The organism is Pigmentiphaga sp. CHJ604, from assembly GCF_036972535.1.
Lineage (GTDB): Bacteria > Pseudomonadota > Gammaproteobacteria > Burkholderiales > Burkholderiaceae_B > Pigmentiphaga > Pigmentiphaga daeguensis.
The window spans coordinates 444,308-499,542 of record NZ_CP136998.1; the positions used below are offsets into that span (position 1 = coordinate 444,308).

A 55,235-nucleotide genomic window follows, 5' to 3' on the forward strand; every position below is an offset into this window, starting at 1 on the left:
GTCGGGCCGCCGCGTCATTCGAGCACCACCACGCGGCGATAGCGTTCCACGCGTTCGCCGGTCCGGCGTTCGGCCGACAGCTCCAGGCCGGTGAACGGGGTGCCGGTGGCGGGAAAGGGGGTATTGATCCAGCCCTGGCCGGGTACCCAGGCGCGTATGACGAAACGCGTCACGCCGCCCAGGATCGCCGCGCCGCCGCCCGCCGCGGGCAGGGGATAGAGGCGGGCCGAGGCGCCGGCCGCGCGGCGCAGCACCGTGCCGTCCAGGAACCAGACGACGCGCTGCCAGCCGGCCGGATCGGCGGCGTCGGCGCGGATGATCTCCAGCGTGGCCGAGGCGTCGGGCGTTTCCTTGATCGTGATGCGCAGGCTTTGCGGCAGACGCGCGCCGGTGGCCGTGGCGGTGCCGGTGTCCAGCAGCGCGTCCGGCGCGCGCATCGCCAGGTCGCGCTCCATCTGGCCCAGCATGCGCGTGACGCTCTCGACCTCGTCGGCATCTCCCGCCAGCCGTCGCTGCAGGGCGCTGACGTTCTCCAGCCCGCGCCACGAGATGATGGCCACCACCGCCATCAGGGAAATGGCGACGAGGACCTCGATCAGCGTGAAGCCGGCCTGCGCGCGTCGGGTCATGGCAGCGCGCTCAGGAAGCCGTTGACCTGCGCCAGCACGCGGTCGGGATCGCCTTCGGGATGGACGCGGATCATCACCTGGCGGATGTTGGTGTTGTCCGAATTGGTGAATACCTGTTCGCACTGCATGGCCTGACCGCCCTGCGGGCAGTTGACCAGCTGGCGTCCGGGGCTGGGCATGAGGCGGGCCAGGCGCAGCTCGGCCAACTGGTTCTCGGCCTCGACCAGCGCCAGCGACTTGGCGCGCAGCGCGGCATTGTTCTGCGCGATCAGGCCGACCGCCCGTACCGACGCGGCCAGCGCCACGCCCACGATGGCCAGGGCGACCAGCACTTCGACCAGGGTGAAGCCGGCTTCACTGGACCGCATAGCGTCCCGCCTCGTCGCGCAGGATGGTCACGATCGCGTCGGCGTTGCGCAGCCTGACGATGAGCGGACCCGGAATCCACTCCGACGTGAATACGGGCGGGCCGGGCGGCTCGACCTGCACGGTGACCGGACCGTCGGCCCAGCGTCGTGGCCGCAGCAGTTCGTCGCGGCCGAAGGTGTCCAGCGTGGTGGAGGAGGTGCCCGCGGCCGTGACCGCGCCCGGCGTCAGCGCGCGGGCGCGGCGGACGAAGCGGTAGCCTTGCTCGTCCGCCTGCCAGGTGATGCGGCGACCGTCGGCGCGGACCTCGCCCTGGGCCACCGAGAACAGCTGGGCCAGCCGTTCGGCGTCGTCCCGGAGCAGCTTGCGGCGGTCGGGAAAGGCCCGGATGGTCACGGCCGCAGCGGCGATGCCGACGATCACGACCACGACCATCAATTCGATCAGCGTGAACCCCCGGGCGCGCCGGGGGCCTGCGCCGACGCCGCGGGCAGCGGGGCGGCGCCGGGGATCAGAGGTCCCAGGAACCGACGTCGGCATTGGCGTTTTCGCCGCCGGGCTGGCCGTCGGCGCCCAGCGAAAACACGTCGACGTCGGCGCCGTGTACGCCCGGGTTCAGGTATTGGTACGGATTGCCCCAGGGATCGGCGGGCAGGCGGTCGAGGTACTGCTTCCAGTTCGGAGGCACCTGTCCGGTCGCGGGCCGTTCGACCAGGGCACGCAGGCCTTGTTCGGTCGTGGGGTAGCGGCCGTTGTCCAGGCGGTACAGCTTCAGCGCCTGCATGATGCCGGAAATGTCCTGCCGGGCGGCAACCGCCCGGGCCTGGTCGGGCCGATCGAGCACCCGCGGCACGACCAGCGCCGCCAGGATGCCCAGAATGACCACGACGACCATGATCTCGATCAGGGTAAAGCCGGCCTGGCGCCGGGCGCGGATAGAGCGTGACCGTGTCACAGCGTAAACTCCGTGTCGTAATTTTTGCGGCACCTATTATCGCTGCTTTAGATGACAATTCATGATGCGGGTATCCCTGTCACATTCCCCCCGCAAAATGGACCGTTTTGACCGGCCGCGCCAAGGCGGCCCCTGCCGGAGTCAGTGATGCGGGTAATCCCCAGTCTCCCCCGATCGAGCACCTTCGTCGCGCTGCTGGCGCTCGCGGCGGGCATAGGCGTGTGGGGAGCCATCCTGCTGGCGCCCTCCCCCCCGCCCGCCCCGCCCACCGCGGTAAGCGACGGCGCCCTGCAGGCCGACACCGATCCGGTGGCCGGCTGGTTCGGCACCGGGGCCGGGGCGAAGATCCAGGTGGTGGTGGCGGGCCTCATCGCCGCCGGCCCCCGCGGCTCCGCGGTCCTGGCCATAGACGGCCGTCCCGCCCGCGCCTATGCCGTGGGCACCCAACTGGCCGAAGGCGTCACGCTGGCCGAGGTCCTGGGCGGCGGCGTGGTGCTGGACCAGGGTGGCCAGCGTGTCGAAGTCCAGGCCACCAAGCTCCCCCCGGTGGACGGCATCCGGACGGTAGGCTCCGCCCGGCAGTGAGACGGCCGGACGGCAAAACGCAAGTTTCCGCCCCGCCTCTCGGCATGCCGCACAGTTGGCAGTCAGCGATGGCAACGATGCTACGCCCCAAGACAGCGGCACTAGACCCAGGATGCGGTGGATCCGGCTCCGCCGGTCCACCCGCATCGCCCCCTGGGGGGCGCCCGTAAGGGCGTAGGGGGGGGCTTCTACCGCTATAACACCCCGCGCCGCATCTGATCCAGCTCGATCGATTCGAACAAGGCCTTGAAGTTGCCTTCGCCGAAGCCTTCGTCGCCCTTGCGCTGGATGATCTCGAAGAAGATCGGGCCGATCACGGTCTGCGTGAAGATCTGCAGCAGCAGGCCGCCGCCGGGCGCGCCGTCCAGCAGGATGCGGTTCTTCGCCAGCCGCGCGACGTCTTCGCCGTGGCCCGGCAGGCGCTTGTCCAGCAGTTCATAGTACGTGTCCGGCGTGTCCAGGAAGACCACGCCCGAGGCCCGCAGCGCCTCGACGGTGGCGTAGATGTCGTCCGTGCCCAGCGCGATATGCTGGATGCCCTCGCCGTGGTAGAGGTCCAGGTATTCCTGGATCTGGCCCTTCTCGTCGTTGCCTTCCTCGTTGATGGGAATGCGGATGCGTCCGCAGGGCGAGGTCATGGCCTTGGACTTGACGCCCGTGACCTTGCCCTCGATGTCGAAGTAGCGGATCTCGCGGAAATTGAACAGCCGTTCGTAGAAATCCGCCCACTCGCTCATGCGGCCCCGGTGCACGTTGTGCGTCAGGTGGTCGATCAGGGTCAGGCCGGCGCCGCGGTGGCCCGCGTCCTCGCTGGCTCGCGCCGGCTCCAGCGGCTCGAAGTCCACGTCGTAGATGTCGATGTCGCCGATCCCGCCGTTGCGGCCGTTCTTGCCGCGCCACCGGTCAACGAAATAGATCAGCGAGTCGCCGATGCCCTTGATGGCCGGGATGTTCAGCTCCATGGGGCCGCTGTGCCCGTCGAAGCCCCAGGCGCCCAGCTCCAGCGCGCGCTTGTAGGCCGCCGCCGCGTCGTTCACCCGGAAGGCGATCGCGCAGATCGAAGGGCCGTGCAGGCGAGCGAAGCGCTGCGCGAACGAGTCGGGTTCGGCGTTGACGATGAAATTGATGCCGCCCTGGCGGTAAAGCAGCACGTTCTTGTGGCGGTGGCGAGCGATCGCCTTGAAGCCCAGGCCTTCGAACACCTTGCCCAGGGCGGCGGGATCCGGAGCGGCGTATTCGACGAATTCGAATCCGGCGGTACCCATGGGGTTGTCCCAGGGCTGGAAGGGGGTGGTCATGGCTGTCTCCGCTGTGGCGCCGCGCGCCTCTGATCGAAAGGAATCCCAGACGGCATTGTAGGAATGATCGCGAGGCGAATGATTCCAAAGATTGCTCGAATAAAGGTGTTCTGAGCAATAAAATAAAAGAAATATAGGGAATCGGGGCGGAAGATGGCGGAAATTGAATTGGATCGGACGGACCGGCGGATCCTGGTGGAATTGCAGCGCGATGGACGCCTGACGAACCAGGAACTGGCCGAACGCGTGGCCTTGTCGCCCAGCCCTTGCCTGCGGCGGGTCCGGCGCCTGGAAGAGCGGGGGGTGATCCGCCAGTACATGGCGGTGGTAGATCCGGAAAAGGTAGGGCTGGGTCTCCTGGCCTACGTCAGCGTGCGCCTGCAGAAGCACGTCAACGGCGGCCACGCGCCCATCGAGCAGTTCGCCCGCGACGTGCAGGCCTGGCCCGAGGTCGTGGCCTGCTACGCGATGACGGGCGACATGGATTATCTGGTGCGCGTCCAGGTGCGGGACCTGGCGCATTTTTCGAAATTCGCGATGGATACGCTGATGAAGCATCCGTCCGTCGTGGACATCCGCTCCAGTTTCGCGTTGTCCACCATCAAGGAAGCGGTCGCCCTGGACCTGTAGGGCGGCGCGAGGGCAGCCGCGCCCGCATCAGGCCCGCACTTCCAGCAGCAGCTTGCCGATGTGGTCGCCCGTTTCCATGTCGCGATGGGCCTGGGCGGCCTGCGACAGCGGGTAGGTGCGCTGGATCACGGGCCGGATCTCCTTGCCCAGCAGCGGCCAGACCCGGGTGCGCAGGGCCTCGGCCACCCGCATCTTCCGGTCCAGCGGCAGCGGGCGCATCATCGAGCCGGTGATGCGTGCCTCTTTCTGCATGATGGCGCGCAGGGAGGCCTGGAGCGGCGCGCCCGAGCCGCCCGATAGGTGCACGATGCGGCCGCCGTAGGCCAGCGCGGCCAGGTTCTGTTCGGTGTGCCGCCCGCCCGACATGTCCAGCACCACGTCCGCGGCCAGGCCCTCGCGGGCCATGATCTCGGCGAAGGCTTCGGTACGGTAGTTGAACACCCGGCTGGCGCCCAGGGACTGCGCGAAAGCCGATTTCTCGTCGCTGCCGCTGGTGGCGTAGACCGGGTGGCCCAGCGCGCGCAGCAACTGGATGGTGAATACGCCGATGCCGCTGGTCCCGCCGTGGATGAGCGCCGTTTCGCCGGGTTGCATGGCGGCCACTGAAAAGAAGTTGTACCAGACGGTGAAGGCCGCCTCGGGCAGGCAGGCGGCCTGCTCGAGCGTGAGCGAGTCCGGCACGGGCAGCACCAGGGCGCGGTGGGCCAAGGCGTATTGCGCGTAGCCGCCGCCGTCCACCAGGGCGCAGACCGGGGTGCCTGGAGCGAGGTCGCGGACGTTGGCGCCCACGGCATGCACCCGGCCGGCCACCTCCAAGCCGGGAACGTCCGACTCATGGTCGTTGGGGCCGCGGGAGCGCTGGCCGCAATCGTGCCGGTTGACGCCGGCCCAGCTTACCTGGATGAGCACGTCGTCCGGGCCGGGGGCGGGAACGGGGCGATTCTCGGAAACGAGGACTTCGGGGCCGCCGGCGCGGCTGATGACGATGGCTTCCTGGTGCATGGGAGTATCTCGAAGGGGTGGGCGCGTCGGGCGCGGTGGCGTTTTCGTCTATATTAGCGAACTGCCCTGGGGACGGATACGGATAGGCCGGGAGCGTGAATTGACATTCGATTCAGACTCCTTCATAATCTTTCGTTCCCCGGCGGAGGGGTGCCCGAGTGGTTAAAGGGGGCAGACTGTAAATCTGTTGGCCTTGCGCCTACATTGGTTCGAATCCAATCCCCTCCACCAACGGCTTTGCTTTTCGGTGAAATTCGTGGCCAGTGGCTTGAAGCGTGCTGTAACTCAAGCGGCTGGTCAAAATTTTGGCCGGAAGGTTTGGCGGCGGTGGGGTCCGCGGCAGTAGCAGTACCAGGTAGGCGGGTGTAGCTCAATGGTAGAGCAGAAGCCTTCCAAGCTTACGACGAGGGTTCGATTCCCTTCACCCGCTCCAACGAGGTCGTCGCAGGCGCCCGGGTTTCCGGTGAGTTGCCGGACGGTCCGGTGATTGCAGTACAGAATTCGCCCATGTGGCTCAGTGGTAGAGCACTCCCTTGGTAAGGGAGAGGTCACGCGTTCGATCCGCGTCATGGGCACCAGTTTTTTTCGGTTCCATCCGTTATAGCAGGCATCCAGAGGCGGGAGTCAGCCATGGCAAAAGGCAAGTTTGAGCGTACCAAGCCGCACGTGAACGTGGGCACGATCGGTCACGTTGACCACGGCAAGACGACGCTGACGGCGGCGATCACGACGGTGCTGTCGAAGCAGTTCGGCGGCGAGGCCAAGGCGTACGACCAGATCGACGCGGCGCCGGAAGAGAAGGCGCGTGGGATCACGATCAACACGGCGCACGTGGAATACGAGACGGAGACCCGTCACTACGCGCACGTTGACTGCCCGGGTCACGCGGACTACGTGAAGAACATGATCACGGGCGCGGCGCAGATGGACGGCGCGATCCTGGTGGTGTCGGCCGCTGACGGCCCGATGCCGCAGACGCGCGAGCACATCCTGCTGTCGCGGCAGGTTGGCGTGCCGTACATCATCGTGTTCCTGAACAAGGCGGACCTGGTTGACGACGCCGAGCTGCTGGAGCTGGTGGAAATGGAAGTCCGGGAACTGCTGTCGAAGTACGACTTCCCGGGCGACGATACGCCGATCGTGAAGGGCTCGGCCCGCATGGCGCTGGAAGGCGACAAAGGCGAGCTGGGCGAGCAGGCGATCCTGCAACTGGCGGCGGCGCTGGACTCGTACATCCCGACGCCCGAGCGTGCGGTCGACGGAGCGTTCCTGATGCCGGTGGAAGACGTGTTCTCGATCTCGGGTCGTGGCACGGTGGTGACGGGGCGTATCGAGCGTGGCGTGATCAAGGTCGGCGAGGAAATCGAGATCGTCGGTATCAAGGACACGGTCAAGACGACGTGCACGGGCGTGGAAATGTTCCGCAAGCTGCTGGACCAGGGCCAGGCCGGTGACAACGTGGGTATTCTGCTGCGCGGCACCAAGCGTGAAGACGTCGAGCGTGGCCAGGTTCTGGCCAAGCCGGGTTCGATCACGCCGCACACGGAGTTCTCGGCCGAGGTGTACGTGCTGTCGAAGGAAGAGGGCGGCCGTCATACGCCGTTCTTCAACGGCTATCGTCCCCAGTTCTACTTCCGTACGACGGACGTGACGGGCACGATCGAGCTGCCCAAGGACAAGGAGATGGTGCTGCCGGGCGACAACGTGTCGATCACGGTCAAGCTGCTGGCGCCGATCGCCATGGAAGAAGGCCTGCGCTTCGCCATCCGTGAAGGCGGTCGTACCGTCGGCGCCGGCGTCGTCGCCAAGATCATTGCTTAAGACCCTTGTCCCGCGCCTGGCGCGGGACAAGACGTAGTGCGAAAGTACAGTAGTTGGCGGTAAAAGTTTGAAAGCCCTCCCTAAAGAATTCGGGGGGGCTTCATCCATAGGGGAATAGCTCAATTGGCAGAGCGTCGGTCTCCAAAACCGAAGGTTGTGGGTTCGATTCCCTCTTCCCCTGCCACTTCTCCCGGAGCCTGCGGGGTCTAGCCGCGGCTTCCGACAGAAAGCCCGGCGCGGCTTCTGCCCCGGGTGTTTTGCAAGCACCGTCACCGCCAGCAGGTCTGGCGCTGCCCGGACGAAAAGATGTCGAATCCAAACGTAGAAACCGTAACTAGCACTGCCGACCGCATCAAGCTGGGCCTGGCCATCGCGGCGTTCGTCGCTGGGCTGGTGGGGTTCTACGCCTTGGCAGGCAGCCCCACGATCGCCCGGGTGGGCGCCATCGTCGCCGGCGTGGTCGTTGCCCTCGTGATCGGCTGGTTCAGCGAGCCCGGGCGGCGCCTGGTCGCTTTCGGCCAGGATTCGGTCCAGGAAACGCGCAAGGTCGTATGGCCGTCCCGCAAGGAAACCATCCAGACCACCGTTGCGGTGTTCGCGTTCGTGGTGGTCATGGCGTTGTTCCTGTGGGTCACAGACAAGACCATCGAATGGGTGCTGTACGACCTCATTCTTGGTTGGAAATAACACGGCGGAAACGAGACGATGAGCAAACGTTGGTACGTTGTCCATGTCTATTCCGGCATGGAAAAAAGCGTCCAGAAGGCGCTGACGGAACGCATCGAGCGGGCCGCGCTGCAGACCTCCTTCGGTCGCATCCTGGTGCCCACGGAAGAGGTCATCGAGGTCAAGGGTGGCCAGAAGTCCATTACCGAGCGGCGTTTCTTCCCCGGCTACGTGCTGGTCGAGATGGATCTGACCGACGAGACCTGGCACCTGGTGAAGAACACCAACAAGGTGACCGGTTTCGTGGGTGGGTCGGGCAACCGTCCCACGCCCATCCCCCAGCGCGAGGTCGACGAGATCCTGTCGCAGATGGAAGAGGGTGTGGAGAAGCCGCGTCCCAAGATCCTCTTCGAGGTGGGCGAAATGGTCCGCATCAAGGAAGGTCCGTTCACCGACTTCAACGGCAACGTGGAAGACGTGAACTACGAAAAGAGCAAGCTGCGCGTGTCGGTCACGATCTTCGGCCGATCGACCCCGGTGGAGCTCGATTTCAGCCAGGTCGAGAAGTCCTGACCAGATATATGGCCGGATGGGGCGCTACGGTCAGCGCCATCCGGCTCGCGGCGTTCGCGCCGCGGACAACCCCGACCGTCAACCCCGGGGAGCAGGCCTGAACGGCCTGCGCAAGTACCCGCAAGGAGTCAAGCATGGCGAAGAAAATCGTCGGCTTCATCAAGCTGCAAGTGCCAGCTGGTAAAGCCAATCCGTCCCCCCCGATCGGTCCGGCGCTGGGTCAGCGCGGCCTGAACATCATGGAATTCTGCAAGGCGTTCAACGCCAAGACCCAGGGCATGGAGCCCGGTCTGCCGATTCCCGTGGTGATCACCGCCTTTGCCGACAAGAGCTTCACCTTCGTGATGAAGTCGCCCCCGGCGACCATCCTCATCAAGAAGGCTGCCGGCATCCAGAAGGGTTCGCCCAAGCCCCATACCGACAAGGTCGGCACGCTGACGCGCGCCCAGGTCGAGGAAATCGTCAAGACCAAGCAAGCCGATCTGACGGCTGCCGACATGGACGCCGCGGTTCGCACGATCGCTGGCAGCGCCCGTAGCATGGGCATCACGGTGGAGGGTCTGTAATCATGGCACGCTTGTCCAAACGTGTAGCCGCGCTGCGCGCCAAGATCGATCGCAGCAAGCTGTATCCCGTCGCCGAAGCGCTGGCGCTGGTGAAGGAAACCGCGACCGCCAAGTTCGATGAGTCCATCGACCTGGCCGTGCAACTGGGCATCGACGCCAAGAAGTCCGACCAGCTGGTTCGTGGCTCGGTGGTCCTGCCCGCCGGTACCGGCAAGTCGGTGCGCGTGGCCGTGTTCGCCCAGGGCGACAAGGCCGAGGCCGCCAAGGCCGCTGGCGCCGACATCGTCGGCATGGAAGACCTGGCCGAGCGCATCAAGGGCGGCCAGATCGACTTCGACGTGGTCATCGCCTCGCCCGACACGATGCGTGTCGTCGGCGCGCTGGGCCAGATCCTGGGTCCGCGCGGCCTGATGCCGAACCCCAAGGTCGGCACCGTGACGCCCGACGTCGCCACCGCCGTCAAGAACGCCAAGGCCGGTCAGGTCCAGTACCGTACCGACAAGGCCGGGATCATTCACGCCACCATCGGCCGTGCCTCGTTCAACGTCGAACAGCTGCAGAGCAACCTGCTGGCGCTGGTCGATGCACTGAACAAGGCCCGTCCGACGACGGCCAAGGGTATTTACCTGCGCAAGCTGGCGGTGTCGTCCACCATGGGTGGCGGTGTCCGCGTGGACCAGGCCTCTCTGACGGCCAGCCAGCAGTAATCGCAGGGCAACAGACTTTGGGCTGCATCGTGCGCGAGGCGCAAGCCGGACGCGCGGTGCTGCTGTCAAAGACCGCTGGAGTGAAACCGGAATCCCTGGCTTGCCAGGTACCCGGGGGATCTTAAAACCGCGACTCGCGGGCAGGCATGGAATGCTGTCCGCCCAAGCACGGATCCAGCGCAGACGGCGCTCCCAGGAAGAATTCTTTATCCAAAGAAGTCGACCAGGTTCGCCGCATTCGGTTGACGCAAGGGGTGGTATCCCGAGCGTCTTATGATGGAGTGTTCAAACCGTGAGTCTCAATCGTCAAGAGAAAACGGTGGTCGTCGAAGAGATCTCGGCCCAAGTCGCCAAGGCTCAATCGATCGTTATCGCCGAGTATCGTGGTCTGGACGTCGCTTCCGTCACCGTACTGCGCAAGCAAGCACGTGAATCGGGCGTTTACCTGCGTGTTCTGAAGAACACGCTGGCTCGCCGCGCTGTGACCGGCACCCCCTTCGAGGGACTGTCGTCGCAGTTGACCGGTCCGCTGATGTACGCCATCAGCGCCGATCCGGTCGCGGCCGCCAAGGTCCTGTCCGACTTTGCCAAAACCAACGACAAGCTCGTTCTGAAGGGCGGTGCCCTGCCGAACGGCGTCATGTCCGTCGAAGGCGTCAAGGCTCTGGCCTCGCTGCCCTCGCGCGAAGAGTTGCTGGCGAAGCTGCTGGGCACCATCCAGGCGCCCGTTGCACAGTTTGTGCGTACGCTCAACGAAGTTCCGACCAAGTTCGTGCGTGGCCTCGCGGCCGTGCGCGACAAGCAAGCGGCGTAGCCGCTTGCTTGCGGTGAAGGCTAACTTGACGCGCAGCGGCAAGTTAAGGCCCGAAGGGCCGGCCGGAACCACAACGGGATGTATGGCTTGAGATAGCTCTGGTCAACGTCCCCCGGAATCTCGTGACACGAAGCGACACCCAATACCTGGTATCAAATTCATTGGAGTTTTAAACAAAATGGCACTTAGCAAAGCTGAAATCATCGACGCCATCGCCGGCCTGACCGTCCTGGAACTGTCGGAACTGATCAAGGACCTGGAAGAGAAGTTCGGCGTGTCGGCTGCTGCCGCCGCTGTGGCTGTCGCCGCTCCCGCCGCTGCCGGTGGCGCTGCCGCCGCTGCTGAAGAGCAGACCGAGTTCAACGTGATCCTGGCCGAAGTCGGCGCCAACAAGGTCAACGTCATCAAGGCCGTGCGCGAGCTGACCGGCCTGGGCCTGAAGGAAGCCAAGGACCTGGTCGACGGCGCTCCGAAGCCCGTCAAGGAAGGCGTTGCCAAGGCCGATGCCGAAGCCGCCAAGAAGAAGCTCGAAGAAGCCGGTGCCAAGGTCGAAGTCAAGTAATTCGATCCTTGCCGGTACCCGGTGGCCGCTGAAAAACGGCCTCCGGGTTTTTGCGTTTTTGGAAATGGGCTTTTAAAGCCTGTTTTCCGTGGCAGTAACGCCGGTTCGCGTGGCTTTGCGCGCACGGATCGTCGAACGGATTTCCGGTGCGTGGGTGGGGATGATGCCGCCCGCGGACCCGAAACCCGTACCGGGGGAGCCCGGAAGAGGGGTACCGGCCCAGCCGGCGGGTAGCCCCGTTGAGATTTCGAAGTCGTATTTTAGGACCATTACCCGTGGTTCGTGCAACCTGAGTCGGAGTGCTCATGCCCTACTCGTTCACCGAAAAGAAGCGCATCCGCAAGAGCTTCGCCAAGCGCGAGGACGTGCAAACCGTTCCTTTCCTGCTGGCAACTCAGCTCGAGTCCTATCGTACCTTCCTGCAGTCGGATACCGCACCTCTGCAGCGCAAGGAAGAAGGCCTGCAAGCCGCATTCTCCTCGATCTTCCCCATCGTCAGCCATAACCAGATGGCCAGGCTGGAATTCGTCAGCTACGTGCTGGGCGAACCCGCCTTCGACGTGCGCGAATGCCAGCAGCGTGGGCTGACTTTCGCATCGCCCCTGCGCGCCAAGGTGCGCCTGGTCCTGCTCGATCGCGAGGCCAGCAAACCCACCGTCAAGGAAGTGAAGGAACAGGAAGTCTACATGGGCGAGATCCCGCTCATGACTTCCACCGGATCGTTCGTCATCAACGGTACCGAGCGGGTCATCGTCTCGCAGCTGCACCGTTCGCCCGGCGTGTTCTTCGAGCACGACCGCGGCAAGACCCACAGTTCCGGCAAGCTGTTGTTCTCGGCCCGCGTGATTCCCTACCGTGGCTCGTGGCTGGACTTCGAGTTCGACCCCAAGGACATCCTGTTCTTCCGCGTCGACCGCCGCCGCAAGATGCCCGTGACCATCCTGCTCAAGGCCATCGGCATGACACCCGAGAGCATCCTGGCGCACTTCTTCTCGTTCGACAGCTTCGAGCTGGCGAGCGAGGGCGGGCTGATGGAGTTCGTGCCCGAGCGCTGGAAGGGCGAGGTCGCGCGCTTCGACATCAATGACAAGTCCGGCAACGTCATCGTCGCCAAGGACAAGCGCATCAACGCCAAGCACATCCGCGACCTGGTGGCCGCGGACACGAAGCGCATCTCGGTGCCGGAAGACTTCCTGCTGGGCCGCGCGCTGGCCCGCAACGTCGTCGATCCGGAAACCGGCGAGATCGTGGCGCACGCCAACGAAGAGCTGACCGAGTCGCTGCTGAACAAGCTGCGCGAGAACAACGTGCGCGAGATCCAGACGCTCTACACGAACGACCTGGACCAGGGCCCGTACATCTCGCAGACGCTGCGCGTGGACGAGACCACCGACCAGACCGCCGCGCGCGTGGCGATCTATCGCATGATGCGCCCCGGCGAGCCTCCCACCGAGGAAGCCGTCGAAGCCCTGTTCCAGCGCCTGTTCTTCAGCGAGGAAACCTACGATCTGTCGCGCGTGGGCCGCATGAAGGTCAACAGCCGCCTGGGGCGCGGCAACGACATCACGGGCGCGATGACGCTCAGCAACGAGGACATCCTCGACACCATCAAGGTGCTGGTCGAGCTGCGCAACGGCCGCGGCGAGATCGACGACATCGATCACCTGGGCAACCGCCGCGTGCGCTGCGTGGGCGAACTGGCCGAGAACCAGTTCCGCGCCGGCCTGGTGCGCGTCGAGCGCGCCGTCAAGGAGCGCCTGGGCCAGGCCGAGGCCGAGAACCTGATGCCGCACGACCTGATCAACTCCAAGCCGATCTCGGCCGCCATCAAGGAGTTCTTCGGTTCGAGCCAGCTGTCGCAGTTCATGGACCAGACCAACCCGCTGTCCGAGATCACGCACAAGCGCCGCGTCTCGGCCCTGGGCCCCGGCGGCCTGACGCGCGAGCGCGCCGGCTTCGAGGTGCGCGACGTGCACCCGACCCACTACGGCCGCGTCTGCCCGATCGAGACGCCCGAAGGTCCGAACATCGGCCTGATCAACTCGATGGCCCTGTATGCCCGCCTGAACGAGTACGGCTTCCTGGAGACGCCGTACCGCAAGGTCGTGGACGGCAAGGTCAGCGACCAGATCGAGTACCTGTCGGCCATCGAGGAAAGCCGCTACGTGATCGCCCAGGCGAACGCCACGCTGGACGACGAAGGCCACTTCGTGGACGATCTGGTGGCCTGCCGCCAAGCCGGCGAAACGATGCTGACCGCCGCCGAGAACGTCCACTACATGGACGTGGCGCCGTCGCAGATCGTGTCCGTGGCCGCCTCGCTGATCCCGTTCCTCGAGCATGACGACGCGAACCGCGCGCTGATGGGCTCGAACATGCAGCGCCAGGCCGTGCCCTGCCTGCGTCCCGAGAAGCCCGTGGTGGGCACCGGCATCGAGCGCACCGTGGCGGTCGACTCCGGCACCACCGTGCAGGCGCTGCGCGGCGGCCTGGTCGACTACGTCGACGCCGAGCGCATCGTGATCCGCGTCAACGACGAGGAAAACGTCGCCGGCGAAGTGGGCGTCGACATCTACAACCTGATCAAGTACACCCGTTCCAACCAGAACACCAACATCAACCAGCGCCCCATCGTGCGCCGTGGCGACATCATCGCCAAGGGCGACGTGCTGGCCGACGGCGCTTCCAGCGACCTGGGCGAGCTGGCCCTGGGCCAGAACATGCTGGTCGCGTTCATGCCCTGGAACGGCTACAACTTCGAGGACTCGATCCTGATGTCGGAGCGCGTGGTGGCCAACGACCGCTACACCTCCATCCACATCGAGGAACTGACGGTCGTCGCCCGCGACACCAAGCTGGGTTCGGAAGAAATCACGCGCGACATCAGCAACCTCTCGGAAGGCCAGCTGAACCGCCTGGACGAATCGGGCATCGTCTACATCGGCGCCGAGGTCGAGGCGGGCGACGTGCTGGTCGGCAAGGTCACGCCCAAGGGCGAAACCCAGCTGACCCCGGAAGAGAAGCTGCTGCGCGCGATCTTCGGCGAGAAGGCCTCGGACGTGAAGGACACCTCGCTGCGCGTGCCCTCGGGCATGGTCGGCACCGTCATCGACGTGCAGGTGTTCACGCGCGAAGGCATCGTGCGCGACAAGCGTGCCCAGTCCATCATCGACGATGAGCTCAAGCGCTATCGCCAGGACCTGAACGACCAGCTGCGTATCGTGGAAAACGATACCTTCGACCGTATCGAGAAGTCGCTGGTCGGCAAGGTCGTCAACGGCGGCCCGCGCAAGCTGGCCAAGGGCGCGGCCATCGCCAAGTCCTACCTGGCCGAGCTGGACCGCTGGCAGTGGTTCGACATCCGCCTGGCCGACGAAGCCGCGGCCACCGCGCTCGAGCAGGCCAAGGAGTCGATCGAACAGAAACGCCACCAGTTCGATCTCGCCTTCGAAGAGAAGCGCAAGAAGCTGACCCAGGGCGACGAGCTGCCCCCGGGCGTGCTCAAGATGGTCAAGGTGTACCTGGCCGTCAAGCGCCGCCTGCAGCCCGGCGACAAGATGGCCGGCCGCCACGGCAACAAGGGCGTGGTCTCGAAGATCACTCCGGTGGAAGACATGCCGCACATGGCCGACGGCACCCCCGTCGACATCGTGCTGAACCCGCTGGGCGTGCCTTCGCGGATGAACGTGGGCCAGGTTCTGGAAGTGCACCTGGGCTGGGCCGCCAAGGGCCTGGGCCAGCGCTTCAACGAGATGCTGTCCGAAGCGCGCAAGGTCGAAGTGGCCAAGGTGCGCGAGTTTATCGGCAAGGTCTACAACACCACCGGCACGGCCGCCCGCCTGGAAGAGCTGGATGACGACGCGGTGATCGAGCTGGCGCAGAACCTGCGTAACGGCGTGCCGTTCGCCACGCCGGTGTTCGACGGCGCCTCGGAAAGCGACATCCGCGCGATGCTCGACCTGGCCTATCCGGACGAGCTGGCCGAGAGCCTCAAGCTGACCAACTCCAAGACCCAGGCCTACCTGTACGACGGCCGCACCGGCGAGATGTTCGAGCGTCCGGTCACGGTCGGCTACATGCACATGCTGAAGCTGCACCACCTGGTCGACGACAAGATGCACGCCCGTTCGACCGGCCCGTACTCGCTGGTGACCCAGCAGCCGCTGGGCGGCAAGGCCCAGTTCGGCGGCCAGCGTTTCGGGGAAATGGAAGTGTGGGCGCTGGAAGCCTACGGCGCCTCGTATGTGCTGCAAGAAATGCTGACCGTGAAGTCCGACGACGTGAACGGCCGTACCAAGGTGTACGAGAACATCGTCAAGGGCGACCACGTGATCGACGCCGGCATGCCCGAGTCGTTCAACGTGCTGGTCAAGGAAATCCGGTCGCTCGGGATCGACATGGATCTCGAGCGTAACTGATAGGAGTCGCCATGAAAGCGCTATTGGATCTGTTCAAGCAGGTTACGCAGGAAGAACAGTTCGACGCCATTCGCATTGGCATCGCGTCGCCGGAGAAGATCCGGTCGTGGTCGTTCGGCGAAGTCAAGAAGCCGGAGACGATCAACTATCGCACGTTCAAGCCCGAACGCGACGGGCTGTTCTGCGCCAAGATCTTCGGGCCGATCAAGGACTACGAGTGCCTGTGCGGCAAGTACAAGCGCCTCAAGCACCGTGGCGTGATCTGCGAGAAGTGCGGCGTGGAAGTCACGCTGGCCAAGGTTCGCCGCGAGCGCATGGGCCATATCGAGCTGGCCAGCCCGGTCGCTCACATCTGGTTCCTGAAGTCGCTGCCGTCGCGCCTGGGCATGGTGCTGGACATGACGCTGCGCGACATCGAGCGCGTCCTGTACTTCGAAGCCTACTGCGTCATCGATCCGGGCATGACGCCGCTCAAGCGCGCCCAGATCATGTCGGAAGACGACTTCCTGGCCAAGACCGAAGAGTACGGTGACGATTTCCGTGCGGTGATGGGTGCCGAGGCCGTGCGCGAACTGCTGCGCACGATCGACATCAACCGTGAGATCGAGACGCTGCGCGCCGACCTCCAGGCCACCAGCTCGGATGCCAAGATCAAGAAGATCTCCAAGCGCCTGAAGGTGCTGGAAGGCTTCCAGAAGTCCGGCATCAAGCCCGACTGGATGATCCTGGAAGTGCTGCCCGTGCTGCCGCCCGAGCTGCGCCCGCTGGTGCCGCTGGACGGCGGCCGCTTCGCCACGTCCGACCTGAACGACCTGTACCGCCGGGTCATCAACCGCAACAACCGCCTGAAGCGCCTGCTCGAGCTGAAGGCCCCCGAAATCATCGTGCGCAACGAAAAGCGCATGCTGCAGGAAGCCGTCGACTCGCTGCTGGACAACGGCCGCCGCGGCAAGGCCATGACTGGCGCCAACAAGCGTCCGCTCAAGTCGCTGGCCGACATGATCAAGGGCAAGAGCGGCCGCTTCCGCCAGAACCTGCTGGGCAAGCGCGTCGACTACTCGGGCCGTTCGGTGATCGTGGTGGGTCCGCAGCTCAAGCTGCACCAGTGCGGCCTGCCCAAGCTGATGGCGCTGGAGCTGTTCAAGCCCTTCATCTTCAACCGCCTGGAAATGATGGGCCTGGCCACGACCATCAAGGCGGCCAAGAAGCTGGTGGAAACGCAGGAACCGGTGGTGTGGGACATCCTCGAAGAGGTGATCCGCGAGCACCCGGTCATGCTGAACCGCGCCCCGACGCTGCACCGCCTGGGCATCCAGGCGTTCGAGCCGGTGCTGATCGAAGGCAAGGCCATCCAGCTGCACCCGCTGGTCTGCGCGGCGTTCAACGCCGACTTCGACGGCGACCAGATGGCCGTCCACGTTCCGCTGTCGCTGGAAGCCCAGCTGGAAGCCCGCACGCTGATGCTGGCCTCCAACAACGTGCTGTTCCCGGCCAACGGCGAGCCCTCGATCGTTCCTTCGCAGGACATCGTGCTGGGCCTGTACTACGCCACCCGCGAGCGCGTGAACGGCGCCGGCGAAGGCCTGCATTTCATGGACGTGTCCGAAGTGATGCGCGCCTACGAAAACAAGGTGGTCGAGCTCCAGTCGCGCATCACCGTGCGCCTGAACGAGTACGAGCGTGACGAGAACGGCGAATTCCAGCCCGTGCTGCGCCGTTTCGAGACGACCGTCGGCCGCGCCATCCTGTCGGAAATCCTGCCCAAGGGCCTGCCCTTCTCGGTGCTGAACAAGCCCCTGAAGAAGAAGGAGATCTCGCGCCTGATCAACCAGTCGTTCCGCCGCTGCGGCCTGCGCGACACGGTGATCTTCGCCGACCAGCTGATGCAGTCGGGCTTCCGCCTGGCCACCCGCGGCGGCATCTCGATCTGCATGGACGACATGCTGATCCCGTCCGCCAAGGAAGGCATCCTTGCCGAGGCCAGCAAGGAGGTCAAGGAAATCGACAAGCAGTACTCGTCGGGTCTGGTGACCTCCCAGGAACGCTACAACAACGTGGTGGACATCTGGGGCAAGGCCGGCGACCGCGTGGGCAAGGCGATGATGGAACAGCTCTCGACCGAGCCCGTCGTCGACCGCCACGGCAACGCCACCCGCCAGGAGTCGTTCAACTCGATCTACATGATGGCCGACTCCGGCGCCCGCGGTTCCGCGGCCCAGATCCGCCAGCTGGCCGGCATGCGGGGCCTGATGGCCAAGCCCGACGGCTCCATCATCGAGACGCCCATTACCGCGAACTTCCGCGAAGGCCTGAACGTTCTGCAGTACTTCATCTCGACCCACGGCGCGCGTAAAGGCCTGGCCGACACGGCGCTGAAGACGGCGAACTCGGGTTACCTGACCCGCCGCCTGGTGGACGTGACGCAGGACCTGGTCATCACCGAGGACGATTGCGGCACGACCTTCGGCTTCGCCATGAAGGCGCTGGTCGAGGGCGGTGAAGTGATCGAGCCGCTGCGCGACCGTATCCTCGGCCGTACCGCGGCCGCCGACGTGGTCGATCCCGACACGCAGGAAACCGTGTTCGAGGCCGGCACGCTGCTGGACGAAGACGCGGTGGACGCGATCGAGCGCCTGGGCATCGACGAAGTGAAGGTCCGCTCGGCCCTGACCTGCGAAACCCGTCACGGCCTGTGCGCCGCGTGCTACGGCCGCGACCTGGGCCGCGGTTCGCTGGTCAACGTCGGCGAGGCGGTCGGCGTGATCGCCGCCCAGTCCATCGGCGAACCCGGTACGCAGCTGACGATGCGTACGTTCCACATCGGTGGCGCGGCCTCGCGCGCGGCGCTGGCCTCCGGCGTGGAAACCAAGTCCAACGGCACGGTGCGCTTCACCAGCGCCATGCGCTATGTGACCAACGGCAAGGGCGAGCAGGTCGCCATCTCGCGTTCGGGCGAAATCCTGATCGTCGACGACAACGGCCGCGAGCGCGAGCGCCACAAGGTGCCGTACGGCGCCATCCTGCTGCACGGCGACGGCGTGACGGTCAAGGCCGGCGCGCAGCTGGCCACGTGGGATCCGCTGACTCGTCCGATCATCACCGAGTACGGTGGCACGATCAAGTTCGAGAACGTGGAAGAAGGCGTCACGGTGGCCCGTCAGCTCGACGAAGTCACCGGCCTGTCGACCCTGGTCGCGATCACGCCCAAGACGCGGGGCAGCGCCAAGCAGACCGTTCGTCCGCAGGTCAAGCTGCTCGATGCCTCCAACGAGGAAGTCAAGATTGCCGGTACCGACCACTCGGTCAGCATCTCCTTCCCGGTGGGCGCGCTGATCACCGTGCGCGACGGCCAGCAGGTCGGCGTGGGCGAAGTGCTGGCGCGTATTCCGCAGGAATCGCAGAAGACCCGCGACATTACCGGGGGTCTGCCGCGCGTGGCCGAGCTGTTCGAAGCCCGTTCGCCCAAGGACGCCGGCATGCTCGCCGACGTCACCGGCACGGTTTCGTTCGGCAAGGACACCAAGGGCAAGCAGCGCCTGGTCATCACCGACCTGGACGGCGTCAGCCACGAGTTCCTGATTCCGAAGGAAAAGCAGGTGCTGGTGCACGACGGCCAGGTGGTGAACAAGGGCGAAATGATCGTGGACGGCCCGGCCGATCCCCACGACATCCTGCGCCTGCAAGGCATCGAGAAGCTGGCGATCTACATCGTCGACGAAGTGCAGGACGTCTACCGCCTGCAAGGCGTGAAGATCAACGACAAGCACATCGAAGTGATCGTGCGCCAGATGCTGCGCCGCGTGAACATCGTCGATCCGGGCGATACCTCGTTCATCCCGGGCGAGCAGGTCGAGCGCGCCGAGATGCTGAACGAGAACGATCGCGTCAACGCCGACAACCAGCGTCCGGCCACGTACGAGAACGTGCTGCTGGGTATCACGAAGGCCTCGCTGTCGACCGACTCGTTCATCTCGGCCGCTTCGTTCCAGGAAACCACGCGTGTCCTGACCGAAGCCGCCATCATGGGCAAGCGCGACGACCTGCGCGGCTTGAAGGAAAACGTCATCGTGGGTCGCCTGATCCCCGCGGGTACCGGCATGGCCTACCATGCCGCCCGCAAGGAGAAGGAAGCCCAGGAGGCCGCCGAGCGCGAAGTGGTATTCGCCGACGTGGGCAACACCTTCGACGAGAGCGAGATCTTCAATACGCCGGCCGAAAGCGTGACGACCTCGGAGCCTTCGGGCGACGAGCCGCAGTCGGGCGACGACCAGCAAGTGTGACGTAGCAGGTCACGACAAGAGGCCCCTTCGGGGGCCTCTTTTTTTTGGGGCTCCGCATCCTGTTGCTGACCTCTCGATGACGTTCGTGCGCGGCGGAAGCCGTGGGGGCCCTGCCTAACAGACCGTATTGGCGAAGGGCTGGTGCGCGGACTTTACCGTAGGGAATAGCTGGTTTTCCTCCGCCTGCCTTTCCGGGCCGTGGTGCCCTACCTAGAATGACGCCCGTACTGCGCGATGCATCAGGCATCGGCAGATCGACCATGACCAGTACGAGGCGAAAGACACCGCATGACGCAGATCTCCGGAAATCAGCCGGCTGGCGCTAGGCCGTCCATCCGTTCCCATCGTCGCATCGTGACGGGGCACGATGCGCAAGGCCGATCGATTTTCCTTTGCGACGGCTTGGCTCCCAATGTCAAGCAACCGGATGCGGTGCCCAATCTGGCGATGATCGATCTTTGGGAAACCAGCTGTACCCCTGCATCGAACGCGGGAGCCGCCGATGCGGCGGATCGGCCGACCCCGTTGTCGCCACCGCCTGGAGGCAGCATCTTTCGGATATTGGTGTTGCCACCCGAAAGCGAGCGAGACTTTTCGAAGGTTGCCGATCAGTTCGCGCACTGGGGCGAAGGTCACGTCCTGACGGGAAAAAACCGTCATCCGGCTTTCCACAAGACCAACACCATCGACTATGCGATCGTGCTCGAGGGAGAAGTGTGGGCGTTGATGGACATCGGCGAAACACTTATGAAGGCCGGCGATGTTCTGATTCAGCGCGGAACCAATCATGCCTGGTCCAACCGGTCGGACTCTCCCGTGCGTATTGCGTTTGTCCTCATCGACGCGCAGCCGCTGTAGGCCGTAGCCATGAACGCACAGACGAGGCCCCTGCATACGGGCAAGCACAGTTGGGTCGTCGAAGCGAACTATCTTGATTGCGACTTTCCGCTGGATAACCTGCCCTTTGGCCTGTTTCGGGACGAAGATGGCGCTGGCTGCGCTATTGGCGTGGCCATTGGCAACCAGGTGCTGGACCTGGTGCAAGCCAGCCAGCAGGGCTTGATCGTCGATCATGGGGCGTTGCAGCAATGCGTCGCGGAAAAATCGTTGAACGCTTTGTTCGCGCAGGGAAACGAAGTGGCCGCGCACTTGCGCGCGCAAGCCATCGGCCTGCTGGAAGAGGGCGCGGCACAGCGTCGCGCGGTCGAGCCTTGTCTGCGGTCCCTCACCAGAATCAGTTTGCGCGTGCCCTTTGCCGTGGGCGACTACACCGATTTTCTGGCTTCGTATCATCACGCCTTTAATGTCGGCAGCCTGTACCGGCCGGATAATCCGGTATTGCCCAATTTCACCTCCATGCCTATTGCCTACCATGGGCGGGCATCGACGGTGGTAGCGAGCGGGGAGCCGGTTTTTCGGCCTGAGGGTTTGTTCAAAGCCTCGTACGGTGATGTGCTGCCGATATTCGGCCATACCAGAAAGCTGGACTACGAGATGGAGTTCGGCGTGTTCATCGGCAAAGGCAATGCGCGTGGCACCGCCATCGGCGTGGACGAGGCCCAGACGCATATCGCCGGGGTCTGCCTGCTGAATGACTGGTCCGCACGTGACATCCAGGCTTGGGAAACCCAGCCGCTAGGGCCGTTCCTGGGGAAGAATTTCTGCACGACGATTTCGCCGTGGGTAGTCACGATGGAAGCGCTGGCGCCTTATCGAGTAGCGTTGGGTAGGGACTCCGCCGCTCCGCCCGCCTTCGACTACTTGTCTTCCCCTGCCGATGCAGCCAACGGCGCTTTCGAAATCCACGCGCAGGTCCGGCTGCTTACCGCCGCCATGGCGCGGGAAGGCCTGCCGTCCGTCGTCATTTCGCAGTCGCTGCTGAACCGGGACAGCTATTGGACGTTTGCGCAGATGATTGCGCATCACACCGTGAACGGCTGCAATCTGCGCACGGGCGATCTGTTGGGAACCGGGACCTTGTCCGGCCCGACTCCGGGAACCGAGGGCAGCCTGCTGGAGTTGACGCGCGGCGGCAAACAGCCGTTGGTGCTTCCCAATGGCGAGCAGCGGGTCTTTCTGGAGGATGGCGACGAACTCCGGCTAGGCGCTTACTGCCAGCGCGAACAGGGCCCCAGAATAGGTTTCGGAGAGTGTGCGGGCAGGATAGTGCGGGCAATGTAGGGCCTGCGCATGGGCGAACGAGATGGTCGTATCCATGCACTGTTTTGAGAACGAATGGAGACTACCGTGATGAATTGCGGAAAGCGGTGCGTCGCAATGGGCATGATCGTTGGTTGCCTGCAGGCATACGCGGCGGCGCCGGATGCCGGGTGGCCGATGCGGCCGGTGCGGGTGCTCGTGGGATATCCGGCGGGTGGACCGACGGACTCGGTTGCCCGCGTGCTCGCCGAGGCCTTGGGCAAGGAAGCCGGCCAGCAGTTCGTGGTGGAGAATCGAGCCGGCGCCGACGGGGCGATCGCGGTGAACGCGGGCGTGAGGGCCGACGCCGACGGATACACATTGATCGTTTCGCTCAAGGGTGCGATGGCCGTGGCGCCATTCGTATCCCGGCTGCCTTACGAGCCCTTGTCGGATCTGACTCCTCTGGCCACGTTGGGACAGTCCCCCTTGCTGTTCGCCACGCGGCCTGATTCGGGCTTGCGGCGGCTGGGCGACCTGCGGGAAGTGTACAAGAAGCGTGGCGGCAAGCTGAGCATAGGCTACGTGGGCGCGTTCAATCAAATGATGGCGGTCCAGCTTACCCAGGAAGCCGGCGTGGACCTGCTGCTCGTTCCCTACAAGGGAGGTCCCGCGGCTGTGAACGATCTGATCGGCGGACGTATCGACATGATGGTGGGCGATGCGGCGGGACCGGCGGTCGAACAGATCAAGGCAGGCAATGCGGTCGGGTTGGCGGTCACGTCCAGCCACCGCGCGGCAGAGCTCCCGGGCGTGCCTACGGTGGCCGAGTCCGGTTTCCCGGCTCTTCAGGGGGTGCAGTGGTACGGGTTGTGGGGGCCCGCCAGGATGCCGGCCGCACTGGTGGAGAAGATTCATCGCCTGGCGGCGAAGGCCATGGGGACACCGCTCTCGCTGGAAAGATTGGGCAATGTCCATATCGAGCCATTTGCCCAGTCACTCGAACAGATGCGCGCGTTGATGGTGAGTGAGAGCACCCATTGGCGCATGGTTGCCGAGAAGGCCGGCATCAAACCGCAATAACGGATGATCCGCCTGCAAGCTCATTTCTTCGCGATGCCGCAGCCCATGCTTTTCGATTCTCACGCCCATCTGATTTCGCCCGATGTCCAGCGCTACCCGAGGGAGGCTATGGGAGGCGCCAAACCCCAGGAGGCGCAGCCGGATGTGGATACCAGTACCGAAGCCCTCATCGCGCTCATGGATGCCCACGAGGTCGGGCAGGTCTGCGCGGTTCAGCGCGCCTTCATTTACGGGTACGACAATAGCTATATCCTGGATGCCGCGCGGGCCTACCCCGACAGGATCACGCCGGTCCTGGTGGTGGACGCCACCGATGCTTCGACCCCTTCCTTGCTGCGGCGTCTGGCCGATGGCCAGCGGTTGGGGGGCATACGATTATCGGCCCCCCGCGCCGATCCGTTCAGCCTGGATTGGCTCGAGTCTCCGGCCGCGATGGAAACCTGGCGGGCTGCCGAGGAACTGGAGTTGCCGGTTGCGGTGATTTTCTTCCGAACCCATCGCGGACGGGCGATTCCCGCGCTGGCGCGGATTGCGCGTCGTTTCCCTGGCGTGCCTGTCGTCATCGATCACGTAGGCGTGCCGCACGGCACTATCTACGATGGCAAGTACGCCGGGGTTCCGGAGTCGGATTATCCTCCAGGAGGGGCGCCGGGCTTCGACCTGGACGAGCTGGTAAGGGGATTGGCGGAGCTTCGAAACACGTTCTTCAAGGTGACCTCGATCAACTTTCGCCGGTTGATCGGCGCGGGCATCCCGACGGCCTCGTTCGTGCGGCACCTGGCAGATGTCTTCGGCGCGGATCGCCTGATGTGGGGGTCTGACGTCGGGCAGACGCGCGGTCTTTACGGGCCCAAGGTCGACGCGGCGCGGATGGCTGCGAGCGAATTGTCGCCGGCCGAGCGCGCGGCGTTCCTGCACGATACCGGGGCGCGGCTATATATGAACGCCTGAAGCGAGAGTGCTACTCTACCTCGGAGCAGGTAGAGGAGAGCTCGTTGAGAACACCTCAGATCGACCCGCAAAAGCTGAGGCTCGTGGTCGCGATCGGAAGGCAGGGCAGCCTTTCGCGCGTCGCGAACGAAGAGGGACTGTCGCAGTCCGCCGTCAGTAAGGCCTTGGCTCAATGCGAAGCGGAGTGGGGAGGCAAACTGTTCCTCAGGACCGGACGGGGCATGGTTCTCACCGATTTCGGCCGCAGCGTATTGCCCCGCATCCAGGCATGGCTCGACGCGTCGCAGGCCATGGTGGACGAATTCAAGGAACTGGCGAACACGACGGCGGGAAATGTCCGCCTGGCGACCTTGCCCTCGCTGAGTTCTCCGATCATGGGTATGCTATTTTCCGCTGTCCATTCCTGGTTTCCGCGTATCAAGATCGGGATCGTCGAGGGCTACGCGGAGCAGATCGAGGGCTGGCTTGAAAGCGGCCATGTCGACCTGGGCGTCTCGTTGCGATACGACGGGCTGCAGAAGGGCGTGGGCATTCCACTTGTGGACTTCGATGTCTACCTGTGCAGCGCGGCCGGCGCCTCGCTGACAAGTGAGCCGACCGTTCCCTTTCCTCGTCTGGATGGCGTGCCCCTGGTCATCCATAATTTTGGAGGCGTGCTGCATCGCTACCTCGAGCCTCTTTTTCGGGATCGAGGCATGTCGCTGAACGTCGCGCTCGAAGCGAATTCCCTGAGCATACAGCGGGACGTCGTCGCCAATAGCGGGGTATATGCACTGCTCAGCTACAACGCGGTAGCCCAGGATGTTCGAAGCGGCCGTATCCAGGCCAGCAGGCTCATCGAGCCCGCCATCGTTCAACACCTGGATCTCGCCTATGCCAGGCATGGGCCGATCAGCAGCGCTGCACGGGAAGTCGGTAGGCAATTGCAGGCGGTCGTCCGTGCGGGCGTGGACCAAGGTTTGCTGCGCCGATAGACGCAGCCTGGATGAGTATCCAGGCTTTCTATCATGGGCAAACGCCCGTGCGGCTCAGGTTTTCCAGCCTCCTTCGTGCGAGGCGGCCGCCTCGTCCAGCAGCGCCGGGCCGATGCACGCGATCGGCACCGGCGAGGCGTCGAACACGTCGCGGCAGGACAGCTCCGCGTCCCGCTGGTCCAGGCGCGCGCCCCGGAACGCGCGCAGACGCACGGCGTCGATGCCGAAGACCACCCGGCGAATGTTGGACCAGTAGATCGCTCCGGCGCACATCACGCAGGGTTCGCCCGAGGCATACAGGGTGGCGCCCGCCAGTTCCTCGCGCGTGTGGCGGGGGCTGGCGAGGCGGATGGCCTCGGTTTCCGCATGGGCGGTGCAGTCGCCCGTCTCGCCGTTGCGGTTCCAGGCCTCGGCCAGCACGGTGCCGTCCGCGCCGACGATGACCGACCCGAAGGGGCGGTTGCCGCGCGAGCGGGCCAGGTTGGCGAGCTCGATGGCCCGGCGCAGGTATCGTCCGTCGCCTTCGTCCACGGGCTGCTCGCCGGGAAGGGGCTGCGCCGTCATGCGGGCACCTTGCGCTGGGCGGCGGGAGGCAGGAGGCTGTCGTCGAAGATCTGGCCGATGGGGGGCCGGGCGGGCAGATCGAAAACGGCGGCGACTTCGTCGATCTGGCGCTGCAGGATGTCGGCCCGGACGCTGCCCAGGCCGTCGGCGCGGGTGTCGTCGGTGGCGAGATAGCGGCGAGTGATGTGCCAGCGTGCGCGTTCGACCTTCAGGTCGATGATAGCCTCGCGCGCCTTGATCGCGGCCAGCGCGGGTTCCGGATCGGCCAGGGTCTCGACCAGGGCCCGGTTGGTGGCCGCCAGGAAGGCCTTGACCGCCGCCGGTTTCTCGGCGATGAGCCGGCGGCTGGCCAGTACCGCGTTGCCGTACAGGGCAAGGCCGGTGCGCGCATACTCGAGCACCGCGAGTTCCTGGGGCGGCATGCGGGCGAACAGCGAGACCGCCGAATCGTGGAAGTAGGTGGCCGCGTCGACATCGCCGCGGACCATGACATTGTCGCGGGTACTGAAGTCGGTCGTGATCCACTGGAACAGATCCGGGGAGACGCCGAGCTGACGCGCCGCCATCGGCCAGCAGCGGCGCGTCGCCTCCACGGCCGCGGCCGCGACGCGCTTGCCGCGCAGGCTGGCGAAATCGGTCGTGATGCCGCGGTCCTTGCGGCCGATGATGACGAAGGGCGCCCGGTTGTAATACTGGTACACCGCCTGGACGGGCGCGCCGACGCTTTGCGCGTGAAACTCGACCAGCGAGCTGATGTCCCCCAGGCCGAGGTCGTAGGCCCCGCTGGCGACGCGCGTGATCGAGGCGACCGAGCCGGACCCGACGTCGATGCTCACGTCCAGCCCGGCCTCCTTGTAATAGCCCTTGGCCAGCGCCAGGAAGAAGGGCGAGGTCTGGCTGGTGACGCGGAAGTCGAGGGTGAACTTGATCGGAGTGAGGGCGCGCGGCTGGGCGAGAACCGGGCGGACATGTGCTCCGGCGAGGGCGGAAGCGGACAGCGTGGCGAGGAACTGGCGGCGGTTCATCTGATGGAGGTCCCGTGTCGTGGAATGGAGAATTCCCGGACATGCCTGCGGCAAGCCTGTCCGGCGCGACTCGAGCAATTTCCGGGCGCCGGCGCATGGCCGACGCTGAACGCTTCTACTCTGCGATCGACCAAGCAAGGGGTGTGCCATCGGAGTTTGCCGGCGTTTCGGGCTCCGGAACACCCGTGCGCCTTTCCCCGGGGAAGGCCGGCAAGCGACAATGCTTCCGGCGCGCGGCGCTTCGCCGCGCCGTCCCCGTGCCGGTGTCTTCGATTGGTGCAAAAGGCCCGCCGGTGCGGCGCCTGCTGCACAAAGTTGGTGAACGCGGCGGCGGAGCGGCACGGCACGCCAGGAGGGCACGAGCCGATGCGCCTGGAGCGGTTCTTGCATGACTGCGGGCCGAAAGAGTAGAAGCGTTCAGCGCAATCGCCCGGCGCCGTCCGGCCCGATTGGCGGGTCATTGCTCTTGAAGAGGCCGCGCCGCGGGGTACGCTCCCGCGGGGCGGCCATGTCAACCTTCAAGCGCGACACGACCGCCCCGCTCGATGCCCGGTAGTGGTCGATGTCCCTTGTTCTTCGACGAGGATGTCATCATGAAAACCACGAGTGCCACGCCGTCCCTCCAGGTTCCCTCCGGCTATGGGCTGGGAGAGCTCGAAAAGGAATCCCGCATGGGGGGCATGGGGCAGGAAACCCAGCGCGAGATCCGCATCATCGACGTGGCCGATTTCGATCGCCGGCACGCCGAGATCGCCGACGAGATCTGGCGCGCCGCGACCGAGATCGGTTTCTTCCAGGTCAAGAACCATGGCATCCCGCTGTCCGATATCGAGGCCGCGTTCGTGCGCGCCGAGCGCTTCTTCGCCCTGCCGCGCGAGACCAAGGCGCAATGGCCGCTGACCCGCAACGCCGGCTGGGAGCACAAGGCCCAGATCCGGCCGTCCACCCGTACGCCGGACCAGAAGGAGTCCTACCAGGTGACGCGTCCGCGCATGGACGGATTGTGGCCGACCGAGGACGAGCTGCCCGGCTTCAAGGAGGCCACCTTGCGGTTCGAGCGCCAGTGCTGGGAGGTCGGGATGCGGCTGCTGTCCTGCTTTGCGCTGAAGCTGGGCTTTGCGCCCGACTTCTTCACCCGCGCCCACGATCCGGCTCCCGCAACCTACCAGAGCACCTTGCGCATGCTGCACTACTTCGCCATCGACCCCGCGCTCAAGGACGAGCTGGGCCTGTGGCGCGCCGGCGCCCACACCGACTACGACTGCCTGACGCTGTTGTTCCAGCGCGCGGGCCAGGCGGGCTTGCAAGTGCTGCCGGGCAAGGACGCCGAGAGCCGCGCCTGGACACCGGTCGAGGCGGTCGAGGGGGTCATCACCTGCAATATCGGCGACATGCTGATGCGCTGGAGCGACGATGCGCTGCCGTCGAACTTCCACCGCGTGCGCAATCCGCAGCCGCACGAGTACCAGGGGGCCCGCTACAGCCTCGCGTTCTTCTGCCAGGCCAACGAGGACGTGGTGATCGAGGGGCCCGGGCGCAAGTATCCGGCGATCACCGCGGCGGAATACCTGAAGCAGCGGATATCGGCGAATTTCTCGAACCGGTACTGATGGACGCGGCGGTCAGGCCGCGGCGAGCGTGGGCGCCAGGGTACCCGCCGCGGCCTTCTCGATGTATTGCATCAGTTTCTCGCACAGCAGCGAGGGCTGGGCGTCGCGCCGCAGGAGGAACCCGATGTCCCGGCCGGTGGGGGGCAGTTCTACCTCCAGGACCTTGACGGCGCCCGAGGCGATCTCGTAGGAGAGGTACTCGGGCGACACCACCGAGACCATGTCGCTGTGCTGGAGCAGGCCGCGCAGCAAGCCCAGGTCGCCCGCCTGCACGGCGACGTGCGGAGGCGCGATGCCCAGGTCGCGAAACAGGTCGTTCAGGAGTTCGCGCGTGGGTGCTCCCCGGTCGCGCAGTATCCACGGATGGCGGACGAGATCGGTGATCTCGACCCGCTTCCTGGCGCACAGGGGATGTCCGGCCCTGACCACGGCGACCAGGCGGTCGCTGCCGATCACCCGGATGAGGAAGTCCCGATGCGAGTAGTTGGCATTGAGACCGGTCAGGATGAAATCGATCTCGCCCGAGTGCACGCCGGCGAAGAGGATCTCGAACGGACCGTCCACCATGGAGATCTGCACGTTGGGATGCCGCCCCACCAGCGCCGCGATGGCCTGGGGCAGCACACGCGTGCGCAGCGAGGGGAGGGCGGCGAACATGACGCGGCCGCTGATCTCGCCTCGCTGCTGCGCGATGTCTGCTTCGAGGTGGCGCAGCTCCGCCAGCACCCGCCGCACGCGAAACAGCAGCAGCTCGCCGGCCTCGGTCACGGCCATGCCCTTGGCCGTGCGGCGGAACAGGGGCAGGTCCAGCGACGCCTCCGCCTGCCTGAGCAGGGCGCTGACCGCGGGCTGGGTCAAGCCCATGACCGCCGCGACGCTGGGCATGTGCCCCATTTCGCGCAGGCGGACCAGCGCCGTCAACTGACGCTCACCCACCAGCATGGCAAACAGCGGCGCGCCAGCGGAGACGCCGTAGGGAGAAAGTTCGGCGCAGGCCTGGCGCAGTTCGGCGTCGATGCGCAGGGCGCGGCGGTAGGCGGCGTCGCCGAACGGCGTGGGCGCCATGCCCGAGGCCTGGCGTTCGAACAGCGTGGCCTCGAAGCTCGTTTCGAGCTGGCGGATGGAGCTCGCCACCGCCGAGGGCGTGCGCAGCAATCGCTGGGCGGCATGCGCGATGCTGCCCGCCTCGACCACGGCGATGAGCGCCCGAAGGTGCCGCATGCGGTTCCGTTCCAGCATCGCCTAAAAACCCATCCGATAAGAAAAATTGCTGGCTGAGCAAGAATAACTCGATCGTTTCGCCCGAGGCAAGAACCTACAATCCGGCATGACGAAGCCGTGACCATCCTAGGGAGGACCGCATCATGAATTCCATGGTGAAGACGCTCTGCTGTGCCGCTTTATCCTTGTTTTTTCTGGCTTCTCCAGCCAGCCAGGCGGAGGTCGTCCCCATCCGCGTGGGCCATGGCTCATCCGCCGAGGAACCGCTGTGGACGATGAAGGCATCGCCCGCCGTCACTCCCGGACAGAACCGCGACTACAAGCTCGAGTACACCTTGTTCCGGGGCACCGATAAACGTTTTCAAGCATTCGAAGCCGGCGAGCTGGACGTCGCCACCGGATCGGCTCACAGCGTCATGATGGCCGCGGCCCAGGGCATCAAGTTCAAGATCGTCGCGTCGCTGTCCCGCGAGGGCGGCGCGCAAGGCTTCGCCACCCAGTACATGGTGCTCGACAGCTCGCCCATCAAGACCATCGCCGATCTCAAGGGCAAGACCGTGGGCATCAACGGCGCGCGCTCGTCGGCGGAGATCTGGGCCCGGCTGGCGCTCAAGAAGCACGGACTGAACCCGCAGCGGGACGTCAAGTGGGTGGCCATGCCGTTTCCCAGCCAAGGGGAGGCCGTACGGGCCGGCAAGCTGGACATCGGCGCCTTCCCGCAGCCTTTCGCTGCCTTCGAGGAAAAGCGAGGCGGACTGCGCACCGTCTTCACCTCCACTGACGGCATCGGGCAGCAGGAAGACCTGATGCTGCTCCTGGTCAAGGAGGAATTCGCCGCCAAGCATCCCGCTGCCCTGCGCGCCTTCCTGGCCGACCTGGTCAAGGCCGCCGACTTCTACGTGAATCGCCCGCGCGAAAGCCACCAGCAATTGATCGACGCGAAGTTCGTCAACATTCCGCTGGACGTGTCGCTGGGCATGCGCAAGTACCTGCATCCGCTCGACGGCAAGGTCGACATGGACTCCATGCGCAGGATGGTGGCCGAACTGAAGACCTTCGGTTATCTGGACAATCTGGACCCCGCCAAGGTCGTGGACATGAGCTACCTGCCGAAATGAACGCCAGCGCCAGCACTACCGCCTACCTGCAGGCCAGGGGCGTCGGCAAGCGCTTCCTGCGCAACGGCCAGGCCGTGACCGCGCTGGAGGATTTCGACCTGTCCATCGCCGAGGGCGAATTCGTCAGCATCGTCGGGCCCTCGGGCTGCGGCAAGAGCACCTTCCTGCACATGGTGGGCGGGTTCGAGCCGCGCACCAGCGGCACGATCAGCCTGGCCGGGCGCCCGGTCTCGGAGCCGGGGCCCGACCGGGGCATGCTGTTCCAGGACTATGCGCTCTTTCCCTGGCGCACCGTGCTGGGCAACGTGGCCTGGTCGCTGGAAGTGCAGGGCCTGCCCAAGGCGCGGCGCCTGGAGATCGCGCGCAAGTACATCGCCATGGTCGGGCTCGCCAGGTTCGAGAATGCCTATCCGGGCGAGCTGTCCGGCGGCATGCGGCAGCGCGTGGCGCTGGCGCGCACGCTGGCCTACGAACCCAAGATGCTGCTGATGGACGAGCCGTTCGGCGCCCTGGACGCGCAGACGCGCGAACTCATGCAGGAAGAGCTGACCGACATCTGGCAGCAGGACCGCCGCACCGTGCTGTTCGTCACGCACGACATCGAAGAGGCCATCTACCTGAGCGACCGGATCATCGTCTTCACGGCGCGCCCGGGACGCATCAAGGCCGACCTGCGCGTGGACCTGCCTCGTCCGCGCGGCGCGGCCATCCGCAAGTCGCCCGAGTTCATGGACTACCACGCCAGGATCTGGGACATGCTGCGCGATGAGGTCCTGCGCGCCCGGGAAGGCTCATGAGCGCGATACGCCCCGCCGCGGCGGGCGGTTCGAACCGCGCGCTGCGCTGGCTCGCGGGCTGGACCCTGCCGGTGGCGCTGCTGGTAGCCATGCAACTGGCGGCCGGCCAGCCGGGAGCGCCCCGCTACGTCGTGGCGCCGACCGACATTGCCGCCACGACCTGGGAATTGCTGGCAAGCGGCGAGCTCATCCGCGACGCGATGGCGTCCGGCGTGCGCTCCTACAGCGGCTTTTTCATGGGGGCCGCGCTGGGGGTTGCGATCGGACTCCTGAGCGCGGTGTGGCGGCAGGCGCGCGCCTTCTTCGATCCGCTCGTCTCCACGCTGTATCCGGTGCCCAAGGTGGCGCTGCTGCCGGTCATCATCACCTGGCTGGGCTTCGGCGATGTCTCGAAAATCGCCCTCATCACGCTGGCGGTCTTCTTTCCGACTTTCATCAACACCTTGTACGGCGCGCGCGCCACCCCCGTATCCCTGATCTGGGCGGCGCGCAACATGGGGGCGGGACCTGCCTACATCTTCAGGCGCGTCATCTTCCCGGCCGCGCTGCCGCAGATCTTCACCGGCCTGCGCTCCGGGCTCGCGCTTTCGTTCATCGTGCTGTTCGCCGCCGAGATGGTGGGGTCGCACGACGGCCTGGGCGACATGGTCGTGCGCGCCGAGGAAGCCATGCGCTATGACTGGATGTACACGGCCATCCTGGCCATCGGCCTGATGGGCTTCGCCAGCGACCGCATCCTGCTGGCCATCCGCCGCCGCCTGCTGGCGGACAAGTATCCCGGGGAGGCCCGCGATGGTTGAGCGTCTGCGCGCTTTCGCCCGGCAAGCCATGGCGCCGCTGTATCCGCTGGCGGTCCTGGCCGCGGCCTGGGAGCTGTTGTCCCGTTCGGGATGGGTGTCGCCGCGGCTGATGCCTTCCATCGTGAAGGTGGGCCGGGCCTTCGTGGAAGGGCTGGCCAACGGCGACCTGGTCTATCACGCCTCCATCTCGTTCTCGCGCGCCCTGAGCGGCTTCGGCCTGGCCATCGTCATCGGCGTGCTGCTGGGGGTGCTCATGGCCCGCAGCCGCTGGTTCGAATGGATGGTGGAACCCATCTTCTCGTTCGGCTACCCGGTTCCCAAGATCGCGTTGTACCCGGTCTTCATCCTGCTGCTGGGCTTCGGCTCGCCGTCGAAGATCGCGCTGATCGCCTTGGAGTGCACCTTCCCCATCGCGGTCAACACCTATTTCGGCATCCGCGCCGTGGCGCCGCGCCTGGTCTGGAGCGCCCGCAACATGGGGGCCGGGTCCGTGCGCATCTTCCTGCGCGTGCTGCTGCCGGCGGCGCTGCCCGCCATCATGTCGGGCATACGGGTCGCGCTGCCCCTGTCCATGGTGGTCGTGATCATCACCGAAATGATCGGCGACAGCACCGGGCTGGGCTACTACATCGCCTACGCGTCGGCTTCCTTCATGTATGCCGAGTCCTACGCCGGCGTGATCGCCGTGGCGCTGATCGGCTTCACCCTCGACCGCCTGCTCGTCGCCGTGCGCGGCAGGATCATCTTCTGGGAGCCCGACGGCGCGGCCCGGAGTTCCCGTCCTTCCCATTGAGGCTCCCACGATGTCTATCGACGAACAACTGGAACAACTGGCGACGGCCTGCCGCGTCCTGGAAATGGAAGGCCATGGCGACATGACCCTGGGCCACCTGTCGCTGCGCGATCCGCAAGGGCGCGGCTTCTGGCTCAAGCGCAACGCGCGCGGCCTGGGCGAGATCCTGTCCGCCGCCGACTTCGTGCTGGTCGGCCACGATGGCGCCAAGCTGGAAGGGGAAGGGGGGCGCCATTCTGAGTGGCCCATCCATTCCGAGATCCTGAAGGCGCGGCCCGACGTCAACGTCGTCGCCCATACCCATCCCTTCCACGCCAGCATCCTGTCGTCGTTCGGCACCGCGCTGGCGCCGTTCACGCTGGATGCCGACTACTTCGACGAACTGCCCTGCCACCGGGACGAGGCCGCGCTGCTCAAGACCGAGGAAGAGGGCGCCGCGCTGGCCCGCACCCTGGGACCGCATTTCGCCGTGCTGATGGCCAATCACGGCGTCACCTTTTGCGGCACGTCCATCGCCCATGCCGTCTGCGTGGGGGTCTTCCTGGAGCGCGCCGCGCGCATCCACGTGCTGGGTTCGCAGATGCGCGCCGAAGCGACCTTCCCCATGCCGCCCGTGCGGCGGCGCCGGCGCGAACAGATCATGACGCCCGTCCACGTCGAGCATTCCTGGAACTACTTCGTCCGCAAGCTCGCGTGGCAGGAAAAGGCCCGCGGCGATGCCGCGCTGTTCGCCTGAGGAGGCCCTGGACATGGCCACGCTCGAATCGCTGTATTCGTACCTGACGCCGCGCGACCGTGAGATCATCGAGCTGTCCGGCTACGGCGCCCGCATGGGATTCGGCGCGTGCCCGGCCCTGGTGATCGTCGACGCCACCTATGGTTTTTGCGGCGACCGGCGCGAGCCCATCACTGACTCCGTTCGCCGCTGGCCCAACTCTTGCGGCGAGGCAAGCTGGGACGCCATCGACCGCATCCGCGAACTGCTGGCCGCCTTTCGCGCGCAGCAGCGGCCCGTCATCTACACGCGGGGCGCGTACCGGGACGACAAATGGGACATGGGTTCGTGGCTGTGGAAGCATGCACGATCGCGGCCGCAAGAGGCTCCGTTGTCCCAATCCGATCGGCATCATGACGAGATCGTCGAGGAAATCGCTCCGCAGCCCAGCGACCTCGTCATCGGCAAGCAGAAGCCATCGGCGTTCTTCTCGACGCCGCTGCAGTCCTACCTGACCCTGCTGGGTGCGGATTCGCTGGTGGTGGCGGGCGGCAGCACCTCGGGCTGCGTGCGTGCCACCGTGGTGGATGGCTTCAGCGCCAACTACCGCATCGCCGTGGCTGCCGACGCCTGCTTCGACCGCCTGCAATCCAGCCATGCGATGAGCCTGCTGGACATGCATGCGAAGTATGCCGACGTGCTGGATACGGCGGACATCCTGGGGCACTTCGGCGCGTCGGCCTGACCGGGCGTTTCAATCCAGCGCGATATTCAAGCGCTTGAGCACCTGCCCGAAACGCCGGGTCTCGTCGGCCAGCTCCTTCACGTACTCGGCGCGTTCCAGCACGTAGGGCTCGTAGAACATCGCGTCGTAGCGCTTGAGGACCTCCGGGTCGCGCAGCACCTGCGCCACGTCGCGCTGGATCTTGTCGGCGACCGCCGCGGGCGTGCCCTTGGGCGCCAGCAGCGCGACCGATCCCGCCAGGTCGAAGCCCGCCGGTCCGCCGGATTCCGCGATGGTGGGGACGTCCGGGAAGCCCGCCAGCCGCCGGGGCGCCGAGACGGCCAGGTAGCGGACCTTGCCGGCGCGCTGCAGGGGGCCGGCGCTGCCGCCGCTGCCGAAGGCCCAGGCCAGTTCCTTGTTGGCCACCGCGGCGTAGAGTTGTCCCATGTCCTTGTACGGGACGTGCATCATTTCCACGCCCGCTCCCTGTTCCAGCATGGCGCCGCCGATGTGGCCGGGGCTACCGACGAACCACGAACCGTAGGTGACCGAGCCGGGTTTGGCGCGCGCCGCCTGGAGCAGGTCGCCGGTGCCGCGGAAGGGGCTGTCCACCGGTACCACTACGAAGAAGTAGTTGCGCAGCATGGGCGTGATGGGCTCGAAGTCGCGCATCAGGTCGTAGGGCAGCTTCTTGAACAGGTAGGGATGGGCGCTGGTCTGCGCGTTGTCCATCTGGAGCAGGGTGTAGCCGTCGGCGGGACTGCGCTTGGCGGCGTCGATGGCGATGAAGCCGTTGCCGCCCGGCTTGTTCTCGACCATGACGGGCTGTCCCCATTTCTGCGACAGCCGGTCGGCCACCAGCCGCAGCGCGACGTCGGGGCCGCTGCCCACGGGGAAGGTGGAGACCACCCGCACGGGTTTGGCGGGGTAGTCCTGGGCGTGCGTCGGCGCGGCGCCGCACAGGGCCAGCGTGATCGCCGCGAGCACGGAATGGATGATTGGCGTTTTCATGGTCCGGATTCCCGAAGATTGAGCAAGCCACCCCACCAGCGGGTGGCCCCGCCACTGTGCCATTGCCGCAGGCCGGAGGGGATGGGGCATAAGCGCTTTCGGGACCGGCAGAAGCATTTTGATGGCCGGCGGGCGGGCATAAGTTTTTTCGCCCCAGGCAGAAGCATTGCCGGCTGGCGCCAGTCCCGCGGGGAGCCGAGAATGGGGGGATTCACTACCAGGACATAGCGATGAAACTATTTCCCAGCCTGCAATTGCACATGCCGCAAATCGATTTGCAGGAAATCATGGAGCACTTGCGGCACAACGAAGAGCGGCGGACCTATCCGTTGTGGCAGGAGGACGACTGCCTGTGCTTCATTGCGCGCGGCCGTGAATACCGCAGCGAGTTCCACCTGAATCCCAGCCACGAGATGCAGTATTCGCTGAAGGGGGACCTGCACCTGCACTATCGTACGCCCGAGGGGGTGGAGAAGGTCGCGGTGGTTCCCGAAGGACATTGTCTTTACCAGCCGCCCATGGTGCCGCATTCGCCGCGTTTCCCGCCCGATGCGTTCCAGCTCGTGGTCGAGCGCAAGCGCCGGCCTGGCGAAGTGGACCGCTTCCATTGGTTCTGCCCTTCTTGCGACAATCTGCTGCACGAGGAACGCTTCATCGTCAGTGATTACGGTACCGATCCGGTATCGCGGGCCTACGACAATTTCTGGGATTCGCTCGATTTCCGCACCTGCAAGAAGTGCGGCACCATCATGCCGGACCGTTGAAGGGGGGCAGCCATGAGCAATATCCTACGCACCCTGGCGGAGAAAGCGCAGCCGCGACACACGGCGTTAGTGATCGTCGATATGCAGAACGATTTCTGTGCCCAGGGCGGCTACCTGCAGCGCACCCGGGCTGAAAGCGGCCGCCATCCCATCCGGGTGGACGAGAATGCCGCCATCGCCGACCGGATCGGCGCATTGGCGGACGGGGCCAGGCGATCGGGGGCTGCGGTCGCATGGTTGCGCTCGGTCTACGATTTCAAGTACCTGGCGGAGGCCCACGTCGCCATGCGGGATGCCGAGGGCTGCTGCATGGAGGGAACCTGGGGTGCCGACTTCTTCCGCATTCAACCCCGGGAGGGGGACATCGTCGTGGACAAGCACACGTTCAGCGGTTTCCACGAGACCGGGCTGCACGCGCAGTTGCAGGAGCGGGGTATCAGGACGCTGGTGATGGCGGGCGTGGCCACCAATGTCTGCGTCGATTCGACCCTCAGGCACGGATTCTTCCTCGGCTATCACATCGTCGTGGCGGAGGATTGCGTGGGCAGCGGCAACGCGGCTGGCCACGAGGGCACGTTATCGACGGTCCGGGTGAATTTTGGCGAGGTCACGACCTCGGTCGAGCTCCTGCGTTTGTTCGGCAAGCACGCCCCGGCCGACGCCCTTCCAGCTCTTTGATGCTCCACACCAAGCACCTGCGCCCCTTCCTGGCCGTCGTGCGCCACGGCAACCTGGCCCGTGCGAGCGAGGAACTGCGCCGCGCCCAGTCGGCCGTGTCGCGTTCGGTGCAGGAGCTGGAAGGCTGGTTCGGCGTCGCGCTGTTCGAGCGCAGCGCGCGCCAGTGGCTGTTGACCGACTTCGGCCAGGCGCTGCACCGACGGACCGAGTTGGCGTTCGCCGAACTGCAGCAAGCCTGCGACACGTTGTGCGAGCGCTACCCCGAGTCGGCGCCGCGGCTGCGCACCGCGCCGTTCTTTTCGTTGGCCGTGCACGAGCGGCGCCTGGAACTGTTGTTCGCCTTTACCGAGCGCAAGCACATCAGCACGGCGGCGGCGGCGGTGGGCGTTTCCCAGCCGGCCGCCAGCATGGCGCTGTACGACCTGGAGGCCAGCGTCGGCGTGCCCCTGTTCGACCGCGCGCATGCCGGCGTCGCATTGAACGAATGCGGCGAGCTGCTGCTGGCGCATGTGAAGCGAGCATTGGCGCAGTTGCGCCTGGCCGGCACCGAGATCTCGGCGCTGAAGGGCGTGATCGAAGGACAGGTGGTGGTCGGGGCGCTGCCGTTCAGCCGTCCGTATGTGTTGCCGGTGGCCATCGGCAGTGTGCTGGCCCGGCATCCGCGCCTCCAGGTGCGCACGCTGGAGGCGCCCATGGATACGCTGGTGGCGGGCCTGCGGCTGGGCGACGTGGATTTCCTGGTGGGCGCGCTGCCGGTGGAGCCGCTGGAAAGCGCGCTGGTGGTCGAGCAGTTGATGCGCGAGCCCATGGTGGTGCTGGCGCGCCGCGATCATCCGCTGGCCGCGGCTGCCGCCCTGGATCTGGCCGACCTGATGGAGACCGCATGGGTGCTGCCCCGGCAGGGCACGCCCACGCGCGAGGCCTTGGGCGCGTGCCTGGCGCAGCATGGGTTGCCGGAACCCCAGGTGGCGGTGGAGTCGTCGGACATCTCCCTGATCCGGGGGCTGCTGCTGGAGACCGACATGCTGTCTGCGGCTTCGCGCCAGTTGTTCCCGCACGAACTGCGGGCGGGCATCCTGGTGGAGTTGCCGGTGGTGCTGGCGGGCACCGAGCGTTCCATGGGCATCCTGCGTCGCACGCAGGAGCATTCGTCGCCGGGGGCGCAATTGCTGATCGAGGCGATCCGCCAGGTGTGCCGCGACGAATCAGGGGAAAAGGATCAGAGGTCGGCGGCCGCGCGGCCGTAGTGGTTGTTGGCCTGCACCAGCTTGGAAAGCAGGCGCATGAAGGTTTCCTGGTCCTTCTTGCTGAGCGGGGCGATCAGCCGCTGCTGGGCGCGTGTCATGCCGTCCTGCAACTGGCCCATGACGCGCAGTCCTTCCTCGGTGATGAAGGATTGCCGCGAGCGGCGGTCGTCGGGATCCACGCGGCGCGTCAGGTAGCCCTTGCGTTCGAGCCGCTTGACGACGTCGGCCGTGGTGGTGCGGTCCAGCCCGAGTTCGTGGCCGATCGTCTTCTGGTCGCTGCCCGGCTGCAGGGACAGGGCGGTCAGGATGCCGTACTGGACCGGGGTGATCTCGTTGCTGCATTCCTCGAAGAACATCGCATAGTGGATCTGGTTCAGGCGGCGGACCAGGTATCCCGCGCGCGACCAGAGCACCTGCTCGGCGGGATCGAAAGGGTGCGAGGGGGGGGATTGGGTCATTGTGGGGTGCTTCACAGGTATACCGGCGCCGGCGCGGGGCCGGCGCATTTTTACTCAGTATACTGCGGACCACCCATCGGGCCCAGGAATCAACGGCTGGCGGCCGCCCCCAGCGCCTGCAGCACCTCGTCGCGCGGCATGACGGCGGCGTATTTCTGCTGCATGTCGAACAGGTTGGCCTCGTGCGGGCCGAGCGCCCGATCGCCCACGCAGTCCGAGGCGACGACGGGGCGTAGGCCATGGCACATGGCGTCCACGACGCTGGCGCGCACGCAGCCGCTGGTGACCGCGCCGGCCACGATCAGCGTGCGCACGCCGCGCTGCGCGAGCCATGCGGCCAGCGTGGTGCCGAAGAAGGCCGAGGGCAGCGTCTTGCGCACCACGAGTTCGCCCGGAGCCGGGGCCAGCTCGGGGACGATGGCGCTGGCGGGGGCGTGTTCCTTCAGTTTCAGCAGGCCGGGGACCTTTTCGGTGAATACGTTGCCATCGGCGTCGTCGTCGGCGAACACGATGCGTGTGTGCGCCACGGGCCACCCGAGCCTGCGGGCCTCGGCCAGCAGCACCGTCGTGCGCTCGATGGCTTCGCGGATGTTGCCGCCGCCGAACATGGCCGGGTCGGCGAAACCGTTGACGAAATCGACGATGAGCAGCGCGGCCGGTCCGCGCAGTTCGAGATCGGCGCCGAATCCCTGGCGCTGGTAGGTCGAGATTTCCTTGTGCATGATGGCTCCGTGTCTAGGCCTGGTCGAGGACCTTGCCGTCCGCGACCATGTCCCGCCCGTCCAGGCTGACGGTGCAGCGGCGCAGCGGGATGTCGATGTGGCAGGCGGTGGTGCGGCTTCCGCCGGCTTCGTTGTTGGGGCCGAGAGAGAACAGGAAGTTGCCTTCGAAGGCACGGGCATCCATGCCTATGGTGGCTTCGCGGTCGTACAGCCCCAGTGTGGACCAGCGGGCGCGCGGCTGCAAACCCCAGCCTATGTGCGAGATCGCGTAGGCCTCGGGGTCGTCGAAGGACGCCATGTAGTCGTCGAGCAGGCTGGCCGACAGGCCGCCCTCGATGCGCACCGCGTAGCCGTTCTCCACCGTGAGCGTGATGGGGTCGTCCACGTAGCATTTCTGGGGCAGCAGGATGTCGCCCCGGTCGATGACGATGCGGCCGCTGGCGCCGCCTTCGTTGGGCCAGGTCAGCGCGAATCCGCTGGGCCAGTGGTCCCAGCGGCCGGGTTCGTCGACGAAACCGTATTCGCTGATGGCGGGGAATTCGCCCAGGGGGCAGCGCAGGTCCGTGCCGGCGGCCGAGCGCACGCGCATCTCGCGGGCGACCTGGATGTGCGCGGCCGCCGCGGTGACGCGGGTCTTGTCCTCCTGGGTGGGGACCATGCGCATCAGGACTTCGGGCGGTTCGACCGCCAGCAGGATCTTGGTGCCGGTCTGCAGGATCTCGTGCTGTTCCGGCGAGAAGAGCAGGGTCATCAGGTCCAGGACGAGGTCGCTGGCCTTCAGGGCGGCGATGGCGGCGTGGTTGCCGGTCAGGGGCGTCGTGCCCAGGTAGGCCAGCGCGTCCCGGCTCAGGGCCTTCTCGCCGTTGACCGGCGGCAGGTCCAGCCGGTTGACGATGGCCCCCAGGGACTGGGCGGCGATGGTGGCGCACGACAGGGTCTGCGGATGGGTGGACGCGCTGGTCAGGATGGTCACGGTCTGCCCCGCCTCCAGGCGGGACAGCGTCAGCACCTGGCGCCAGGCTTCGATGAACGGATAGTCGCTGATGGCCATGGTCTTGCCTGTGGTCTGGAGGTGGAGAGGGATCTCAGATTGAAACGCCGAGGAACGTGCCGAAGGCCTGGTAGAAGCCTTCCTCGTTGTCCCACGGGATCATGTGGCCGGCGCCGGGCACGCGCACGGTCCGCATCGAGGCCAGCAGCTGCCCGAATTCCGCGACGTCGGCATCCTCGACCACGCCGCCACGCTCGGCGGTCATCAGCAGCACGGGCTGCCGGATCGCGGGAAGATCGGCGTGGATGTCGTCGGTGTGAAAGCCTTCGAAGCTGGCCAGCACCGCCTCCTCGTCGCAGGTGTGCAGCCATTCGGCGCGCAGCCGCAGCTGCTCCTCGGTCCAGGTGGGGCAGAACTCGCGCATGGCGGTCCAGTCCATGCCGGCGCGCGCCGCCTTCATCGAATCGACGTACCAGGGAAGCTTGGCGGGGTAGGGGCGGCGTCCGGGGCCGGATACCGGCGGATCGACCGCCACCAGCCTGGCCATGGCGGGCATGCCGATGCGCGCGGCGCGCAGGCCGATGCGGGCGCCCATGGAATGGCCCACCACGCTGGCGCGCGCCAGGCCCAGCGCCTCGGCCAGCGCGATGAGGTCCTCGGCCTGGGCATCGAGGCTATAGTCCAGGCCGGGCGCGGCGGTGGACAGGCCGCGGCCGCGCACATCGAGAACATAGGTGTCGAAGTGCCGGCCCAGGCGCTCGCCCACGAAGCCCCAGGTGATGGCGGGGCTGGTGATGCCGGGGACGACGATGACGGGATCGCGCGAGGCGCGCTCGCCGTCGGCGCCGCCGTAGCGCAGGTAATGCTGGCGGATGCCGTTGGCGCGCACGTTGGCGCCGTAGAGGAATTGGCTGTCGGGCATGAGAGGCTCGCTGGAAGGAAGAGGCCGTGTCAGTAGGCGCCGGACAGCAGCGCGCCGGCCCCCGGCACGACGCGTTCGAGGTCCAGGGCCTTGAGCATGGCATAGGTCGTGGCGATGGCGGCCGTGAGGACCGGCTTGCCGGTCTGCGCCTCGACCTTGGCCACCACGGGCAGGGACGGCATCTGGACGCAGGCCGACAGCACGATGGCATCGACCTGGCTGGTGTCCATCTGCGCGACGATGGCCGGCAGGTTCTCGGGGTCGTGGCGTCCGACCTCGAGGTTGTCGGGGATTTCCAGGGCACGGTAGTCGGCGACTTCGAAGCCCTCGTGGCGGATGTAGTCGACCACCAGCTCGGTCAGCGGCTTCATGTAGGGAGCCACCACCACGATGCGCCGGGCGCCGATCACCTTGAGTCCTTCGATCAGCGCGCCCGCGCTGGTGATGACGGGCGCGTCGCCGCCGTTGGCGGCGGTATGGTTCTTCAGGCGGGCCTCGGACTGCCGGTGATAGCCGCGCCCCATCGCCATGATGGCGACCAGGCAGGCATAGCCCAGCACGTCGACGCGGGCGTCGCTCAGTTCGACGGCGCAGCGGTCGGACTCGGCGTCCATGGCGGCCAGCTCCTCCTTGACCACGTGCTTCATGCGCATGCGGCTGGAGTGGAAGGTGAAGCGCTCCGGCCGGATCTGCTGGCGCGCGGCCAGCATGGCCGGGATCTCCGTTTCCATGGTGGTGTTGGAACTGGGCACGATCTGCCCGATGCGAAACAGCGGCTTGGTCATGGGAGTCTCCGTCGGATGCGGTTTACAGGTCCAGGATCCGCGCCGCGTTGCCATGGCAGATGGCTTCGAGCTGGGCGGGTTCCAGGGGCGCGGTGTCGATGAAGCGGGCGGCGGCTTCGGTCGATTCGTAGGGGTAGTCGACCGAGAACATCACGGCGTCCACGCCCATCTCGCCCACCGCGCCGACCAGCGTCGGATGCGAGCACACGCCCGAGGTGGTGATGAGCAGGTTGGTGCCGATGTATTCCGACGGCCGCCGCTGCAGGCTGACCCCATAGGGGTAGGCGGCGAAGCGGCTGTCGAAGCGCCAGCGCTGGAAGGGCAGGCCCTCGCCCATGTGGCCCAGGATGACCTTGAGCCGGGGGAAGCGGTCGAACACGCCGCCGAACACCATGCGCAGCGCGTGGCTGGCGGTCTCGACGCCCCAGCCCCAGCTGGCGCCGGCCAGCACCGGCGCGCCGTCCAGCGCGTGCAGCGGCTTCCACGGGTCGATGGGGTGCAGGTACATGGGCACGTCCAGCTCCTGCATCCGTTCCCAGAACGGATCGTATTCGCGGCCTTCGTAGTAGCGTCCCAGTGTGTGGCCGTTCACCAGCGAGCCCTTGAATCCCAGCTGCTTCACGCAGCGTTCCAGTTCGCGCGCTGCTTCGAGCGGATCGTGCATGGGCAGCATGGCGAAGCCCGCATAGCGGTCCGGCCGCCGCGCGATCCGCTCGGCCAGGAAGTCGTTGTTCTCGCGCGCCCGGCGCAGTGCGAGAGTGGTGTCGGGTTCGGCCTGCACGCCCGGTCCGGACTGGGACAGCACGACCAGCTCGATGCCCGCCCGGTCCATTTCATCGAGTCTGAGCGTGTCGAAGTCGGCCAGACGCTGGCCCAGTTCCTTCATGGTGGCCGGGTCGATGAAGTTCAGGAATGCCTTCGAGTAGGTCTCGAAGCCGGGCATCATGAAGTGTTCTTCCAGCGCGATCTTGCGTAGGGTAGTCAATTCCATTCCTCCTAGACGGGGTAGACCAGGTCGTTGGCGATCACCGACGATTCGTGGATCACCTGCCTCTCCCGCAGCAGCAGTTCGTCGCCGTCGCGGACGAACCGGTCGTGGTAGGTGCCGGCCAGGTGCAGCGTGGTGGGCCCCTCCACCAGGGTCTGCAGCAGCACGTAATTGCATTGGGCCCAGATTTCCTGTCCTTCCTCGCCGACGATGCGGGGGGCGGACAGCAGGTGGGTCATGGTGCGGGGCGCGAACATCTGCGTGCGCGAGATCGCTACCGCCCGGTCGTGCAGCATGGGGCGCCCCTCGGCATAGACCAGCCCTACCGGCATGTCCAGCTCGGCGTTCTCGCGCGCGGTGATCCGGTAGATGCAGTCCTCGGCGAAGAAGCGTGGCCATTCCTCGATGTGGCCGCTGTCCAGCACCGCGCAATACTCGATGTTGAAATGCTCGACCAGCGGTCGCAGCTCCGCCGCCCGCCGTGCGTCCACCCGCGAGGGCGCATATCCTGAAAGCTGCAATGTCATCATGCCTTTTCCCATCCCATGACTTCGCGGTAGTAGCGATACATGCCGCGTATGGCGGCTTCCGATATCAGCGACGTGGCCGTGCCGACGTTGCCCGCGTCCAGTTTCACGACGTTCGTGTCCAGGCTGCTGCGGCGCACGCCCTCCTGCACGAATTTCATGGCCTCGTTGTCCTCCAGGCCCAGGAAGCCCGCCGGCCCCATCAGGTTGCCCTGGCGCAGGCGATGCCGGGTCATCTCGGGCGTGTCGTCCTCGTAGCCGAACATGGTCCAGATCATCAGCATGCTGTGGGGGCCGTTGGGCACGATCTGGCGCACGCCCAGCGTGTTCATCTCGCGCTGCACGACCAGGTTGGGCCAGATGGTCTGCATGGTCACCGACCAGGGCGAGTCGAATTCCTTCACGAACTCCAGGAAGCGGTCGTCCTGCAGCCGCATGCCGTCGTGGAAGGAGCGCATCTCCTTCTTGTTTTCCTCGCTGACGGCGGCGTACTTGTCTTCCTTCTTGGCCGAGGCCATGGTGCCGTGCCGGTGGTGCACGGGGTCGGCGATCATGGCCGAGTCGTTGCCTGCCACCAGCAGGCCGAACACCACCAGGAACGAGTGCAGCAGCGTGGCGTGGTACGGATCCTTCAGGTTCTCGTGATACATCTTCCAGTTGCAGGGCAGCTCGTTCTTGTAATAGCCCAGGATCCTGAGCGGCTTGCCGGGGAAGACGACGTCGAAGTCCTTCAGGATCTCGGGCGTCAGGTATTCCTCCAGCGGCTCCACGTCGGCCGAGTACGAGGCGAAGACCACGCCGTGCCGGGTCGTGACGCGCAGCTTGAACAGGCCATGGTCCTCGTTGCGGAACTCGCGCGGCATGCCGCCTTGCTTGTTCACGCCGCGCTTGAAGGGAATGCCTTGGAGGTTGCCCTTGAGGTCGTAGGACCACTGGTGGTAGGGGCAGACGAACTCCTTCGCGTGGCCACGGCTGCTGCGGCAGAATTCCGCGCCCCGGTGCGCGCAACGGTTCTCGAAGACGTGGATGCTGCCGTCGTCGGCGCGCGAGACCACGACCGGCACGGGACCGACGTAGGAGCGCTTGTAGTCGCCCGGATTGGGGATCTCGGCCTCCAGGGCGACGAAGTTCCACGAACGGCCCTTGAAGATGCGCTCCATCTCGCGCTCGTACACCGATTGGCTGGTGTAGACCCAGTCGGGGATCAGGTGGTCGTCCGCCGGCCAGGCATAGTCGTCGGCGGGACGGTTCTTCGCGCCGACCGTGTAGTCGAGGATTTCCTGGTTCTTGTACATGGTGCTTCCTTTCGTTGGTCCCTAGGCGGACGCCGGGCCCAGGGCCAGGCGCGCGAGCTGTTTGGCGGGGATGCCGGGATCGGTCAGCGCTTCCGGCGCGCAGGCCAGGGGGCGTCCCAGCACGCTTCGGAAGGCGCGCAGGTCGCCGCCGGCGTTGATGGCGATGACATGGACCAGGCGCTTGCCCTCGATGCCGAAAAGCATGGCCTTGCCCGGGTCCCGGCCTTCCGGGAGCTGGCCGCGCAGGCGATAGGCCAGGCCGGGCGCGCCGTGGCCCAGCATCTGGATGTTGCAGCCGAACTGATCGGTCCAGAACCAGGGAGGCGGGGGCGGCTCGGCGTCCTGGCCCAGCATCGCCGCGGCGGCGATGCGCGCCTGTTCGTTGGCGTTCTGCCAGGATTCCAGGCGGCGGTGCGTGCCGGTGGCGGCATCCCGGCCGCTGGCGCAATCGCCCGCGGCGTAGACCCCTTCGGCGCTGGTGCGGCAGCGCTCGTCGACCCGGATGCCGCCGTTGCCGGCATCGATCAGCAATCCGGCTTCGCGCGCCAGCGCCACGTTGGGTACCTGGCCCACGGCGACCACCGCCAGGTCCGCCCGCAACACGCCCGCGTCCGCCAGCGTGGCGGCGATCCCGCCGGCGACGGGCACGAGGCCCGACGGCTGCGCGCCCAGATGCAGGCGTACGCCGTGGGCCCGGGCGCGCGCGGCCAGCCAGCGGGAGACCTCGGGCGGCATCGCCCGGCCCAGCAGCGCCGGCCCCAGTTCCATCACAGTGACGTCCAGGCCCAGCGCACGGGCGGTGGAGGCGATCTCCAGTCCCAGGAAGCCGCCGCCTGTCACCAGCAGGCTGCGCGCGGTGCGCAGGGCCGCGCGCAGGCGCTGCGCGTCGTCCAGCGTGCGCAGGTAGTGGACGCCCGGCGTACCGGGAGGCAGGGCCGGCAAGACGCGGACGTCGCCGCCGGTGGCAAGCAGGCAGGCGCGATAAGCCTGGACCGCGCCGTCGTCCAGGTGCAGTTCGCGCCGCGCGGCATCGAGGCGGACGACACGCCGGCCCGGTTGCAGCACGATGCCGGACTGGGCCAGGAAGGGCTCGGGCAACAGGTTGATGTCCGGCGGCTGTTCGTCGGCCAGCACGGCCTTGGAAAGGGGCGGGCGCTCGTAGGGCGCATGGGGCTCGTCGCCGATCAGGACCACCTTCCCGGCATGGCCGAGCTCGCGCAGGGCACGCGCCGCCATGGCGCCGGCCTGGCCCGCGCCGACGATGACCAGGGGCGCGGAGGCGTCATTCGACGGCGACATAGACGGCCTCGTCCTCGACCTTGACGGGATAGATGCGGATCGGCTGCGTGGCCGGCGCACAGCGCGGCTTGCCGGTGCGCAGGTCGAACTGCGCCTGGTGCAGCGGGCATTCCACGCAGCCGTCCTCGACATAGCCGTCGGTCAGCAGCGCATATTGATGGGTGCAGACGTTGTCGGCGGCGAAGAATTCGCCGCCGCTGCGGAACAGGGCGAGTTCGCGGCCGTCCAGCTTGAACGGCATGCCGGCGTCGTCTTCGACCTCGTCCACCGCGGCGATTCGTGTCCAGTTCATGATGTTTCCATTGGTCAGTATGCTGAATTTCATCGTGCGGCCCCGCGCACGGGGCCCGTGGCTAGCGGCGGCCGAACAGCCCTCCCACGCCTTGCTTGAACTGGGACCAGAAGGCCTTCATGCCTATGCTGAGCATGTTCAGCTCCTGGGGCGGAGGCGCGGTTCGGCCCGCGCCGCGCCGGTTCTGGTTCAGGGCCTGCTGCGTGGCCGCCAGCACGGCCTGCGCCTGGGCCAGCACGGCCTGCGCCTGCAGCAGCAGGGCCTGGGCTTCGGGCGAAGCGGGCGCGCTGCCCGGAACCGCGGCCAGCCGGGGCGCGGCCGCTTCGCCCGGCACCGTGGCGGCGGGCTGGGCGGGAGCGCCGGGCATGGGTGCCGCCGGTTCGGCCGCATTGGCGTCGTCCTGCAGCGATGCAGCCAGGTTGTGCTCGAACTGCTTGAGGATGTGGCCCGCCACTTCGGCGATCATGCCGCTGCCGCGTCCGTACTGCGCTACCGCGCCGGACAGTTGCAGCTGGGTGGTGACGGTGACGTCGGTGCCGCCACCCGCGGCCGGCACCAGCGCGAAGCTGAATTCCGACTGGGCCGAGCCGCGGCCCTTGGGGTCGAGGCCGGAACCGCGCAGCCAGGCGATGTGCCGCTCGTCGTCCTTGCGCACCAGCTCGGCCTGGCCGTCGAAGGCCAGCTTGATGGGGCCCAGCTTGACCGATACCGAGCCCAGGTACTTGTCGTCGCCCAGCGCTTCCTTGAGCCGGGCCCCGGGCAGGCACGGCAGGATGCGGGGAACGTCCAGCATCAGTTTCCAGGTTTCTTCCAGCGGCAGCGGGACGTGAAAGTGATTGGTGAATTCCATGGCGTCTGCGATCGGAGTCAGGGGTTGGCGCTGGGTGCCGTCGTGTCCCGGGCCGGCGGATCGAGCAGCTCGGCCAGGCGCACCGGGGTCAGCGGGAATTCGGTGATGCGCAAGCCGTGGCCGTCCAGCGCGTGCTCGACGGCGCCTATCACGGCGGCGGCAACCGCCAGCGTCGCGCATTCGCCTATGCCCTTGACTCCCAGCGGGTTCAAGCGCGTGGGCGAGGGCTGGAAGATGACCTCGATGGGAGGCACCTCCGGCGCGGTGGGCAACAGGTATTCCGCGAAAGTCGTGGTCAGGGGCTGGGCGTTGTCGTCGTAGCCCATCCATTCGAACAGCGCGTTGCCGATGCCGTGCACCACGCCGCCATGCACCTGGCCGTGCGCGATCTGCGGATTGATCAGATTGCCGCTGTCCTGCACGGCCACGTAGCGCCGCACGTGGATGGCGCCCGTCAACGGATCGACTTCGACCTCGCAGGCGTGGGAAGAGCCGGCGTAGGCCTGCGCATCGCAGTGGAAATGCACGGTCGCATCCAGGCCCGGATCGCCGGGGACCGGCAGCGCATAACCGGGCACGCCCTTGAGCAGCATGGCCAGCCGGGCCAGCGGGACGCGCCTGGCGAAGTCCGGCGTATGGACCTCGCCCTGGCTCAGCATCAGTTCATCCGCGCTCACGCCCAGCACGGCGGCGGCCGTGGCCAGCGCCTTGTCCCTGACCTTGGCCGCGGCCTCGGAGACGGCCGAGCCGGCCATCATGGCCTGGCGGCTGGCGAAGCCGCCCATGCCGTAGCCGGAGAGGCCCGTATCGCCCGCCGAGACCTCCACCGCCTGCGGCTCCACGCCCAGGTGCGCGGCGCACAATTGCGCCAGCGTGGTCTTGATGCCCTGGCCCATGGCGAGGGCGCCGGTGTGGACGACGATGCGGCCGGACGGATGGACGCGGACGCGCGCGCTCTCGTAGGGGCCGCGCCCGGTGGGCTTGACGCTGTTGGCGATCGCGATGCCGCGCAGCAGGCCGGCGCGGGCCGATTCCTCCTGCCGCCGCGCGAAGCCCTCGTAGTCGATGGCCCGGGCGGCCGTGGCTTGCAGGGCCGGGAAGTCGCCGCTGTCGATGACCAGCGGCACGCCGGCGCGCGACTTGAGCGGCTTGGTGTAGGGAATTTTTTCCGGGGGGATGAGATTGCGCCGGCGGCATTCGAGCCGGTCGATTCCCGCGGCGGATGCCAGGCGGTCCATCATGCGTTCCATGACGAAGGCCGCCTGCGGATAGCCGGCGCCGCGTATGGTGGCGACCGGTACCTTGTTGGTGTAGGCCACCTGTACGTGCAGCGAGAAGGCGGGCACGACGTAGGGCCCGGTCATGGACGAGGCGGCGTTGTACGGGACGTTGGTGCCCTGGGGCGTGTAGGCGCCGTGGTCGTGGACGAAGCCGCCGCGCACGCCCAGCACGCGTCCATCGCGGTCGGCGGCCACCGAGATGCGCCAGAACTGGTCGCGTTCCTGGATGGTGGTCAGGAAGTTCTCGCGGCGATCCTCCACCCACTTGACCGGTCGGCCCAGCGCGCGGGCGACGGCGGGCACCACGATTTCCTCGGGGTAGATCATGAACTTGGCGCCGAAGCCGCCGCCCACGTCGGGGGTGATCACCCGCAGCTGGTCCTCGGGCTGGTCCAGCATGTGGGCGATGGTGTAGTGCAGTTCGTGCGCCATCTGGGTCGAGGACCAGACGGTCAGCATGCCGGTGGCGGGATCGAGCGCGGCCACCACGCCGCGGCCCTCCATGGGATGGCCGCAGCCCCGATGGACCTGGAATTCGTCGTCCAGCACGATGTCGGCGCGGGCGAAGGCGGCGTCGCAGTCGCCGTAGGCCAGGGTGTAGTCCTGCAGCACGTTGCTGGCCAGCTCGGTACGCACCCGGGGAGCATCGCCGCGCACGGCCTGGCGGCAGTCCGCGACGGCGGGCAGGACCTCGAACTCCGCCTGCACGGCGGCCGCGGCGTCCTCGGCCTCGTGCCGCGTCCGGGCCACCACCACCGCATAGGCCTCGCCCACGAAGGCGACCTCGTCGCCGGCCAGCGCGAAGGGAGTGGTGTCCTCGGGCAGGGCCGCCAGCGGAAAGCCCAGCGGCATGCGCCACGAGGTGATGTGCCCGAACAGGTCCTGGCGGGTATAGACCGCGACGACGCCGGGCAGGGCGCGCGCCTGGCCCGCGTCGATGCCGCGCAGCCGCGCGTGGGCATGCGGACTGCGCACGAAGCAGGCATGCAGCGCATCGGGGACGGGCACGTCGTCCAGGAAGCAGGCCTTGCCCCGCAGCAGCGTCTCGTCCTCGATGCGGCCCGGGCTCGCGCCCATGCCGGGGATGGCGGTCAGTTGGCGCTCAGCGTGCATGGCCGTCTCGTTCGCGCAGGAGCCGGGCGGCGCGCAGCGCCGCGGCCACGATGTTCTGGTAGCCCGTGCAACGGCACAGGTGGCCCGACAGCACGTCGCGTACGGTGTCCTCGTCCGGATCGGGGTTCGCAGCCAGCAGCTCGGACAGCGACATCAGGATGCCGGGCGTGCAGAAGCCGCATTGCAGCGCGTGCAGTTCATGGAAGGCCTGCTGCAGCGGATGGAGCTCGTGCTCGTCGGCAGCCAGGCCTTCGACGGTGGTGATGGCGCAGCCCTCGCCCTGGACCGCGAGCATCAGGCAACTGCGCGCCGAGACACCGTCCACCAGCACCGTACAGGCGCCGCAAACGCCGTGCTCGCAGCCGACGTGAGTGCCGGTCAGCTTCAGTTCGCCGCGCAGGAAATCGGCCAGGTGCAGGCGCGGCGCGGCCATGCCCTGGCAGGGCTTGCCGTTGACGGACAGGTGCACGGGGCGGGGATCTTGCGTCGTTGCCATGGGGAATCTCATCTCGTTGCGCGCTCGAGCGCGCGGGTGATCGCGCGGCTGGACAGGACGCGCGCCAGCCGCTGGCGGTACCAGCCGGGCACGTAGGCGTCGGAACTGGCATCCACCGCGCCGCACAGCGCGGCGGCGCGTTCGATGTCGGCCGCCTCGGCCTTGGTGCCCAGCAGCGCCTGTTCGGCCTGCCCCATGCGCACGGGCGCCGTCGATACGCCGCCCAGGGTGATGGAGCAGCGGTCCACCCGCGCGTCCGGACCGAAGCGCAGCAGCACGGCGGCCGATGCGATGGCGAAGTCGCCGTGCCGCCGCGAGAACTCCAGGAAGCTCCAGCCGTGTCCCGGCTCCCAGGGCTGCATCGACACGCCCACCAGCATCTCGTCGGCCTCCAGCGCCGGCGTCATGTAGCCGGCGGGAAAGTCCGCCATCGCCAGGCTGCGCGTGCCGGCGGCGCTGGCCACGTGCAATTGCGCGTCCAGGGCCATGGCGATGGTGGGGATCTCGGCCGAGGGGTCGAGCTGGCACAAGCTGCCGCCGACGGTGCCGCGATTGCGCGTCTGCCGGTGGCCGACGTTCAGGATCGCCTCGCGCAGGATGGGCAGCCGGTCGCGGACCAGGTCCGAGAACTCGACGTCCCGCTGTCGTGTCATGGCGCCGATCCGGATCGTGTCGCCCTCGTCCCGCAGGTAGGCCAGTTCCGGGATGCGGTTGATATCCACCAGGCAGTCCGGGAACGCGAACCGCATGTTCAGCATGGCCATCAGCGACTGGCCGCCCGCCAGCACCCGCGCGTTGTCAACGCCGGCCAGGCATTGCAGCGCTTCGTCAAGGCTGCGCGGCGCCACGTAGTCGACAGCGGGAGCTTTCATGGCGCCTTCAGATCTTGGACAGGTCGAGGGACGAGGCGGCGAACAGCTCCTCGGGCGCGACCCGCCGGCGCGACAGGCCCTGCTCGTGGTGATAGCGAGCGAAGGTCTCGATGACGTGGTGGTTGGCGGGCAGGCCGTAAGGCCAGTAGTCCTCGCCCATCAGCGCCTTGGCCTCGTTGTGGTGGTGGACCATCCAGGGCAGGGTGACGGCCAGGTGGCAGATCTCGTCCAGCTCCTTGACGGCCAGGGCCTTGGCCTTCAGGAAGGCCTTGTAGACGCTGACGGGCAGCCAGGGGTTCTCTTCCACCAGCGACTTGCGTATGCCGACCATGTGCATGATGGGGAAGATACGGGTGCGGCGGAAGTAGTCCTTCTCGGCCTCGATGTAGTCGCCGAACAGGCGGCCCACGTTGGGCGCGCCGCGCAGGAAGCAGGACGGCGCGCGGGCGCCGATGTAGCCGTCGATCTCGCCGGACTCCAGCATGCCCGACAGCGTCTTGTCGTCGGGAATCTGCTTCAGGTCGATGGACGGATCCAGTTCGATGGGCGCGCGTTCGCCCCGGCCCGGTTCCTCGACGCCGCCGCGCCGCCACTTGATGTCGGCCGGCTTGACGCCGTACTCGTCCTCGAGGATGCCGCGGATCCAGACGTTCGCGGTGATCTGGTACTCGGGCACGCCTATGGTCTTGCCCTTGAGGTCCTGCGGACGCTGGATGCCGCGGTCAGTGCGCACGTAGATGCCCGACTGCCGGAAGACCCGCGACAGGAAGGCGGGTACCGCGACGTACTTGTTGTCGCCGCGGGCCGTGGTCATCATGTGGCTGCTCATCGAGATTTCCGTCACGTCGAATTCCTCGTAGCGGAAGGCGCGATGGAAGGCCTCTTCCGGCTCCAGCGGCACGGCGCGCACGTTGCAGCCCTCGATGGCCACGCGGCCGTCGAACAGGGCCTGGGTGCGGTCGTAGTTGCCTACGGAGAGGCTGATGTTCAGTTTGTTCATCGGTTTTCCTTGTCGTGGATGCGGGAAGCCTCAATCCGCGCTCAGGCCGATCTTCCTGGCCAGCGCGGCGAAACGGTCGATGTCGTCGTTGACGATCTTCTGGAACGCGGCGGGGCCTTCGTCCGCGGTGGTGTAGCCCAGGTCCTCCAGCCGCTTGCGCATGGCGTCGGTCTTCATGATGGCCGACACCGTCTTGTAGATGTCCATCTTGATGTTGTCCGGCGTGCCGCCAGGCACCGCCAGGCCCTGCCACTGGCTGAGGTTGAAGCCGGGCGCGCCGCTCTCGGCCACGGTGGGCACGTCGGGCACCGCTTTCGAGCGTTCGCTGGAGGTGATGGCCAGCGCGCGCAGCTTGCCCGAGGAAATGTAGGTCAGCGCGCCGGAGATGGTGACCACCGCCAGGTCCACCTGGCCGCCCAGGACGTCGACCAGGGCGGGGCCACAGCCTTTGTACGGAACGTGCACGTTGCTCATCTTGAATTCGATGTTCATCATCTCGCCCGCCAGGTGCGGGTCGGTGCCGGCGCCGCAGGAGCCGTACGACAGCTTGGAACCCGGCTGGCGGCCCGCCGCCACCACGTCGGCCAGGGTCTTGAAGCGGGAAGACGCCGGCACGACCACCAGCATGGGAGCGTAGGCGACATTGATCACCGCCGCCAGATCCTTCTTGGGGTCGTAGCCCAGGTTCTTGTAGATGGCGGGCGCCAGGGAATAGGCGTCGTTCATCATCAGCAGGGAGTGGCCGTCCTTGGGCTTGCCCGCGACGATGCGGGTACCCACGGTGCTGCCGGCGCCGGCCTTGTTGTCGACGATGACGGGCTGGCCCAGCTTGCCGAGCTGGTCGCCGATGAGCCGGGCCAGCATGTCGACCCCGCCGCCCACGGCGTAGGGCACGGTGATCTCGACCGTCTTGACGGGGAAGGTGGGAGCTGCCTTGACCTCTGCCTTCGCCACGGGCAGGAGGGCGGCGAGGGCCAGGGAGCACAGCAGGTGGAAGGGCATCTTGGTCAGCATGGGGAACTCGCAGGGGTCGGTTGATCGGATCAGTAGGGCGCACTGGATGTGTGCCGTGATGCACCAAAATACTCAGTAGGCTGAACAATATGCTCACTGTACTGAGTATTTGGCCGGCCGCTCATTGGGGGAATCACCTAATGGCGAGGAATGCGTGCCCCGGATGAGTGCGCCGGCCGGTCATCGGCCTGTCTGCTTGCAAGTTCCGGGCCAGATGGCGGGAAAGGGGGGAGGGGCCGGCGGCGCGCGAAAAGCGCCGCCGGACGGGACCAGGCCGGGAGGCGGGGCCCGGCCCGGGTACCTAGGCCTTGTACTGGGCCTCGATGCGGCGGCCGATGTCGGCGTCGACCTTCTTCCAGTAGTCGAACACCCGCTCGAGCACCGGCGCGCGCACGCCGGACTTCAGCGTGCCCACCACGGTATCGACCAGTCGCTGGCGCTGGGCATCATCGAATACGTCGCGCACCAGCGTGCCGGCCTGGCCGAAGTCGTCGTCGTCCTTGTGCAGCTTGTAGGCCTCGCGCACCAGGCTGGTGTCGACCTCCCAGCTTTCCTCCGGCGCCGCGCCGCCGTCGGCCCAGGCGCGCCCCTGGCTGTTGGGCGCGTAGGTGGCGGCATTGCCCGCATGTTCATAGGTCATGTTGCCGTCGAACATGTAGGTGTTGACCGGCACCTTCGGACGGTTCACGGGCAACTGGTGGAAGTTCGTGCCGATGCGGGCGCGATGCGCGTCGTTGTAGGCGAAGGCGCGGCCCAGCAGCATCTTGTCGGGCGACAGGCCGATGCCCGGCACGGTGTTGCCGGGCGAGAAGGCGGCCTGTTCGATCTCGGCGAAGAAATTGGCCGGGTTGCGGTTCAGGGTCATCACGCCGACCTTGATCAGCGGGTAGTCCTTGTGCGGCCACACCTTGGTCAGGTCGAAGGGATTGAAGCGGTAGGTCTTGGCCTGGGCGTACGGCATGACCTGCACCGACATCACCCACTTGGGATGGTCCCCGCGCGCGATCGCCTCGAACAGGTCGCGCCGGTGGTAGTCGGCGTCCATGCCGGCGATGCGGGCGGCTTCCTCGTTGGTCAGGTTCTTCTCGCCCTGCTGGTTGTGGAAGTGGTACTTCACCCAGAATTTCTCGCCCGCCGCGTTGACCCACATGTAGGTGTGCGACCCGAAGCCGTTCATGTGGCGCCAGGACTGCGGGATGCCGCGGTCGCCCATCAGGTAGGTGACCTGGTGCGCGCTTTCCGGATTGTTCGTCCAGAAGTCCCACTGCATGTGGGCGTCGCGCAGGCCGGAATCGGGCAGGCGCTTCTGGCTGCGGATGAAGTGGGGGAACTTCATCGGATCGCGCACGAAGAACACGGGCGTGTTGTTGCCGACCAGGTCGTAGTTGCCCTCGGTGGTGTAGAACTTCAGCGAGAAACCGCGCACGTCGCGCCAGGTGTCGGGGCTGCCGGACTCGCCGGCCACCGTCGAGAACCGGGCCAGCATCTCCGTCCTGCAGCCTTTCTGGAACAAGGCCGCCTTGGTGTAGCGGGAGACGTCCTCGGTGGTCTCGAACACGCCGAAGGCGCCCGAGCCCTTGGCGTGGGGCTGGCGCTCGGGGACTTTTTCCCGGTTGAAGTGCGCCATCTGTTCGAGGAAATGCACATCGTGCAGGACCAGGGGGCCGTCGCTGCCGACAGTCAGCGAGTTGCGGTCGCTGGGCGCGGGGGCCCCGGCGCCGGTGGTGCTGTGGCCGGGGAGGGAAGTCTTGTCGCTCATCGTGGGCTCCTGAGGGGCAGGGTTGGTGTGTCGTGTCCAAAGACGCTTGCGGTCTTTGCCCTACGATGGTCCATCCTAGCCAAGAAGTCGTGACGGGGCGCGCAAAGCCAGCTCGACCTTGTGTATCAAGACGTTACATCAGGCGTACGCGTGCCAGCGAACCGTGCGTTCCGCCGCCGTCCGGGGTGCCTTGTCCATGATCATGGCGATCGTCTGGCGCGACAGTTCCTTGCGCCAGGCGGCCTCGGCATCGCGCATGGCCGAGGCGATCGCGCAGGGCCGGCGGCATTCGGCCGCGGGAGCTGCGCCTTCGCCGTTGCGGCGGATCTCGGAGCAACGGAAGGCCGCCTCCTGGCCCTCGATCGCATCGACCACTTCGAGCAGGGTGATCCGGGCCGGCGGGCGCGCCAGGCGAAAGCCCCCCTTGGGTCCCGCCGAGGAGGCCAGGATGCCGGCCCGCGCGAGCGCTTGCAGCGACTTGTTCAG

General features: G+C 66.6%; 54 protein-coding genes and 4 tRNA genes (1 of these 58 cut by a window edge). 30 read left to right on the forward strand and 28 right to left on the reverse strand.

All coding sequences use genetic code 11. The features are described 5' to 3' along the window. Nucleotides 1–14: 14 nt before the first annotated feature. From R4823_RS02235 to gspG, 4 genes are read right to left on the reverse strand one after another with little or no spacing between them, the layout of a single operon-like run. The gene (locus R4823_RS02235; RefSeq protein WP_087838396.1) at nt 15–629 is read right to left on the reverse strand and encodes a prepilin-type N-terminal cleavage/methylation domain-containing protein; all 615 of its coding nucleotides are present in this window, start codon (nt 627–629) and stop codon (nt 15–17) included. Then, nucleotides 626–997, reverse strand: a complete 372-nt coding sequence (gene gspI, locus R4823_RS02240) for a type II secretion system minor pseudopilin GspI (RefSeq protein WP_087838395.1) — start codon at nt 995–997, stop codon at nt 626–628. Before gspI ends, R4823_RS02235 begins: the two co-directional genes overlap by 4 nt. After that, nucleotides 984–1,535 carry a prepilin-type N-terminal cleavage/methylation domain-containing protein gene (locus tag R4823_RS02245; protein WP_087838394.1) on the reverse strand — a complete coding sequence of 184 codons (552 nt, stop codon included), beginning with the start codon at nt 1,533–1,535 and terminating at the stop codon, nt 984–986. The genes gspI and R4823_RS02245 overlap by 14 nt, the downstream gene beginning before the upstream one ends. Then, nucleotides 1,507–1,950, reverse strand: a complete 444-nt coding sequence (gspG, locus tag R4823_RS02250) for a type II secretion system major pseudopilin GspG (RefSeq protein ID WP_165963155.1) — start codon at nt 1,948–1,950, stop codon at nt 1,507–1,509. Before gspG ends, R4823_RS02245 begins: the two co-directional genes overlap by 29 nt. Nucleotides 1,951–2,097: 147 nt before the next feature. On the opposite strand from gspG, the gene R4823_RS02255 reads away from it, so the two are divergent. Beyond that, on the forward strand, nt 2,098–2,535 hold the full coding sequence (locus tag R4823_RS02255; protein WP_207958638.1) for a hypothetical protein: 438 nt from the start codon (nt 2,098–2,100) through the stop codon (nt 2,533–2,535). A gap of 194 nt (nt 2,536–2,729) precedes the next feature. Here R4823_RS02255 and hppD read toward each other — a convergent pair whose 3' ends face one another. Then, a complete protein-coding gene (hppD, locus tag R4823_RS02260; protein WP_087838392.1) occupies nt 2,730–3,833 on the reverse strand; it encodes a 4-hydroxyphenylpyruvate dioxygenase in 1,104 nt (367 codons plus the stop codon). A 153-nt stretch (nt 3,834–3,986) separates the two neighbouring features. On the opposite strand from hppD, the gene R4823_RS02265 reads away from it, so the two are divergent. Further along, nucleotides 3,987–4,463, forward strand: coding sequence for an Lrp/AsnC family transcriptional regulator (locus R4823_RS02265; RefSeq protein ID WP_087838391.1), 477 nt, complete (start codon nt 3,987–3,989; stop codon nt 4,461–4,463). A 27-nt stretch (nt 4,464–4,490) separates the two neighbouring features. Here R4823_RS02265 and R4823_RS02270 read toward each other — a convergent pair whose 3' ends face one another. After that, a complete protein-coding gene (locus R4823_RS02270; RefSeq protein ID WP_338617251.1) occupies nt 4,491–5,465 on the reverse strand; it encodes an NAD(P)H-quinone oxidoreductase in 975 nt (324 codons plus the stop codon). 144 nt (nt 5,466–5,609) lie between these two features. On the opposite strand from R4823_RS02270, the gene R4823_RS02275 reads away from it, so the two are divergent. The 18 genes from R4823_RS02275 (at nt 5,610) to R4823_RS02360 (ending at nt 25,019) form a co-directional block, all read left to right on the forward strand. Next, nucleotides 5,610–5,696, forward strand: a tRNA-Tyr gene (locus tag R4823_RS02275). Between the two features lie 128 nt (nt 5,697–5,824). Continuing rightward, a tRNA-Gly gene (locus tag R4823_RS02280) sits at nt 5,825–5,898 on the forward strand. 70 nt (nt 5,899–5,968) lie between these two features. Next, a tRNA-Thr gene (locus R4823_RS02285) sits at nt 5,969–6,043 on the forward strand. 52 nt (nt 6,044–6,095) lie between these two features. Then, entirely contained in the window at nt 6,096–7,286 is a 1,191-nt protein-coding gene (gene tuf, locus R4823_RS02290; protein WP_087838324.1) for an elongation factor Tu, read from the forward strand. Nucleotides 7,287–7,394: 108 nt separating this feature from the next. Further along, nucleotides 7,395–7,470, forward strand: a tRNA-Trp gene (locus R4823_RS02295). A gap of 122 nt (nt 7,471–7,592) precedes the next feature. Continuing rightward, nucleotides 7,593–7,973, forward strand: coding sequence for a preprotein translocase subunit SecE (secE, locus tag R4823_RS02300; protein WP_087838389.1), 381 nt, complete (start codon nt 7,593–7,595; stop codon nt 7,971–7,973). A gap of 18 nt (nt 7,974–7,991) precedes the next feature. Further along, entirely contained in the window at nt 7,992–8,525 is a 534-nt protein-coding gene (gene nusG, locus R4823_RS02305; protein WP_087838388.1) for a transcription termination/antitermination protein NusG, read from the forward strand. Nucleotides 8,526–8,659: 134 nt separating this feature from the next. Further along, nucleotides 8,660–9,091 (forward strand): 50S ribosomal protein L11, encoded by a 432-nt coding sequence (rplK, locus tag R4823_RS02310; protein ID WP_087838387.1) that lies wholly within the window; start codon nt 8,660–8,662, stop codon nt 9,089–9,091. Nucleotides 9,092–9,093: 2 nt separating this feature from the next. After that, nucleotides 9,094–9,798: a 50S ribosomal protein L1 gene (gene rplA, locus R4823_RS02315; protein WP_087838386.1), complete on the forward strand. Its 705-nt coding sequence runs from the start codon at nt 9,094–9,096 to the stop codon at nt 9,796–9,798. Nucleotides 9,799–10,090: 292 nt separating this feature from the next. Further along, entirely contained in the window at nt 10,091–10,612 is a 522-nt protein-coding gene (gene rplJ / locus R4823_RS02320) for a 50S ribosomal protein L10 (RefSeq protein ID WP_087838385.1), read from the forward strand. Between the two features lie 178 nt (nt 10,613–10,790). Continuing rightward, nucleotides 10,791–11,174, forward strand: a complete 384-nt coding sequence (gene rplL, locus R4823_RS02325; protein ID WP_087838384.1) for a 50S ribosomal protein L7/L12 — start codon at nt 10,791–10,793, stop codon at nt 11,172–11,174. Between the two features lie 305 nt (nt 11,175–11,479). Beyond that, on the forward strand, nt 11,480–15,592 hold the full coding sequence (gene rpoB, locus R4823_RS02330) for a DNA-directed RNA polymerase subunit beta (protein ID WP_087838383.1): 4,113 nt from the start codon (nt 11,480–11,482) through the stop codon (nt 15,590–15,592). An 11-nt stretch (nt 15,593–15,603) separates the two neighbouring features. Beyond that, complete coding sequence (gene rpoC, locus R4823_RS02335) at nt 15,604–19,872, forward strand: DNA-directed RNA polymerase subunit beta' (RefSeq protein ID WP_279814487.1); 4,269 nt, start codon at nt 15,604–15,606, stop codon at nt 19,870–19,872. A gap of 288 nt (nt 19,873–20,160) precedes the next feature. Next, on the forward strand, nt 20,161–20,730 hold the full coding sequence (locus R4823_RS02340; protein WP_279814489.1) for a cupin domain-containing protein: 570 nt from the start codon (nt 20,161–20,163) through the stop codon (nt 20,728–20,730). A gap of 9 nt (nt 20,731–20,739) precedes the next feature. Beyond that, nucleotides 20,740–22,053: a fumarylacetoacetase gene (fahA, locus tag R4823_RS02345; RefSeq protein WP_279814491.1), complete on the forward strand. Its 1,314-nt coding sequence runs from the start codon at nt 20,740–20,742 to the stop codon at nt 22,051–22,053. Nucleotides 22,054–22,107: 54 nt separating this feature from the next. Next, nucleotides 22,108–23,094: a tripartite tricarboxylate transporter substrate binding protein gene (locus tag R4823_RS02350; protein WP_279814493.1), complete on the forward strand. Its 987-nt coding sequence runs from the start codon at nt 22,108–22,110 to the stop codon at nt 23,092–23,094. A gap of 3 nt (nt 23,095–23,097) precedes the next feature. Continuing rightward, nucleotides 23,098–24,045 carry an amidohydrolase family protein gene (locus tag R4823_RS02355; RefSeq protein WP_279814494.1) on the forward strand — a complete coding sequence of 316 codons (948 nt, stop codon included), beginning with the start codon at nt 23,098–23,100 and terminating at the stop codon, nt 24,043–24,045. Nucleotides 24,046–24,089: 44 nt separating this feature from the next. Then, complete coding sequence (locus tag R4823_RS02360; protein WP_279814496.1) at nt 24,090–25,019, forward strand: LysR family transcriptional regulator; 930 nt, start codon at nt 24,090–24,092, stop codon at nt 25,017–25,019. 54 nt (nt 25,020–25,073) lie between these two features. Here the strand turns inward: R4823_RS02360 and R4823_RS02365 are convergent, their stop codons facing one another. Then, a complete protein-coding gene (locus R4823_RS02365; RefSeq protein WP_279814498.1) occupies nt 25,074–25,583 on the reverse strand; it encodes a nucleoside deaminase in 510 nt (169 codons plus the stop codon). Continuing rightward, nucleotides 25,580–26,608, reverse strand: coding sequence for an ABC transporter substrate-binding protein (locus R4823_RS02370; protein ID WP_279814499.1), 1,029 nt, complete (start codon nt 26,606–26,608; stop codon nt 25,580–25,582). The genes R4823_RS02365 and R4823_RS02370 overlap by 4 nt, the downstream gene beginning before the upstream one ends. A gap of 593 nt (nt 26,609–27,201) precedes the next feature. Here R4823_RS02370 and R4823_RS02375 point away from each other — a divergent pair. Further along, complete coding sequence (locus tag R4823_RS02375; protein WP_279814500.1) at nt 27,202–28,218, forward strand: 2OG-Fe(II) oxygenase family protein; 1,017 nt, start codon at nt 27,202–27,204, stop codon at nt 28,216–28,218. A 12-nt stretch (nt 28,219–28,230) separates the two neighbouring features. On the opposite strand, the gene R4823_RS02380 is transcribed toward R4823_RS02375, so the two are convergent. Then, on the reverse strand, nt 28,231–29,439 hold the full coding sequence (locus R4823_RS02380; RefSeq protein WP_279814502.1) for a LysR substrate-binding domain-containing protein: 1,209 nt from the start codon (nt 29,437–29,439) through the stop codon (nt 28,231–28,233). Between the two features lie 275 nt (nt 29,440–29,714). On the opposite strand from R4823_RS02380, the gene R4823_RS02385 reads away from it, so the two are divergent. From R4823_RS02385 to R4823_RS02410, 6 genes are read left to right on the forward strand one after another with little or no spacing between them, the layout of a single operon-like run. Continuing rightward, nucleotides 29,715–30,557, forward strand: coding sequence for an NrtA/SsuA/CpmA family ABC transporter substrate-binding protein (locus R4823_RS02385; protein ID WP_279814503.1), 843 nt, complete (start codon nt 29,715–29,717; stop codon nt 30,555–30,557). Then, nucleotides 30,554–31,354, forward strand: coding sequence for an ABC transporter ATP-binding protein (locus R4823_RS02390; protein WP_279814505.1), 801 nt, complete (start codon nt 30,554–30,556; stop codon nt 31,352–31,354). Before R4823_RS02385 ends, R4823_RS02390 begins: the two co-directional genes overlap by 4 nt. Next, nucleotides 31,351–32,154, forward strand: coding sequence for an ABC transporter permease (locus R4823_RS02395; protein ID WP_279814507.1), 804 nt, complete (start codon nt 31,351–31,353; stop codon nt 32,152–32,154). The genes R4823_RS02390 and R4823_RS02395 overlap by 4 nt, the downstream gene beginning before the upstream one ends. Next, nucleotides 32,147–32,947, forward strand: coding sequence for an ABC transporter permease (locus tag R4823_RS02400; RefSeq protein WP_279814509.1), 801 nt, complete (start codon nt 32,147–32,149; stop codon nt 32,945–32,947). The genes R4823_RS02395 and R4823_RS02400 overlap by 8 nt, the downstream gene beginning before the upstream one ends. Before the next feature lie 10 nt (nt 32,948–32,957). Continuing rightward, nucleotides 32,958–33,683, forward strand: a complete 726-nt coding sequence (locus tag R4823_RS02405) for a class II aldolase/adducin family protein (protein ID WP_279814511.1) — start codon at nt 32,958–32,960, stop codon at nt 33,681–33,683. Nucleotides 33,684–33,696: 13 nt separating this feature from the next. Beyond that, complete coding sequence (locus R4823_RS02410; RefSeq protein WP_338617263.1) at nt 33,697–34,407, forward strand: isochorismatase family protein; 711 nt, start codon at nt 33,697–33,699, stop codon at nt 34,405–34,407. Between the two features lie 9 nt (nt 34,408–34,416). Here R4823_RS02410 and R4823_RS02415 read toward each other — a convergent pair whose 3' ends face one another. After that, nucleotides 34,417–35,397, reverse strand: coding sequence for a tripartite tricarboxylate transporter substrate binding protein (locus R4823_RS02415; protein WP_338617265.1), 981 nt, complete (start codon nt 35,395–35,397; stop codon nt 34,417–34,419). A 230-nt stretch (nt 35,398–35,627) separates the two neighbouring features. On the opposite strand from R4823_RS02415, the gene R4823_RS02420 reads away from it, so the two are divergent. From R4823_RS02420 to R4823_RS02430, 3 genes are read left to right on the forward strand one after another with little or no spacing between them, the layout of a single operon-like run. Further along, a complete protein-coding gene (locus tag R4823_RS02420) occupies nt 35,628–36,161 on the forward strand; it encodes a 3-hydroxybutyryl-CoA dehydratase (RefSeq protein ID WP_338617267.1) in 534 nt (177 codons plus the stop codon). Between the two features lie 12 nt (nt 36,162–36,173). Next, the gene (locus R4823_RS02425; protein ID WP_132980732.1) at nt 36,174–36,839 is read left to right on the forward strand and encodes a cysteine hydrolase; all 666 of its coding nucleotides are present in this window, start codon (nt 36,174–36,176) and stop codon (nt 36,837–36,839) included. Continuing rightward, nucleotides 36,839–38,086: a LysR substrate-binding domain-containing protein gene (locus R4823_RS02430; protein ID WP_087838353.1), complete on the forward strand. Its 1,248-nt coding sequence runs from the start codon at nt 36,839–36,841 to the stop codon at nt 38,084–38,086. The genes R4823_RS02425 and R4823_RS02430 overlap by 1 nt, the downstream gene beginning before the upstream one ends. Here the strand turns inward: R4823_RS02430 and R4823_RS02435 are convergent. The 18 genes from R4823_RS02435 to R4823_RS02520 all read right to left on the reverse strand — a co-directional run. Continuing rightward, the gene (locus R4823_RS02435; protein ID WP_087838352.1) at nt 38,059–38,544 is read right to left on the reverse strand and encodes a MarR family winged helix-turn-helix transcriptional regulator; all 486 of its coding nucleotides are present in this window, start codon (nt 38,542–38,544) and stop codon (nt 38,059–38,061) included. The genes R4823_RS02430 and R4823_RS02435 overlap by 28 nt on opposite strands. Nucleotides 38,545–38,633: 89 nt before the next feature. Continuing rightward, nucleotides 38,634–39,266, reverse strand: coding sequence for an isochorismatase family protein (locus tag R4823_RS02440; RefSeq protein WP_087838351.1), 633 nt, complete (start codon nt 39,264–39,266; stop codon nt 38,634–38,636). Between the two features lie 13 nt (nt 39,267–39,279). Beyond that, nucleotides 39,280–40,317 (reverse strand): 2,5-dihydroxypyridine 5,6-dioxygenase, encoded by a 1,038-nt coding sequence (locus tag R4823_RS02445; RefSeq protein ID WP_338617268.1) that lies wholly within the window; start codon nt 40,315–40,317, stop codon nt 39,280–39,282. A 34-nt stretch (nt 40,318–40,351) separates the two neighbouring features. Next, nucleotides 40,352–41,179, reverse strand: coding sequence for an alpha/beta hydrolase (locus R4823_RS02450; RefSeq protein ID WP_338617270.1), 828 nt, complete (start codon nt 41,177–41,179; stop codon nt 40,352–40,354). A gap of 29 nt (nt 41,180–41,208) precedes the next feature. Beyond that, complete coding sequence (locus R4823_RS02455) at nt 41,209–41,964, reverse strand: Asp/Glu racemase (protein ID WP_087838348.1); 756 nt, start codon at nt 41,962–41,964, stop codon at nt 41,209–41,211. A 22-nt stretch (nt 41,965–41,986) separates the two neighbouring features. Then, the gene (locus R4823_RS02460; RefSeq protein WP_338619249.1) at nt 41,987–42,949 is read right to left on the reverse strand and encodes an amidohydrolase family protein; all 963 of its coding nucleotides are present in this window, start codon (nt 42,947–42,949) and stop codon (nt 41,987–41,989) included. Nucleotides 42,950–42,960: 11 nt separating this feature from the next. After that, nucleotides 42,961–43,479 (reverse strand): nuclear transport factor 2 family protein, encoded by a 519-nt coding sequence (locus tag R4823_RS02465; RefSeq protein WP_132980736.1) that lies wholly within the window; start codon nt 43,477–43,479, stop codon nt 42,961–42,963. After that, nucleotides 43,479–44,774 carry an aromatic ring-hydroxylating dioxygenase subunit alpha gene (locus R4823_RS02470; protein WP_087838346.1) on the reverse strand — a complete coding sequence of 432 codons (1,296 nt, stop codon included), beginning with the start codon at nt 44,772–44,774 and terminating at the stop codon, nt 43,479–43,481. Before R4823_RS02470 ends, R4823_RS02465 begins: the two co-directional genes overlap by 1 nt. Nucleotides 44,775–44,795: 21 nt before the next feature. Beyond that, on the reverse strand, nt 44,796–46,073 hold the full coding sequence (locus R4823_RS02475) for an FAD-dependent oxidoreductase (protein WP_338617272.1): 1,278 nt from the start codon (nt 46,071–46,073) through the stop codon (nt 44,796–44,798). Continuing rightward, nucleotides 46,057–46,365: a non-heme iron oxygenase ferredoxin subunit gene (locus tag R4823_RS02480; RefSeq protein ID WP_279814530.1), complete on the reverse strand. Its 309-nt coding sequence runs from the start codon at nt 46,363–46,365 to the stop codon at nt 46,057–46,059. The genes R4823_RS02475 and R4823_RS02480 overlap by 17 nt, the downstream gene beginning before the upstream one ends. A gap of 61 nt (nt 46,366–46,426) precedes the next feature. After that, nucleotides 46,427–47,215 carry an SRPBCC family protein gene (locus tag R4823_RS02485; protein WP_279814532.1) on the reverse strand — a complete coding sequence of 263 codons (789 nt, stop codon included), beginning with the start codon at nt 47,213–47,215 and terminating at the stop codon, nt 46,427–46,429. 17 nt (nt 47,216–47,232) lie between these two features. Beyond that, the gene (locus tag R4823_RS02490) at nt 47,233–49,608 is read right to left on the reverse strand and encodes a xanthine dehydrogenase family protein molybdopterin-binding subunit (RefSeq protein ID WP_338617274.1); all 2,376 of its coding nucleotides are present in this window, start codon (nt 49,606–49,608) and stop codon (nt 47,233–47,235) included. Next, nucleotides 49,598–50,104 (reverse strand): (2Fe-2S)-binding protein, encoded by a 507-nt coding sequence (locus R4823_RS02495; RefSeq protein ID WP_087838342.1) that lies wholly within the window; start codon nt 50,102–50,104, stop codon nt 49,598–49,600. The genes R4823_RS02490 and R4823_RS02495 overlap by 11 nt, the downstream gene beginning before the upstream one ends. 8 nt (nt 50,105–50,112) lie before the next feature. After that, nucleotides 50,113–50,976 (reverse strand): xanthine dehydrogenase family protein subunit M, encoded by an 864-nt coding sequence (locus R4823_RS02500; protein ID WP_087838341.1) that lies wholly within the window; start codon nt 50,974–50,976, stop codon nt 50,113–50,115. A 7-nt stretch (nt 50,977–50,983) separates the two neighbouring features. Continuing rightward, nucleotides 50,984–51,976 (reverse strand): ABC transporter substrate-binding protein, encoded by a 993-nt coding sequence (locus tag R4823_RS02505; protein ID WP_087838340.1) that lies wholly within the window; start codon nt 51,974–51,976, stop codon nt 50,984–50,986. A 30-nt stretch (nt 51,977–52,006) separates the two neighbouring features. Next, nucleotides 52,007–52,990: a tripartite tricarboxylate transporter substrate binding protein gene (locus tag R4823_RS02510; RefSeq protein WP_087838339.1), complete on the reverse strand. Its 984-nt coding sequence runs from the start codon at nt 52,988–52,990 to the stop codon at nt 52,007–52,009. A gap of 301 nt (nt 52,991–53,291) precedes the next feature. Further along, nucleotides 53,292–54,749 (reverse strand): catalase, encoded by a 1,458-nt coding sequence (locus R4823_RS02515; protein WP_338617278.1) that lies wholly within the window; start codon nt 54,747–54,749, stop codon nt 53,292–53,294. A gap of 138 nt (nt 54,750–54,887) precedes the next feature. Then, a protein-coding gene (locus R4823_RS02520; RefSeq protein ID WP_087838337.1) for an Rrf2 family transcriptional regulator crosses the window boundary here: on the reverse strand, nt 54,888–55,235 show its 3' portion. 123 nt of this gene lie beyond the right edge of the window; only the last 348 of its 471 coding nucleotides appear in the window; the start codon falls outside the window, past its right edge; it ends in the stop codon at nt 54,888–54,890.

Bases quoted from the DNA above. Each gene is read 5' to 3' on its own strand.
- R4823_RS02235 (WP_087838396.1), bottom strand. From the start codon at position 629: ATGACCCGACGCGCGCAGGCCGGCTTCACGCTGATCGAGGTCCTCGTC.
- gspI (WP_087838395.1), bottom strand. From the start codon at position 997: ATGCGGTCCAGTGAAGCCGGCTTCACCCTGGTCGAAGTGCTGGTCGCC.
- R4823_RS02245 (WP_087838394.1), bottom strand. From the start codon at position 1,535: ATGCCGACGTCGGTTCCTGGGACCTCTGATCCCCGGCGCCGCCCCGCT.
- R4823_RS02255 (WP_207958638.1), top strand. From the start codon at position 2,098: ATGCGGGTAATCCCCAGTCTCCCCCGATCGAGCACCTTCGTCGCGCTG.
- hppD (WP_087838392.1), bottom strand. From the start codon at position 3,833: ATGACCACCCCCTTCCAGCCCTGGGACAACCCCATGGGTACCGCCGGA.
- R4823_RS02265 (WP_087838391.1), top strand. From the start codon at position 3,987: ATGGCGGAAATTGAATTGGATCGGACGGACCGGCGGATCCTGGTGGAA.
- R4823_RS02270 (WP_338617251.1), bottom strand. From the start codon at position 5,465: ATGCACCAGGAAGCCATCGTCATCAGCCGCGCCGGCGGCCCCGAAGTC.
- tuf (WP_087838324.1), top strand. From the start codon at position 6,096: ATGGCAAAAGGCAAGTTTGAGCGTACCAAGCCGCACGTGAACGTGGGC.
- secE (WP_087838389.1), top strand. From the start codon at position 7,593: ATGTCGAATCCAAACGTAGAAACCGTAACTAGCACTGCCGACCGCATC.
- nusG (WP_087838388.1), top strand. From the start codon at position 7,992: ATGAGCAAACGTTGGTACGTTGTCCATGTCTATTCCGGCATGGAAAAA.
- rplK (WP_087838387.1), top strand. From the start codon at position 8,660: ATGGCGAAGAAAATCGTCGGCTTCATCAAGCTGCAAGTGCCAGCTGGT.
- rplA (WP_087838386.1), top strand. From the start codon at position 9,094: ATGGCACGCTTGTCCAAACGTGTAGCCGCGCTGCGCGCCAAGATCGAT.
- rplL (WP_087838384.1), top strand. From the start codon at position 10,791: ATGGCACTTAGCAAAGCTGAAATCATCGACGCCATCGCCGGCCTGACC.
- rpoB (WP_087838383.1), top strand. From the start codon at position 11,480: ATGCCCTACTCGTTCACCGAAAAGAAGCGCATCCGCAAGAGCTTCGCC.
- rpoC (WP_279814487.1), top strand. From the start codon at position 15,604: ATGAAAGCGCTATTGGATCTGTTCAAGCAGGTTACGCAGGAAGAACAG.
- R4823_RS02340 (WP_279814489.1), top strand. From the start codon at position 20,161: ATGACGCAGATCTCCGGAAATCAGCCGGCTGGCGCTAGGCCGTCCATC.
- fahA (WP_279814491.1), top strand. From the start codon at position 20,740: ATGAACGCACAGACGAGGCCCCTGCATACGGGCAAGCACAGTTGGGTC.
- R4823_RS02350 (WP_279814493.1), top strand. From the start codon at position 22,108: ATGGAGACTACCGTGATGAATTGCGGAAAGCGGTGCGTCGCAATGGGC.
- R4823_RS02355 (WP_279814494.1), top strand. From the start codon at position 23,098: ATGATCCGCCTGCAAGCTCATTTCTTCGCGATGCCGCAGCCCATGCTT.
- R4823_RS02365 (WP_279814498.1), bottom strand. From the start codon at position 25,583: ATGACGGCGCAGCCCCTTCCCGGCGAGCAGCCCGTGGACGAAGGCGAC.
- R4823_RS02370 (WP_279814499.1), bottom strand. From the start codon at position 26,608: ATGAACCGCCGCCAGTTCCTCGCCACGCTGTCCGCTTCCGCCCTCGCC.
- R4823_RS02375 (WP_279814500.1), top strand. From the start codon at position 27,202: ATGAAAACCACGAGTGCCACGCCGTCCCTCCAGGTTCCCTCCGGCTAT.
- R4823_RS02380 (WP_279814502.1), bottom strand. From the start codon at position 29,439: ATGCGGCACCTTCGGGCGCTCATCGCCGTGGTCGAGGCGGGCAGCATC.
- R4823_RS02385 (WP_279814503.1), top strand. From the start codon at position 29,715: ATGAAGGCATCGCCCGCCGTCACTCCCGGACAGAACCGCGACTACAAG.
- R4823_RS02390 (WP_279814505.1), top strand. From the start codon at position 30,554: ATGAACGCCAGCGCCAGCACTACCGCCTACCTGCAGGCCAGGGGCGTC.
- R4823_RS02395 (WP_279814507.1), top strand. From the start codon at position 31,351: ATGAGCGCGATACGCCCCGCCGCGGCGGGCGGTTCGAACCGCGCGCTG.
- R4823_RS02400 (WP_279814509.1), top strand. From the start codon at position 32,147: ATGGTTGAGCGTCTGCGCGCTTTCGCCCGGCAAGCCATGGCGCCGCTG.
- R4823_RS02405 (WP_279814511.1), top strand. From the start codon at position 32,958: ATGTCTATCGACGAACAACTGGAACAACTGGCGACGGCCTGCCGCGTC.
- R4823_RS02410 (WP_338617263.1), top strand. From the start codon at position 33,697: ATGGCCACGCTCGAATCGCTGTATTCGTACCTGACGCCGCGCGACCGT.
- R4823_RS02415 (WP_338617265.1), bottom strand. From the start codon at position 35,397: ATGAAAACGCCAATCATCCATTCCGTGCTCGCGGCGATCACGCTGGCC.
- R4823_RS02420 (WP_338617267.1), top strand. From the start codon at position 35,628: ATGAAACTATTTCCCAGCCTGCAATTGCACATGCCGCAAATCGATTTG.
- R4823_RS02425 (WP_132980732.1), top strand. From the start codon at position 36,174: ATGAGCAATATCCTACGCACCCTGGCGGAGAAAGCGCAGCCGCGACAC.
- R4823_RS02430 (WP_087838353.1), top strand. From the start codon at position 36,839: ATGCTCCACACCAAGCACCTGCGCCCCTTCCTGGCCGTCGTGCGCCAC.
- R4823_RS02435 (WP_087838352.1), bottom strand. From the start codon at position 38,544: ATGACCCAATCCCCCCCCTCGCACCCTTTCGATCCCGCCGAGCAGGTG.
- R4823_RS02440 (WP_087838351.1), bottom strand. From the start codon at position 39,266: ATGCACAAGGAAATCTCGACCTACCAGCGCCAGGGATTCGGCGCCGAT.
- R4823_RS02445 (WP_338617268.1), bottom strand. From the start codon at position 40,317: ATGGCCATCAGCGACTATCCGTTCATCGAAGCCTGGCGCCAGGTGCTG.
- R4823_RS02450 (WP_338617270.1), bottom strand. From the start codon at position 41,179: ATGCCCGACAGCCAATTCCTCTACGGCGCCAACGTGCGCGCCAACGGC.
- R4823_RS02455 (WP_087838348.1), bottom strand. From the start codon at position 41,964: ATGACCAAGCCGCTGTTTCGCATCGGGCAGATCGTGCCCAGTTCCAAC.
- R4823_RS02465 (WP_132980736.1), bottom strand. From the start codon at position 43,479: ATGACATTGCAGCTTTCAGGATATGCGCCCTCGCGGGTGGACGCACGG.
- R4823_RS02470 (WP_087838346.1), bottom strand. From the start codon at position 44,774: ATGTACAAGAACCAGGAAATCCTCGACTACACGGTCGGCGCGAAGAAC.
- R4823_RS02475 (WP_338617272.1), bottom strand. From the start codon at position 46,073: ATGTCGCCGTCGAATGACGCCTCCGCGCCCCTGGTCATCGTCGGCGCG.
- R4823_RS02480 (WP_279814530.1), bottom strand. From the start codon at position 46,365: ATGAACTGGACACGAATCGCCGCGGTGGACGAGGTCGAAGACGACGCC.
- R4823_RS02485 (WP_279814532.1), bottom strand. From the start codon at position 47,215: ATGGAATTCACCAATCACTTTCACGTCCCGCTGCCGCTGGAAGAAACC.
- R4823_RS02490 (WP_338617274.1), bottom strand. From the start codon at position 49,608: ATGCACGCTGAGCGCCAACTGACCGCCATCCCCGGCATGGGCGCGAGC.
- R4823_RS02495 (WP_087838342.1), bottom strand. From the start codon at position 50,104: ATGGCAACGACGCAAGATCCCCGCCCCGTGCACCTGTCCGTCAACGGC.
- R4823_RS02500 (WP_087838341.1), bottom strand. From the start codon at position 50,976: ATGAAAGCTCCCGCTGTCGACTACGTGGCGCCGCGCAGCCTTGACGAA.
- R4823_RS02505 (WP_087838340.1), bottom strand. From the start codon at position 51,976: ATGAACAAACTGAACATCAGCCTCTCCGTAGGCAACTACGACCGCACC.
- R4823_RS02510 (WP_087838339.1), bottom strand. From the start codon at position 52,990: ATGCTGACCAAGATGCCCTTCCACCTGCTGTGCTCCCTGGCCCTCGCC.
- R4823_RS02515 (WP_338617278.1), bottom strand. From the start codon at position 54,749: ATGAGCGACAAGACTTCCCTCCCCGGCCACAGCACCACCGGCGCCGGG.